The sequence below is a fragment of the Burkholderia sp. AW33-5 genome (assembly GCF_053427615.1).
This window is the reverse complement of record NZ_JBSAXA010000015.1, coordinates 55,996-112,638: the sequence shown is the minus strand read 5'-3', so window position 1 is coordinate 112,638 and position 56,643 is coordinate 55,996. Positions and strand designations below refer to the sequence as shown.

Annotated in this window: 49 protein-coding genes and 1 riboswitch (2 of these 50 cut by a window edge); of the genes, 23 read left to right on the top strand and 26 right to left on the bottom strand. The window is 68.4% G+C overall.

Annotation, left to right across the window (positions count from 1 at the left end; genetic code table 11):
• Window positions 1–579 carry the 5' portion of a Fe(3+) ABC transporter substrate-binding protein gene (locus tag ACV22V_RS22710; protein WP_059683054.1) on the bottom strand. It extends 465 nt beyond the left edge of the window, so the window shows 579 of its 1,044 coding nt (coding positions 1–579); its start codon is at window positions 577–579; its stop codon lies beyond the left edge, outside the window.
• Between the two features lie 241 nt (window positions 580–820).
• On the opposite strand from ACV22V_RS22710, the gene ACV22V_RS22705 reads away from it, so the two are divergent.
• Entirely contained in the window at window positions 821–982 is a 162-nt protein-coding gene (locus tag ACV22V_RS22705; protein ID WP_006476417.1) for a hypothetical protein, read from the top strand.
• A 159-nt stretch (window positions 983–1,141) separates the two neighbouring features.
• On the opposite strand, the gene ACV22V_RS22700 is transcribed toward ACV22V_RS22705, so the two are convergent.
• Window positions 1,142–2,509 carry an amino acid permease gene (locus ACV22V_RS22700; protein WP_059523597.1) on the bottom strand — a complete coding sequence of 456 codons (1,368 nt, stop codon included), beginning with the start codon at window positions 2,507–2,509 and terminating at the stop codon, window positions 1,142–1,144.
• A gap of 297 nt (window positions 2,510–2,806) precedes the next feature.
• Window positions 2,807–5,098 (bottom strand): FUSC family protein, encoded by a 2,292-nt coding sequence (locus ACV22V_RS22695; RefSeq protein WP_448015603.1) that lies wholly within the window; start codon window positions 5,096–5,098, stop codon window positions 2,807–2,809.
• A 181-nt stretch (window positions 5,099–5,279) separates the two neighbouring features.
• Between ACV22V_RS22695 and recC the strand changes: the two genes are divergently transcribed.
• From recC to arfB, 4 genes are read left to right on the top strand one after another with little or no spacing between them, the layout of a single operon-like run.
• Window positions 5,280–8,618, top strand: a complete 3,339-nt coding sequence (gene recC / locus ACV22V_RS22690) for an exodeoxyribonuclease V subunit gamma (protein ID WP_448015602.1) — start codon at window positions 5,280–5,282, stop codon at window positions 8,616–8,618.
• A complete protein-coding gene (recB, locus tag ACV22V_RS22685) occupies window positions 8,615–12,319 on the top strand; it encodes an exodeoxyribonuclease V subunit beta (protein ID WP_448015601.1) in 3,705 nt (1,234 codons plus the stop codon). The genes recC and recB overlap by 4 nt, the downstream gene beginning before the upstream one ends.
• On the top strand, window positions 12,316–14,604 hold the full coding sequence (locus ACV22V_RS22680; RefSeq protein ID WP_448015600.1) for an AAA family ATPase: 2,289 nt from the start codon (window positions 12,316–12,318) through the stop codon (window positions 14,602–14,604). Before recB ends, ACV22V_RS22680 begins: the two co-directional genes overlap by 4 nt.
• A complete protein-coding gene (gene arfB, locus ACV22V_RS22675) occupies window positions 14,601–15,005 on the top strand; it encodes an alternative ribosome rescue aminoacyl-tRNA hydrolase ArfB (protein ID WP_448015599.1) in 405 nt (134 codons plus the stop codon). Before ACV22V_RS22680 ends, arfB begins: the two co-directional genes overlap by 4 nt.
• 55 nt (window positions 15,006–15,060) lie before the next feature.
• Here arfB and ACV22V_RS22670 read toward each other — a convergent pair whose 3' ends face one another.
• The 5 genes from ACV22V_RS22670 to thiC form a co-directional block, all read right to left on the bottom strand.
• Window positions 15,061–16,341, bottom strand: a complete 1,281-nt coding sequence (locus ACV22V_RS22670; RefSeq protein WP_223960661.1) for an EAL domain-containing protein — start codon at window positions 16,339–16,341, stop codon at window positions 15,061–15,063.
• A 434-nt stretch (window positions 16,342–16,775) separates the two neighbouring features.
• Window positions 16,776–17,702 carry a DMT family transporter gene (locus tag ACV22V_RS22665; protein ID WP_059702130.1) on the bottom strand — a complete coding sequence of 309 codons (927 nt, stop codon included), beginning with the start codon at window positions 17,700–17,702 and terminating at the stop codon, window positions 16,776–16,778.
• Window positions 17,703–17,846: 144 nt separating this feature from the next.
• Window positions 17,847–18,095, bottom strand: coding sequence for a hypothetical protein (locus ACV22V_RS22660; RefSeq protein ID WP_059523584.1), 249 nt, complete (start codon window positions 18,093–18,095; stop codon window positions 17,847–17,849).
• Window positions 18,096–18,304: 209 nt separating this feature from the next.
• On the bottom strand, window positions 18,305–18,520 hold the full coding sequence (locus ACV22V_RS22655; RefSeq protein ID WP_059523582.1) for a glycine zipper 2TM domain-containing protein: 216 nt from the start codon (window positions 18,518–18,520) through the stop codon (window positions 18,305–18,307).
• Window positions 18,521–18,778: 258 nt separating this feature from the next.
• A complete protein-coding gene (gene thiC, locus ACV22V_RS22650; protein ID WP_059702128.1) occupies window positions 18,779–20,710 on the bottom strand; it encodes a phosphomethylpyrimidine synthase ThiC in 1,932 nt (643 codons plus the stop codon).
• 124 nt (window positions 20,711–20,834) lie between these two features.
• A riboswitch (TPP riboswitch) is annotated at window positions 20,835–20,951 on the bottom strand.
• A 270-nt stretch (window positions 20,952–21,221) separates the two neighbouring features.
• Here thiC and ACV22V_RS22645 point away from each other — a divergent pair.
• From ACV22V_RS22645 to ACV22V_RS22635, 3 genes are all read left to right on the top strand, one after another.
• Window positions 21,222–21,473, top strand: coding sequence for a pentapeptide MXKDX repeat protein (locus tag ACV22V_RS22645; protein WP_059523577.1), 252 nt, complete (start codon window positions 21,222–21,224; stop codon window positions 21,471–21,473).
• A gap of 88 nt (window positions 21,474–21,561) precedes the next feature.
• On the top strand, window positions 21,562–22,194 hold the full coding sequence (locus tag ACV22V_RS22640; protein ID WP_226114003.1) for a cytochrome b/b6 domain-containing protein: 633 nt from the start codon (window positions 21,562–21,564) through the stop codon (window positions 22,192–22,194).
• A gap of 29 nt (window positions 22,195–22,223) precedes the next feature.
• Complete coding sequence (locus tag ACV22V_RS22635) at window positions 22,224–23,012, top strand: molybdopterin-dependent oxidoreductase (protein WP_059523572.1); 789 nt, start codon at window positions 22,224–22,226, stop codon at window positions 23,010–23,012.
• A gap of 41 nt (window positions 23,013–23,053) precedes the next feature.
• Here the strand turns inward: ACV22V_RS22635 and ACV22V_RS22630 are convergent, their stop codons facing one another.
• Window positions 23,054–23,335, bottom strand: coding sequence for a helix-turn-helix domain-containing protein (locus ACV22V_RS22630; RefSeq protein WP_448015598.1), 282 nt, complete (start codon window positions 23,333–23,335; stop codon window positions 23,054–23,056).
• On the bottom strand, window positions 23,332–23,685 hold the full coding sequence (locus ACV22V_RS22625; protein ID WP_448015597.1) for a type II toxin-antitoxin system RelE/ParE family toxin: 354 nt from the start codon (window positions 23,683–23,685) through the stop codon (window positions 23,332–23,334). Before ACV22V_RS22625 ends, ACV22V_RS22630 begins: the two co-directional genes overlap by 4 nt.
• 494 nt (window positions 23,686–24,179) lie before the next feature.
• On the opposite strand from ACV22V_RS22625, the gene ACV22V_RS22620 reads away from it, so the two are divergent.
• Window positions 24,180–25,361, top strand: coding sequence for an EamA family transporter (locus ACV22V_RS22620; protein ID WP_448015596.1), 1,182 nt, complete (start codon window positions 24,180–24,182; stop codon window positions 25,359–25,361).
• Window positions 25,362–25,382: 21 nt separating this feature from the next.
• Here the strand turns inward: ACV22V_RS22620 and ACV22V_RS22615 are convergent, their stop codons facing one another.
• The 8 genes from ACV22V_RS22615 to ACV22V_RS22580 form a co-directional block, all read right to left on the bottom strand.
• Window positions 25,383–26,582 (bottom strand): MFS transporter, encoded by a 1,200-nt coding sequence (locus ACV22V_RS22615; RefSeq protein WP_448015595.1) that lies wholly within the window; start codon window positions 26,580–26,582, stop codon window positions 25,383–25,385.
• 214 nt (window positions 26,583–26,796) lie between these two features.
• Window positions 26,797–27,621 carry a phosphodiesterase gene (locus ACV22V_RS22610; protein ID WP_448015594.1) on the bottom strand — a complete coding sequence of 275 codons (825 nt, stop codon included), beginning with the start codon at window positions 27,619–27,621 and terminating at the stop codon, window positions 26,797–26,799.
• A gap of 38 nt (window positions 27,622–27,659) precedes the next feature.
• Window positions 27,660–28,691 carry an ABC transporter ATP-binding protein gene (locus ACV22V_RS22605; RefSeq protein WP_059691138.1) on the bottom strand — a complete coding sequence of 344 codons (1,032 nt, stop codon included), beginning with the start codon at window positions 28,689–28,691 and terminating at the stop codon, window positions 27,660–27,662.
• A gap of 24 nt (window positions 28,692–28,715) precedes the next feature.
• Window positions 28,716–29,612: an ABC transporter permease gene (locus ACV22V_RS22600; RefSeq protein WP_448015593.1), complete on the bottom strand. Its 897-nt coding sequence runs from the start codon at window positions 29,610–29,612 to the stop codon at window positions 28,716–28,718.
• A 10-nt stretch (window positions 29,613–29,622) separates the two neighbouring features.
• Window positions 29,623–30,447 (bottom strand): ABC transporter permease, encoded by an 825-nt coding sequence (locus ACV22V_RS22595; RefSeq protein WP_448015592.1) that lies wholly within the window; start codon window positions 30,445–30,447, stop codon window positions 29,623–29,625.
• A 16-nt stretch (window positions 30,448–30,463) separates the two neighbouring features.
• A complete protein-coding gene (locus ACV22V_RS22590; protein WP_059523556.1) occupies window positions 30,464–31,492 on the bottom strand; it encodes an ABC transporter substrate-binding protein in 1,029 nt (342 codons plus the stop codon).
• 64 nt (window positions 31,493–31,556) lie between these two features.
• Entirely contained in the window at window positions 31,557–32,582 is a 1,026-nt protein-coding gene (locus ACV22V_RS22585) for a LacI family DNA-binding transcriptional regulator (protein WP_059691141.1), read from the bottom strand.
• Between the two features lie 872 nt (window positions 32,583–33,454).
• On the bottom strand, window positions 33,455–34,012 hold the full coding sequence (locus tag ACV22V_RS22580; RefSeq protein WP_059523553.1) for a hypothetical protein: 558 nt from the start codon (window positions 34,010–34,012) through the stop codon (window positions 33,455–33,457).
• A 436-nt stretch (window positions 34,013–34,448) separates the two neighbouring features.
• On the opposite strand from ACV22V_RS22580, the gene ACV22V_RS22575 reads away from it, so the two are divergent.
• From ACV22V_RS22575 to ACV22V_RS22535, 9 genes are all read left to right on the top strand, one after another.
• Window positions 34,449–35,486 (top strand): lipase family protein, encoded by a 1,038-nt coding sequence (locus ACV22V_RS22575; protein ID WP_448015591.1) that lies wholly within the window; start codon window positions 34,449–34,451, stop codon window positions 35,484–35,486.
• A 357-nt stretch (window positions 35,487–35,843) separates the two neighbouring features.
• The gene (locus tag ACV22V_RS22570) at window positions 35,844–36,470 is read left to right on the top strand and encodes a flavin reductase family protein (RefSeq protein ID WP_448015618.1); all 627 of its coding nucleotides are present in this window, start codon (window positions 35,844–35,846) and stop codon (window positions 36,468–36,470) included.
• A 406-nt stretch (window positions 36,471–36,876) separates the two neighbouring features.
• Window positions 36,877–38,109: a 3-methyl-2-oxobutanoate dehydrogenase (2-methylpropanoyl-transferring) subunit alpha gene (locus ACV22V_RS22565; protein ID WP_059702082.1), complete on the top strand. Its 1,233-nt coding sequence runs from the start codon at window positions 36,877–36,879 to the stop codon at window positions 38,107–38,109.
• A 2-nt stretch (window positions 38,110–38,111) separates the two neighbouring features.
• Window positions 38,112–39,155 carry an alpha-ketoacid dehydrogenase subunit beta gene (locus tag ACV22V_RS22560; protein ID WP_059465554.1) on the top strand — a complete coding sequence of 348 codons (1,044 nt, stop codon included), beginning with the start codon at window positions 38,112–38,114 and terminating at the stop codon, window positions 39,153–39,155.
• 1 nt (window position 39,156) lies between these two features.
• Complete coding sequence (locus ACV22V_RS22555) at window positions 39,157–40,494, top strand: dihydrolipoamide acetyltransferase family protein (protein ID WP_448015590.1); 1,338 nt, start codon at window positions 39,157–39,159, stop codon at window positions 40,492–40,494.
• A 5-nt stretch (window positions 40,495–40,499) separates the two neighbouring features.
• Window positions 40,500–41,891 carry a dihydrolipoyl dehydrogenase gene (lpdA, locus tag ACV22V_RS22550; RefSeq protein WP_448015589.1) on the top strand — a complete coding sequence of 464 codons (1,392 nt, stop codon included), beginning with the start codon at window positions 40,500–40,502 and terminating at the stop codon, window positions 41,889–41,891.
• A 162-nt stretch (window positions 41,892–42,053) separates the two neighbouring features.
• Window positions 42,054–42,683 carry an NAD(P)H-binding protein gene (locus ACV22V_RS22545; protein ID WP_059702074.1) on the top strand — a complete coding sequence of 210 codons (630 nt, stop codon included), beginning with the start codon at window positions 42,054–42,056 and terminating at the stop codon, window positions 42,681–42,683.
• 132 nt (window positions 42,684–42,815) lie between these two features.
• Window positions 42,816–43,493: an SOS response-associated peptidase family protein gene (locus tag ACV22V_RS22540; protein WP_448015588.1), complete on the top strand. Its 678-nt coding sequence runs from the start codon at window positions 42,816–42,818 to the stop codon at window positions 43,491–43,493.
• 315 nt (window positions 43,494–43,808) lie between these two features.
• Window positions 43,809–45,239 carry a purine-cytosine permease family protein gene (locus ACV22V_RS22535; protein WP_059523535.1) on the top strand — a complete coding sequence of 477 codons (1,431 nt, stop codon included), beginning with the start codon at window positions 43,809–43,811 and terminating at the stop codon, window positions 45,237–45,239.
• Between the two features lie 61 nt (window positions 45,240–45,300).
• On the opposite strand, the gene ACV22V_RS22530 is transcribed toward ACV22V_RS22535, so the two are convergent.
• Together ACV22V_RS22530 and ACV22V_RS22525 are read right to left on the bottom strand one after the other, a co-directional pair.
• A complete protein-coding gene (locus tag ACV22V_RS22530) occupies window positions 45,301–46,506 on the bottom strand; it encodes an MFS transporter (RefSeq protein WP_059523533.1) in 1,206 nt (401 codons plus the stop codon).
• Window positions 46,507–46,982: 476 nt separating this feature from the next.
• Entirely contained in the window at window positions 46,983–47,894 is a 912-nt protein-coding gene (locus ACV22V_RS22525; RefSeq protein WP_448015587.1) for a LysR family transcriptional regulator, read from the bottom strand.
• Between the two features lie 172 nt (window positions 47,895–48,066).
• Between ACV22V_RS22525 and ACV22V_RS22520 the strand changes: the two genes are divergently transcribed.
• The gene (locus ACV22V_RS22520; RefSeq protein ID WP_059691150.1) at window positions 48,067–48,987 is read left to right on the top strand and encodes a pyridoxal-phosphate dependent enzyme; all 921 of its coding nucleotides are present in this window, start codon (window positions 48,067–48,069) and stop codon (window positions 48,985–48,987) included.
• Between the two features lie 274 nt (window positions 48,988–49,261).
• On the opposite strand, the gene ACV22V_RS22515 is transcribed toward ACV22V_RS22520, so the two are convergent.
• Complete coding sequence (locus ACV22V_RS22515) at window positions 49,262–50,326, bottom strand: DUF2242 domain-containing protein (RefSeq protein ID WP_448015586.1); 1,065 nt, start codon at window positions 50,324–50,326, stop codon at window positions 49,262–49,264.
• 129 nt (window positions 50,327–50,455) lie between these two features.
• Window positions 50,456–51,349, bottom strand: a complete 894-nt coding sequence (locus ACV22V_RS22510) for a LysR family transcriptional regulator (protein WP_448015585.1) — start codon at window positions 51,347–51,349, stop codon at window positions 50,456–50,458.
• Window positions 51,350–51,458: 109 nt separating this feature from the next.
• Here ACV22V_RS22510 and ACV22V_RS22505 point away from each other — a divergent pair, with 109 nt between their 5' ends.
• Together ACV22V_RS22505 and ACV22V_RS22500 are read left to right on the top strand one after the other, a co-directional pair.
• Window positions 51,459–52,214 carry a TerC family protein gene (locus ACV22V_RS22505; RefSeq protein ID WP_059523522.1) on the top strand — a complete coding sequence of 252 codons (756 nt, stop codon included), beginning with the start codon at window positions 51,459–51,461 and terminating at the stop codon, window positions 52,212–52,214.
• 60 nt (window positions 52,215–52,274) lie between these two features.
• Window positions 52,275–52,577, top strand: coding sequence for a TFIIB-type zinc ribbon-containing protein (locus ACV22V_RS22500; RefSeq protein WP_059523520.1), 303 nt, complete (start codon window positions 52,275–52,277; stop codon window positions 52,575–52,577).
• A gap of 108 nt (window positions 52,578–52,685) precedes the next feature.
• Here ACV22V_RS22500 and ACV22V_RS22495 read toward each other — a convergent pair whose 3' ends face one another.
• Together ACV22V_RS22495 and ACV22V_RS22490 are read right to left on the bottom strand one after the other, a co-directional pair.
• Window positions 52,686–53,096 carry an Hsp20/alpha crystallin family protein gene (locus ACV22V_RS22495; RefSeq protein ID WP_448015584.1) on the bottom strand — a complete coding sequence of 137 codons (411 nt, stop codon included), beginning with the start codon at window positions 53,094–53,096 and terminating at the stop codon, window positions 52,686–52,688.
• A gap of 16 nt (window positions 53,097–53,112) precedes the next feature.
• The gene (locus ACV22V_RS22490; protein WP_448015583.1) at window positions 53,113–53,553 is read right to left on the bottom strand and encodes an Hsp20/alpha crystallin family protein; all 441 of its coding nucleotides are present in this window, start codon (window positions 53,551–53,553) and stop codon (window positions 53,113–53,115) included.
• 245 nt (window positions 53,554–53,798) lie between these two features.
• Here ACV22V_RS22490 and ACV22V_RS22485 point away from each other — a divergent pair, with 245 nt between their 5' ends.
• A complete protein-coding gene (locus tag ACV22V_RS22485) occupies window positions 53,799–54,716 on the top strand; it encodes a 3-hydroxyacyl-CoA dehydrogenase NAD-binding domain-containing protein (RefSeq protein ID WP_448015582.1) in 918 nt (305 codons plus the stop codon).
• 42 nt (window positions 54,717–54,758) lie between these two features.
• Here ACV22V_RS22485 and ACV22V_RS22480 read toward each other — a convergent pair whose 3' ends face one another.
• The gene (locus tag ACV22V_RS22480; protein WP_059523512.1) at window positions 54,759–55,037 is read right to left on the bottom strand and encodes a DUF4148 domain-containing protein; all 279 of its coding nucleotides are present in this window, start codon (window positions 55,035–55,037) and stop codon (window positions 54,759–54,761) included.
• Window positions 55,038–55,213: 176 nt separating this feature from the next.
• Window positions 55,214–56,062, bottom strand: coding sequence for a LysR substrate-binding domain-containing protein (locus ACV22V_RS22475; RefSeq protein ID WP_039322076.1), 849 nt, complete (start codon window positions 56,060–56,062; stop codon window positions 55,214–55,216).
• A 333-nt stretch (window positions 56,063–56,395) separates the two neighbouring features.
• Here ACV22V_RS22475 and madL point away from each other — a divergent pair, with 333 nt between their 5' ends.
• Window positions 56,396–56,643, top strand: the 5' portion of a protein-coding gene (gene madL, locus ACV22V_RS22470; protein WP_059449382.1) for a malonate transporter subunit MadL. It continues 148 nt past the right edge of the window; 248 of the gene's 396 nt are visible here — the first part of the coding sequence; its start codon is at window positions 56,396–56,398; its stop codon lies off the right edge, out of view.

Here is a 56,643-nt window from a genome sequence, read left to right as displayed (position 1 = left end):
CGCCTTCACGCCCCGCAGCCACTTTTCGGTCGCGGCTTCGCCGTCGTGCGCGATCATCGCCGCGACGAGTGCCGTGTTGTACGGATGCTGCCCCGAGCGGATGCAGACCTTGCCCTTCCATTTCGGATCGGCGAGATCCTCGTAGCGGAACGCGTCGACCTTCAGATCTTTCTCCACGTACAGCACGCGATCGCGCAGCGAGAGCGCGTACCAGTCGCCTTGCGCGCCGCGCAGGTTCGCGGGAATCGCATCGTCGAGCACCTTCGAGCGCACCGGCTGCGCGAGGCCGCCGTCGACGAGGTCGAGGAGGTTGCCGATGTCGACCGTCATCAGCACGTCGGCGGGCGACTGCGCGCCTTCCGCCTTCACGCGCTCGAGCAGGCCGTCCTTCACGAACACCGTGTTGACCTTGACGCCGCTCTGTTTCGTGAACGCGTCGATCAGCGGCTGGATCAGCTTCGGTTCGCGGGTGGTGTACAGGCTCACTTCCTCGGCCGCGTGGGCCAGTGGCGCGAATGCGGCGGCGGCAAGGGCGAGGGCGCCGGCGAGCGGCAGCAGGCGGGTGCGCGGATTCGACATGGAGACTCCGATGAGGCAGGCGGACGAAGAAGCGTTCCGGGGCGTGCCTGCCGCCGAGCAACCCGAAACATTACAAAGCGAAAGATTTCGGATTCTAGATCGAAATGGGAATGATTATCAAATGAAAGGTGTCGGAAAGCCGGGAGGAAGATGGGAGGGAGGTGCGCTACCGGGGCGTCGCAGCGCAGGCGCAAGCGCGTAGAATGCCCGCTTCAACGAAATCGACGGAGCCGTACCGACCATGAACGATCAGCGCAAGAAGAACCCTGTCCGCAACGTGAGCATCCTGATCGTCGTGGCCGTGCTGCTCGTGATCGGGACGATCCTGTATAACGCGATCTCGCAGAAGCACGCGTACGACGAGGCCCATCCGGCCGAGGCCGCGAGCGCGGCGTCGCACTGACGCCGGCGCGGATGCGCATGATCGCTGCGCGGCCCGGTCGGGCCGCCACCGATGCGCAGGAATGGCAGGAAGAGTGGAAGCGGTGGGCGGCGCGAGGCGTCGCGCCGCGATAGATGCGGGCGCCGAAGCCGGCGCGCCGCGTGGAAGGTCAGCCGTGCGTCAACGTGACGCAGGCGCAAATTTCGGGCGGACTCGTGCGTAGAACAGGAGCGCGAGCAGCGCGAGCCATGCCGCACCGACGTAGAGCGCGACGCGCGTATCTTCGAACCAGCCGAGCATCACGATCACGAAAGCCATGAACGCGATCGTCAGCGCGGGTGCGACGGGCCACAGCGGCACCTTGAACTTCAGCGCCGCGACCTCCGCGCTCGACAGGCGGCGGCGCATCGCGACCTGCGACAGCAGGATCATCAGCCACACCCACACGGTCGCGAACGTCGCGATCGCCGCGACCACCAGGAACACGTCCTTCGGCATCAGGTAGTTGAGCAGCACGCCGATCAGCAGCGCGCCGGCCATCACGAGCACCGTGACCCATGGAACGCCGTGCCGCGACGTCGCCATCAGCACGCGCGGCGCCTGGCCCTGCCGCGCCATCCCGAACATCATCCGGCCCGCGCCGAAGATGTCGCTGTTGATCGCCGAGATCGCCGCGCTGATCACCACGAGGTTGAGAATGGTCGCGGCCGACTTCACGCCGAGCGCAGAGAAGATCTGCACGAACGGGCTGCCGTCGCTGCCGACGCCCGTCCACGGGCTGATCGACATCAGCACGACCATCGTCAGCACGTAGAACAACAGGATGCGCGCGGGCACCGCGTTGATCGCGCGCGGAATCACGCGCTCAGGATCCTTCGCCTCGCCGGCGCTCATCCCGATCACCTCGATGCCACCGTACGCGAAGATCACGACCGACAGCGACGCGATCAACCCGCCGATCCCGTTCGGGAAGAAGCCGCCATGATTCCACAGGTTCGCGAACGTCGGCACGTCGGCCGAATGGCCGAAATGCATGCCGGTCAGCAGGATCGCGACGCCGCCGCCGATCATCGCGACGATCGCGCCGACCTTGATGATCGACAGCCAGAACTCGAGCTCGCCGAACACCTTCACATGGCACAGGTTCAGCCCGCAGATGACCGCGACGACGCCGAGCACCCAGATCCATTGAGGGACATCCGGAAACCAGAAGCCCATGTAGATGCCGAATGCCGTGATGTCGGCGATCGCGACGATCACCATTTCGAGCGTGTAGGTCCAGCCGGTGACGAAGCCCGCGAACGGGCCGAGGTTTTCGGTTGCGTAGTGGCCGAACGAGCCGGCGACGGGCTCGCGCACGGCCATCTCGCCGAGCGCGCGCATCACCATGTAGACAGCCGCGCCGCCCAGGATATAGGCCAGGATTACCGCCGGGCCCGCGAGTTGGATCGCGGACGCCGAGCCGTAGAACAGGCCGGTGCCGATCGCCGAGCCCAGCGCGAGAAAGCGGATGTGCCGCGCGCTCAGATGGCGCTGCAAGTTCTTCATCGAGTCTCCGATATCGTTATGCGACGGACCGGGCGAACGGGGCCGGCCCGGTTGATTCAAGTTGTATATACAACTTGAAGATGTCGGAATGATAACAAGCCGGAGCCTGCGACCGGAATCGGGTATTCCCTGACTGGCGCAACCGGGGCAATCGGAGGTGGGGCCGTCGCGCGGCGGACGCGTGGGCCGTATGGGGCGTGCGGGTCATGCTTCGGGAGGGCGTTGCGGGAGCGGGGAGCGCTGCCGGCCGGCCCGCTTGCATGCGCGGGCGGCCGGCGGCGGAACGACTTCAGGGCCTCATGCGGGCAGGCGGATGATGCTCGCGTCCTTGCGAATCAGCAGCGACGACGCGAGCATCTGCTTGCACTGGTGCGCGAGCACCTTCAGGTCGTGCGTGAGCTCGGCGCCCAACGCGTCGGATTTTTCCGCGGACACGACCATCGCATCGAGGTCGCGGGTGATCTGCTTCGTCGCGTCGAGCTGGTCGGCCGGCGGCGGCTCGCCGGCTTCCGCCTTCTCGAGGTTCTCGAGCACGGCGGACAGGCCGCGGCGCAACGCATCGTCGTGGACGATGTTCTCGTCGGCCGCGCACGCGCTGCGGATCAGCGGCGCGGCGGCGGTGATCTGGGCACCGAGCACGTGCGTCTGCACGAGCAGGTCGTTCAGCTCCGGCACGAAGCGCTGGTGCGCCTTCGGCTCGATCATCATTCGCTGGAACGCCTGGCCGAGGTTCGCGAACGCGATGTGCACGTCCTTGCGCGCGAGGCGGTAGCGGTAGTCGTCGTCGAGGGCGGTGGCCGGCGTCTCGATCGCCGCGGCGACGACCGGCACGACCGCCGCGCCGTCGGCGGCCGGCACGGGCGGCGGCGACACGCCGCGCCCGGCGCGCCACACGGCCTCGAAATACTTGCGGGTCGAGGTCAGCATGTCGGTGACGAGCTTGCCCATCAGCCGGTATTCCCAGTACGGGAACAGGCGGCTCGCTGCGATCGCGATCATGCAGCCGACGACGGTGTCGATTGCGCGCTCGCCGATGATGCGCATGCTGCCCGGCGCGAGCAGGTGGAACATCAGCAGCACGTAAGACGACGTGAACACGACGCTCGCCGCGTAGTTGAACAGCAGCAGGCTGTAGCTCATCACCATCGAGCCGAACATGATCGCGATCAGCAGGTGCGGCTCCTTGACCGTGTAGATCAGCGCAATGCTCGCCGCGCAGCCGATCAACGTGCCGACGATACGCTGCGCGTTGCGCTGCTTGGTGAGCGAGTAGCCGGGCTTCAGGATGATGATGGTCGTCATCACGATCCAGTAGGCGTTCGTGAGCGGCAGCAACCGGCCGAGCCAGAAGCCGACCGCGACCGCGATCGTCACACGCAGTGCGTGGCGAAAGCTCGGCGAGCGCATGTTCAGGTTGGAGAAGATCAGCAGCGGCGACATCCGGCGCCGCTGCAGGAAGCGCGTGAGCGCCTTGTCGATCTTCAGTTCGGTCTGCTGCGGGTCGGCATGGCCCGACAGGTTGCGGCGCATCCGGTCGATCAGGCGCGTCGCGCTCCAGATGCGCCGGAACGTCGCGAGCACGGCTGCGTAGGCTTCCGCGTTGGTGGCGGGGAAGTTCTTCTTGCGCATCAGCTCGATCTCGTACTCGATCGCGCGCAGTTCGGCCTTGACGCTGATCCGCGAATGCGGCGCGCGATTCTCGAGCACCGCGAGGCCGATTTCCTCGAGGTCGCGGGCCGCCTTGCGGATCAGGTCGCGATAGAAAATGATCAGGTCGGAGCCGCCGAACGTGTTGCGCACGAGCGGGTAGTCGGTGTGCGCGCCGACGAACAGCTCGTGGAGGTCGACGCTGTTGATGAACAGGTTGTACATCGTCGTACGGCCGGGATCGAGCTTGCCGCGGCGCAGCTTCGGCAGGTTGCGCAGCACGATGTCGCGCGCGGTTTCCTGCGTTTCGACCGCGGTGATCTGCTTCGCGACGAGATTGCGATAGCACTCGTCGAGATCGGCATCGAGATCGTAGAACTGCGCACGCGCGAGCAGGTAGTCGGCGCACGCGAACAGGCTTTCGGCGAGCGCCTGCTGTTCGATCCGGCGCGCCTGCCATTGCGACACGAGCGTCGCCCAGTACGTGTACCAGAGGCCGCCCGCGAGAATCCAGCCGGCATTGACGAACGCCTGCAGCGGCGTGAACTTCTCCTCGAGCGTCATCACCATCATGAACAGCGTCGCGAAGCTGATCTGCGGCCAGCGGTTGCCGTAGACGACGATCAGCGACAGCACGAACGTGAGCGGCACGATCGTCAGCCACAACGCGAAGATGTTCGGCGTGGCGAGGCCGGTCGCGAGCGCGGCCAGGAAGCCGATCACGCTGCACGCGAGCATTTCGTTGTGCTTGTACTTCAGCGGGCCCGGCATGTCGACGACGCACGCGCCGAGCGCGCCGGTCGAGATCGTGAAGCCGAGCTCCCGGTTGTGAAACACGATCAGGCACAGCACGGCCGGCAGCGATACGCCGACCGCGATCCGCAGGCCGCCGAAAAAGTACTGGCTGTAGAAAAACTTTCTGATTTCGACCGAATAGCGCATCGATGGGCTGAATGACAGACGAAGACGCCCGGGGCGGCGTATTGACTGGCGACGAGTCTATCGTATTTCGTGGTCCGCAAAACCTGGCCTTTCGGACGAGGTTCGCCGCGACGGTCCTTTTGCTATCCTTGGTGCTCCCGTTCGCACGGCTTGGCCGGCGCGAGGCTCCGACACCCGCTTCATGCTCCATCTCTTCTATTCGAACCGTCACGAAACGCTGGCCGACGCGCTGCTCGACGACCTGGCCGCGTTTCCGGCCCGCAACGGCCCGTGGGCGCCGCAACAGGTCATCGTGCCGAGCGCGGCGCTGCGCCGCCGTCTGGAACTCGACATCGCCGTGCGCCACGGCGTGTGCGCGAACGTCGAGTTTACGTATCTCGCGCAATGGCTGTGGGCGCAGATCGGCCGCGTGCTGACGGTGCCCGCGCGCTCGCCGTTCGCGCCGGACCGCCTCGTATGGCGCTGCTATCGGCTGTTCGCGCAGGGCGCGAGCGGCGCGCCGTGGCTCGCGTCGCCGCGCCTGGCTGCGTATCTGTCCGCGTCCGACGACGCGATGCGCTACGAGCTCGCACAGCGCGTCGCGGCCGTGCTCGATCATTACCTGACCTATCGGCCCGAATGGCTGGCCGCATGGCAGGCCGGCGAGTCGGTGCTCGCGGGCGACGTCGCGCCGCGCGGAATCAGCGATGCCGCACGCGACGACGAGCACTGGCAGGCGGCGCTGTGGCGCGCGCTGCTTGCGGAGCTGAGCGACAGCGGCACGCCGCCCGCGCATCGCTTCCTCGTGGAGGCGCGCAACCTCGATCCCGAAACCGTCGCGCGTGCCGACTGGCCTGAATCGGTCAGCGTGTTCGGGCTGCCGACGATGCCGCCGCTGCACGTCGCGCTGCTGCGCGAGCTGTCGCGCTGGATCGACGTGCGTGTCTATGCGCTCAATCCGTGCCGCGAATTCTGGTTCGACATCGTCACCGCCGCGCATGCCGAGGCGCTCGACGCGGCCGGCCGGCTGGACTATCAGGAAGTCGGCCATCCGCTGCTCGCGGAGTGGGGCCGGCAGACGCAGGCGCAGTTGTACATGCTGCACGAACTGACTGAAAGCGCCGCGTCGGGCGATGCGTCGCGTTTCGTCGGGAATCCCGCGCCGACCTGGCTCGCGCGCGTGCAGAACGCGATCCTCGATCTGCAACCGGAGGCGGAGCTCGGCGAAGCGCCGGCCGAGCGCGGGATCGAGGTGCACGTATGCCACAGCCTCGCGCGCCAGCTCGAGGTGCTGCATGACCGCCTGCTCGCGTGGTTCGATGCGGACGCGACGCTGCAGCCGTCCGATGTGCTCGTGGCGGTCGCCGATCTCGCAGCGGCCGGGCCACTGATCGATGCCGTGTTCGGTACCGCGGGCGCCGGCGGCGCGCGCGTGCCTTACCGGATCACCGGCCTGCCGCCGTCGCAGGCGAACCCGGTCGCGCGCGTGCTGCTCGAATGGCTCGCGTTGCCGGAACGGCAGGTCGGCGCGCCCGAGTTGGTCGAATGGCTGCGCGTCGATGCAGTGGCGGCCCGTTACGGCATCGACGCAACCGCGCTCGAGACGGTTCAGACCTGGCTCGCGGCCGCCGGCGCGCGGCGTGGGCTGTCGCCGACGGTGAGCGACGATGCAGCGGTGCCTGCGCCGCGCCATACGTTTTCCGATGCGCTCGCGCGCCTTTTCCTCGGCTATGCGATGCCCGAGGGCGCGGCACCGGTCGGCGCGTGGCTGCCGATCGAGGCGGCGACCGGCAGCGAGGCCGAACTGCTCGGCCGGCTCGCGCGCTTCACGGACGATCTCGACGGCTTCTCGCGACGGCTCGCCGACGCGCACACGCCGCGCGCATGGAGCGAACTGTTCGCCGACACGCTCGCGCGGTTCTTCGACTCCGGCGCCGCGTATGCCGATGCGCTCTCGGGCGTGCGCGACGCGCTCGACGCGATGCTGGCCGCGATGACGGAAGGCGCGCCCGACGAAGCCTTGCCCGCGGCCGTCGTACGCGCGGGGCTGGCAGCCGCGCTCGACGATCCGGCGCGCGGCGGGGTGCCGTGGGGCGGCGTCACGTTCTCGTCGTTGACGAGCCTGCGCGGGCTGCCATACCGCGTCGTGTGCCTGCTCGGCATGGACGACGGCGTGCTGCCGAGCCTCGCGCGCGCGGACGAGTTCGACCTGATGGCCGTGTTGCCGAAGCTCGGCGACCGGCAGCGTCGCGACGACGAACGCAATCTGTTCCTCGACCTGCTGCTCGCTGCGCGCGACCGGCTGCTGATTGCCTATACGGGGCGCAGCATTCGCGACAACGCGCCGTTGCCGCCCGCGGCGCTCGTCGACGAACTGCTCGACCATCTCGCGCTCGTCACGGCCGGCGAGGATGCCCCACCGGACGCGGTCGATGCCGCGCGGCGCGCGTTCATCGTCGAACATCCGCTGCAACCGTTCGCGGCCGAGTATTTCCGGCCCGGCAGCGAACTGGCGTCGTACGACGCCGAGCGTGCGACGCTGGCGTCGCTGCTGGCAGCCGAAGCCGCGCGCGACGCGACGCGCGAGCAGCCGTTCTTCGCGCAGCCGCTGCCGGCCGAGCCGGTCGAACCTGTCGCGTTCAGCGAATTCGAACGGTTCTGGCGGCATCCGGCCCGCGCGCTGCTGCGTGCGCGGCTCGGCATCGTGCTGTCCGACGCGCAGGCCGAACTGCTCGACACGGAGCCGTTCGCACTCGACTTCGCGGGCAGCGACGCGCTCGCCGAGCGCGTGCTGCCGCTCCTGATCGAATCGGACGAAGGCGGCGTGCACGATCATGCGCTGCGTATCGCGGACGCCAGCCCGGAACTGCCGGGCGGCGCGACGGGCGCGGTGTGGCGCGACCAGGCGCTCGGCTCGATGACGCAGCTTGCGTCGAACGTGCGGCGTGCGCTGGCCGACGGCATGGAACGGCGGCCGTTCACGCTCGCGATCGTGCCTGCCTGGCCCGACACCGAACAGGCGCTGTTCGGTGCCGATGACGCGATGCTGTCCGGCGATGCGGTGAGTGCGCCGCTCGAGCTGCACGGCACGCTGAACCGGCTGACGCCGGCAGGCCAGATCATCTATCGCTATGCACGGCCGAGCGCGCGTGACTACCTGTCCGCGTGGCTCGCGCACCTCGTCTACTGCGCGGTGGAGCCCGACGGTCCGCGCCGCACGCTGTGGTTCGGCAGCGGCGGCGCGTTCGAACTCACGCCGGTCGCGGCACCGCTCGAGCGCCTCGCGCCGCTCGCCGCGCTGTTTCGCGCGGGGCGGCGCATGCCGCTGCGGTTCTTCCCGCGCAGCGCGTGGGCGCGCATTTCCGACGGCGAGGCGAAGGCGGCGAGCGTCTGGATCAACGAGCGCGTGGTGAGCGAAGCCGACGATCCGGCGATCGCGATCGCATGGCGCGGTGCGCATCCTTCGCTCGACGAGCCGTTCGGCACACTCGCGCGGCTCGTGTTCGAGCCGATGCTGGAACATCTGAAGGAGGTCGCATGAGTGCCGCATCCCAGCCGCAGGCGGCGCTCGAACTCGATGTGTTCGCGTGTCCGCTCGACGGCGTCAACCAGATCGAGGCGTCGGCCGGTACCGGCAAGACGTGGAATATTTGCGCGCTTTACGTGCGCCTGCTGCTGGAGAAGGATCTCGGCGCGGATGAAATCCTCGTCGTGACCTTTACGAAGGCGGCAACGGCCGAGCTGCACGAGCGGATCCGCGGGCGGCTGGCGCAGCTCGCGCATGCGCTCGATACCGGCGACGACGGCGGCGATCCGTTCGTCGCGCGCCTGCTCGAGACGACGCTCGGCGAAGCCGGCGCGCTCGACCCCGAGACCGCCGCGAAGCGGATCCGGCGTGCGCTGCGCGCATTCGACCAGGCGGCGATCCACACGATCCACGCGTTCTGCCAGCGTGCGCTGCAGGAAGCGCCGTTCGCGGCCGCGATGCCGTTCGCGTTCGAGATGCAGGCCGACGATGCGGCGCTGCGCTTCGAGCTCGCGGCGGACTTCTGGCGCACGCGCGTCGAGCCGATGGCCGCGCGCTGGCCCGGCTTCGCGACGTGGCTCGTCGATTCGGGCGCGGGCCCGGCCGCGCTCGATGCCCAGCTCGCGCGGCGGCTGAAGAAGCCGCTCGCCGCGCTACGCTGGGACGGCGTCGTCGAACCGGACGCCTCGGCGGAGGCCGCTGCCGTCGAATGCTTCGCGGAGGCCGCGCGGATGTGGGCCGACGAGCGGGAGGCGATCGACGCGCTGCTGCGCACCGCGCAGCCCGTGCTCAATCAGCGTTCGCACAAGCCCGACGCCGTCGCCGATGCGCTCGGCGCGTGGTCCGCGCATTTCGCGCAAGGCAACGCCGCCGCCGCGCTGCCCAAGGCGGCGCTCAAGCTCACGCGCACGGCGCTCGCGAAGGCGACGAAAAAGGGCGGCGCGACCCCCGAACACCCATTCTTCGACGTCGCCGACGCGCTCGAAGCGGCGGTGGCCGCCGCCGAGGCCGCGCAGCGCGCGCGCTGGCTCGCGCTGGTCGCCGACTGGCTCGACACCGCGCCGGGCGAGCTGGCCGAGCGCAAGCGTACGCGCCGCGTCGTGTCGTTCGACGATCTGCTCGCGAACCTCTATCACGCGCTGCATGCGCATCCGTGGCTCGCCGAGACGCTGCGCGCGCGCTATCCGGCCGCGCTGATCGACGAATTCCAGGATACGGACCCGCTGCAGTTCGCGATCTTCGACCGGATCTTCGCACCGGGCGGGCCGCTCTTTCTCGTCGGCGATCCGAAGCAGGCGATTTACAGCTTCCGCGCGGCGGATCTGCATACGTATCTCGCCGCGCGGGCAAGCGCGAGCGCGTGCTACACGCTCGCGGTCAACCAGCGTTCGACGCCGGCGATCGTCGATGCGTGCAACCGCTTCTTCATGTCGAACCCGCGCGCGTTCGTCCTCGACGGGCTCGACTATTACGCGGTGCGCGCCGGCACGCGCTTGCGTGCACCGTTCGTCGACGGGACCGATCCGGGCCCGGCCGGCGATTTCCGGATCTGGGCGCTGCCGGGCGGCGACGGCACGCTGCTCAAGCGCGACGCGCAGGCACAGGCCGCCCAGGCGTGCGCGGCCGAGATTGCCCGGCTGATGCGCGGCGCGCGCGAAGGACATGTGCGGCTCGGCGATACGCCGCTGTCGCCGGGCGACGTCGCGGTGCTGGTGCAGACGCACCGGCAGGGGAGCCTCGTGAAGCGCGTGCTCGCCACGTGGGGCATCGGCAGCGTCGAGCTCGCGCAGGCGTCCGTGTTTTCGACCGGCGATGCGGAGCAGCTCGAGCGCGTGCTCGCGGCGATCGATGCGCCGGGCGACCTGCGGCGCTTGCGCGCGGCGCTGGCCGCCGACTGGTTCGGCCTCGACGCCGGGGCGTTGTGGCGGATGGAGCAGGGCGACGGCGATGTGTCGCGCGTAGCGGCCGACAGCGCGGACGCGATGAGCTGGGTCGAGCGCTTCTCGCGCTATCGGCTGTTGTGGCGAGAACGCGGCTTCGCGGTGATGTGGCGCACGTTCACGCGCGAGCTGCGGATCGCCGAGCGGCTGATGGCCGGCGCGGACGGCGAACGCCGCGTGACCGACATCAACCATCTGGCCGAACTGACGCAGGCGCGCGCGTCCGCGCAGCCGGGCATCGCACCGACGCTGCGCTGGCTCGCCGCGCAACGGCTCGACGGTGGCGGCGAGGAAGCGCAACTGCGTCTCGAGTCCGATCGCAACCTCGTGCAGATCGTGACGGTGCACAAGTCGAAGGGCCTCGAATACGCGGTCGTGTTCTGTCCGTTCCTGAACGACGGCGGGCTGCGCGAGCCGCCCGCGTCGGCGCTGCCCGACGCGCGCGAGTATCACGACGATGCGGGCGACGCCGTGCTGCATTACGGGTGCGACGACGAAGCCGCCGAGCATGCTGCGCGCCAGGCGTTGCGCGAGCAGGCGGCGGAACGCGCGCGGCTCGTCTACGTGGCGCTCACGCGCGCGGTCTATCGGTGCTATCTCGTCGCGGGGCCTTATCTGTCGTCGCGCTCGACCCGCGAGGCGCGGCGCAGCGTGCTGAACTGGCTCGTGGCCGGGGCCGGCCAGTCGTTCGACGCGTGGCTCGACGAGCCGCCCGACGAAGCGGTGCTCGACGCTGCGTGGCAAGCGCTCGCGGGCGGGCCCGTGAGCGTTGCACCGTTGCCGGTGCCGGCGCGCCGTGAGCGGCTGGCCGCTGGCCACGATGCATCGCAGACGCTCGCCGCCCGCCATGCGACGCGCGCGCTGCGCGACGCGTGGCGGATGGCGAGCTTCAGTTCGCTGACCGCATCGATGGCGCGCGAGGAGGCGGGCGTCGCGGTCGTGCCGGATGACGAGCTGCGGCCCGATCACGATGCACTTGCCGCCGTCGCGCCGGACGGCGCGCTTGCCGTGGACGACACCGTCGCGGTCGAGCCGCCGGACGACGACATCCTCGTGTTTCCGCGCGGCGCGGCAGCGGGCGAGTGTCTGCATCGGCTGTTCGAACTCAGTCGGTTCACCGAGCCGGATTCATGGCACCAGGCGGCGCTCGGCGCGCTGCATGACCGGCCAGTCGAGGCCGAGCCCGAACTCGCGACGCGCCTGCCCGCGATGATGGCGCGGCTCGTCGACGATGTCGTGCGCACGGAGCTCGTGCCGGGCATGCGGCTCGCGGATCTCGATCCCGCCAAGCGGCTCGACGAAATGGGTTTCCTGTTCCCGGCGCCGTCGCTCGAGCTGGGCGCGCTGCGCCGGCTGCTGGTCGCCCACGGCTATCCGGACGTTGCGCTGGACGCGGGCGTGCTCGCCGGTTTCATCAAGGGTTTCATCGACATGATCGTCGAACACGACGGCCGCTTCTGGATCGTCGACTGGAAGTCGAACCATCTCGGCAATACGCCGGACGCTTACGGCCCGCGCGCGCTCGACGTCGCGATGGCCGATCATGCCTATCACCTGCAGGCGCTGCTCTATACGGTTGCGCTGCATCGCTATTTGCGCGGGCGGCTGCCCGACTATGACTACGACACGCATATCGCGGGCTATCTGTACCTGTTCGTGCGTGGCGTGCGGCCGGACTGGCGCAGTGCCGGCGAACCGGCCGGCGTGCATGCGCGGCGGCCCGCGCGCGAACTCGTCGACGCGCTCGACCGGATGATGGAAGGGGGCCGCGCATGAACGTGTCCGACGATACGCTCGAATTCACCGGCGGCCTCGTCGCGCGCCTGCCCGAGCCGGCTGATTTCGGCATCGCGCTCGCGGAAGGGTTCGCGCGACGCATCGGCGACCTGTCGCGCCGTGCGGGTGCGCCGGCCGCGGCTGCGCGCTGGGCGGCGCGTGCCGCGTTCGCGACGAGCCGGGCGACCGCGGGCGGCCACGTATGCGTGTCGCTTGGCGCGCTCGCGCAGCGCTACGAGGAACCGGTCGACGACGTGCGCGCGGCGCTTGCCGCGAGCGGCGTGGTGGCGTTCGGCACGCTCGCGCGCGGCGACGAGCGGCCGCTGATCGTCGACCGGCACGACCATCTGTATCTGTCGCGATATTTCGACTACGAACGGCGGCTCGCCGATGCGCTCGTCGCGCAGGCCGGCGTCGCCGCACCGGGCGACGTGCTGTCGCCCGACCGGTTGCGCGACAGTCTCGCGCGTTACTTCGGGCCCGCGACGGGCGAAGTGGACTGGCAGCGCGTCGCGGCGATCGTTGCGCTGACAGGACGCGTGACGATCGTCAGCGGCGGCCCCGGCACCGGCAAGACGACAACCGTCGTCGGCGTGCTGGCTTGTCTGCTCGACGCGCATCCGGGGTTGCGCATCGCGCTGGCGGCGCCGACCGGCAAGGCCGCGCAGCGGATGCAGGAAGCGCTGCACGCACGGGCGGGCGACCTGCCGCCGGAACTTGCCGCGCGCCTGCCCGACACGTCGTACACACTGCATCGCCTGCTCGGCGGTGGCGGGGCGGCGGGCTTCCGCCATCATCGCGACAATCCGTTGCCGTACGACCTGATCGTGGTCGACGAGGCGTCGATGATCGACGTCGCGCTCGCCGCGCATCTGCTCGATGCGCTTGCGCCGGGTGCACGGCTCGTGCTGCTCGGCGACAAGGATCAGCTTGCCGCGGTCGAAGCCGGCGCCGTGTTCGCCGAACTCAGCGCGCGGCCGACGTTCACCGCCGCTGCGCGCACGCGCATCGCGGATGCGCTCGGGATCGACGAAGCGGCATTCGTCGCGGCGTTGCCGGTGCCGGACGGCGAAGTGGCGGGGGCGGTTGCTGTTGCAGCTCAAGCCCCGGCCCGGGCTTCCGCGTCATCGTCGGCGAGCGCGGCGCGCAAGCCGCCGGCACGGCGCAACGTGGATACGCGCCAGGCGTCGCTGTTCGACGATGACCCGCAGGACGAAGCGGTTTCCCCGGCTGACGCGGTGCCGCTGGTCGCTCCGTCGTCACCTGCATCGACGGACCTTGATAGCGCATCTGCGGCCACCGATTCCGCGTGGATCGAGGTCGACGAACTCGCGTGGCTCGACGCCGTCGAGCTCGCGCCGTTCGATCCGGCCCACGCGGGAGGTTCGGCAACACGCGTGTCGACTGTTGCAACGCAAGCCGACGACATCGCGGCCGCGTCACCCGCACCGCTCGCAGACTGCGTCGTGTGGCTCGAACGCAATTACCGTTTCGGTCTCGATTCGCCGATCGGCCGCCTGTCGCTCGCGATCCGCCGCGGCGACGTGCAGGGCACGCTCGACGTGTTGCCGGCCGACGATGCCGCTGCCGCGTCGTTTCACGACGATGCGGGCGAGACGCTTGCGGCGTCGACGGTCGAGCGGCTCGCGCGCCGGTTCGGCGCGTACCTCGATGCGTTGCGCACCGCGTTGTCCGGGCCGGAGCCCGATCCGCTGCCGTTGTTCGATGCGCTCAACCGCTTCCGGATCCTCTGCGCGACGCGCACGGGATCGCGTGGCGCCGAGCACGTCAATGCGCTGGTGGCCACGCACGTGCGGCATGCCGCGCGCGTGCCGCTCGCGGTCGGCGCACACTGGTTCACCGGGCGGCCGATCATGGTGACGCGCAACGACTATGCGCTCGGGCTGTTCAACGGCGACATCGGCATCGCGTTGCCGGACGCGCAGGGCGTGCTGCGCGTATGGTTCCGCCGCGCGGACGGCACCGCGCGCGCCGTGTCGCCCGCGGCGCTGCCGCCGCATGAAACGGCGTTCGCGCTGACCGTCCACAAGTCGCAGGGCTCCGAATTCGACGAGGCCGCGCTCGTGCTGCCGGCATCGTTCGGCCGTGTGCTCACGCGCGAACTCGTCTACACCGCGGTCACGCGTGCGCGCACGCGCGTGCAGGTGATCGGCCCGCGGCGCGTGCTGGCGCAGGCGGTCGCGACACGGACGCAACGCGATTCGGGCCTGGCGGCCCGCGTCGACGAGGCGCTCGCGCGGCGCCGCAAGGAGACGTCGCGATGATGATCCGCTACAAGCTCGATCCGGCCGAAGTCGAATGGACCGCCGTGCGCGCGCAGGGCGCCGGCGGCCAGAACGTCAACAAGGTGTCGAGCGCGATTCACCTGCGTTTCGACATCCGCGCGTCGTCGCTGCCGCCCGTCATCAAGGAACGGCTTCTCGCGCTGTCCGACCAGCGCATCACGCGCGACGGCATCGTCGTGATCAAGTCGCAGGAATACCGCACCCAGGAGAAAAACCGCGAGGCAGCACTCGCGCGGCTCGATGCGTTGATCGGCAGCGTCGCGTTCACGCCGCGTGCGCGGGTCGCGACACGGCCGACACGCGCATCGAAGGAGCGGCGGCTCGAACACAAGTCGCGCCGCAGCGTGGTGAAGTCCGGAAGAGGGAAGGTGATCGACTGACGAAACGAATCGCCGGCCAGCCTGCATGGCGGGCGGCGTCGTGCCGCCGTATGTGCTACCGCATCACGGTGCCCGCGCTGTCGAGCACGAAGTCGACGCAGAACACGACGAGACGGTTTTGCGCGCGAATCGCGACGGCTGCCGTGTAGCAATCGCGGCCTTCGGTCAGCGAGAAGTGCGGGCCCATGAGCGCGACGCGCCCGGGCGCCGCGATCGCGCGCTGGAAGTACGGGCGCCGCGACCAGTTGCTGTGCGTCTCCGGGAACAGCGGCGAGAGTCGCGTACCGCTCGTCTGGCCGTCCTCGGGACGCGCGCCGATCGACGGCAGGAACTGTTCGCCGATCTCGTCCGTGACGAACACCCGGCGTGCGGCCGGCACCACGAATACGCGCTGCGCGGCGTCCTGCAGGCTGCCGCTCGCGGAAAACGCGGCCGCGCCGGCGAGCACGAGCCGCTCGATCGCATCGAAGCCCGGCTGCTCGGCGATCGCCGGCGTATGCCGGTGGGCGATGTAGCGTTGCCACGCGGCGTCGAGCATCGCGGGCGCCGCGGCGCTCGCGTGCGCGATCGATGCATCGGGCTGGCCGAACTGGAAGCCCTGGACGAAATCGATATCGGCCTCCATCAGCGTCTGCAGCGCGTCGTCGCTTTCGACACCCTCGGCGAGCACCATCGCGCCGGCCTGATGGAGCATCGATACCAGGTGATGCATGATGCGGCGATCGTCGGCCGACGCGTTCGCGCGTTCGACGAGCGATCGATCGAGCTTGACGATATCGGGCCGTGCGCGCCACACGCGGTCGAAATTGGAGAACCCGGTGCCGAAATCGTCGATCGCGATCAGGAAGTCCCGGTGCTGGATCATGTCGATCGTGCGGGCGAGCGCGGCTTCATCGCGCGCCGGCTGCTCGACGACTTCCAGCACGATGCGGTTCGGCGGCAGCGCGAAATGACGGCACAGCGCCTCGACGAATTCGCGCTGCACGAGGCCGGAATCGAGCACGCGCGGCGTCACGTTCAGGAACAGCCAGCCGTCGCCGATGCCTTGCGCGACGAAGTTGGCCGTATGCAGGCAGCGGGCGAGCCGGTCGAGCAGCAACGCGTCGGCAGCGGCACGCGTCTTGTCGAATAGCGCGACCGGCGAAACCAGCGCGCCGTTCTCGTCCACGACGCGCAGCAGCGCTTCGTAGCCGACCACGCGCTTGTGCGTGATCGACAGCACCGGTTGAAACACGCTGCGCAGCGTCGTCTCGCGATACGTGGCGATCCAGCCGCTGGGCGTCGGCGTGAGGCGTTCGAGCAGGGAGTCGAGCGAGAGGTCGCGGGAGGGCTTCATGTCAACGGTGCCCTGGGGCGATCGGGGGGCGGTATCGTGCGCGCCACGCAGAAGCCGTCGCACGCGCAGGTGGACGCGAAAGAACGTGGTGCATCGTAACCGCCTTCTGCGGATGAGTGATCCGAGTGTAACGGGAATGGCGCGGCGCGCGTATCAGGGTAACTCCAGACGCAAACGCTACACCGACGGCTGGAAGGGGTCGTCCGTCCGGCGCGTGACACGCAAGGGCCACCGGGCCGTGTGTGCGGCGACGGCTCCAAATATGCCGCGTGTGCCGCATGCATCGCGTGCGAAGAATGCGGCACAGCGGCAAAGCCGGGCGGTTGCATCGCCATCAGGCGAAACTCGAATCGGTCGACCTGCGGCGCTCGCGGATTGGCGGCCGGCGTGTCGCACGCAACCCACACCGGCGGGGTGCCGGCCCCGTCTGCCGCTCAGGCCGCTTCGCCGCCGCGCGGGCGCAGCCCGGGAATCCGCTTGATCACGCCGGTGGCGAGCGCGGTGCCGACGAGCACGATCGCGCAACCTTCGATCATCACGAGCGATACGTGTTCGCTGAGGAACAGCGCGCCCCACAGCAGGCCGAACACCGGGATCACGAACGTCACGGTAATCGCGCGGGCCGGGCCGATGTGCGCGATCAGGTGGAAGAAGATGAAATACGCGATGCCCGTGCAGGCGATGCCGAGCGCGAGCACGGCGCCCCACGCATGCGCGCTGACGGCTGCGGCGGGCCAGGTCGCGATCGCGAACGGCGCCAGCAGCACGGTCGAGCCGATCATGCTGCCGGTCGCGTTGACGAGCGGATCGACGCCGCTGAGCGTGCGCTTCGTGTAGTTGGCCGCGATGCCGTACAGCAGCGTCGCGCCGAGCGCGGCGGCGGCGGCGAGCGCGGTCGCGTTGGCGCCGGTGCTGCCGTGCGCGTTCGCGATCTGATCCCACACGAGCGTGAGGACGCCGGCAAAGCCGATCACGAGGCCGAGTGCGCGCGGCAGCGACAGCTTGTCCTTCAGCCACAGATAGGCGACGAGCGCGCCCCACAGCGGCGTCGTTGCGTTGATCACCGACGTCACGCCGGCCGACAGCGTCAGTTCGGCGAACGCGAACAGGCAGAACGGGATGCCCGAGTTCAGCGCGCCAACGACGAACAACGGCCACGCGCGACGGCGCAGCTGCGCGCCAAGCTCGGCGGGCCTGAAGCGCGTCAGCGCGAATCCTGCGAGAAACAGCGCGCCGATGCCCACGCGCAGCGCCATCAGCGGCGCGACACCGAAGTCGGCGACGCCGATCCGGATGAACAGGAACGACGCGCCCCACAGGGCAGCGAGGACGGTCAGCAGAAAGGCGTTCTTGGGCGACATTGAGCGTGGCGGGCGAGGGGACGGGATGCGAGGAATCTTACACCGCGTTCCCGTGCCGTCGTTTCACGATCGGATGAAATGGCAAGAACCGGCAAGAACCGGGAAATCCGCTCGCCTCCGTCACGAACCGGCCGGCGCGATCGTTCAGTGATGGTGCCAGCCGCCGCGTCCGCCGAAGCCGAAATTGAGCGACACCGCGGGCCCCCAGTAACCGCCCCAGGCCGGGGCATAGGCGGGCGCCGGATAGTAGTACGCCGGGCCCGGATCGACATAGACGGGCGCGGGCTGCACGGGCGCCGCCGTGTAATAGCCGGACGGATAGTAGCCGTAAGGGTAGTAACAGCCGGCGAGCGTCGTGCACGCGAGCGCCGCGGCGACGAGGGTCCTGTTCATGATGTCTCTCCGGCGGAGCCGGCAATCGGCAGATGCTTAAGCTTAGGCCGCGCGGCGATGACAAGGTGCGCTAAACGGTAACGGATCATTTCCGGGCCGCTGCGGCGTGTTGCGGCGCCGCATATGAAAAACGGCGCTTCCGCAGTGCGGAAACGCCGTCAGGCCGGAACTTGCCGCGCGTCGCGCGGCAGCCGGGTAAGCCGGTCGGCTTATTTGCCGACCTGGTTGCCGATGATACCGCCGGCTGCCGCGCCGCCCAGCGTCGACAGCGCGTTGCCGCCGATCGCCGCGCCGGCGACGCCGCCGACACCCGCACCGATCGCGGTATCGCGCTGGCGCCGCGTCATCGAATCGCAGGCCGAAAGGCTGGCCACCGTCGCGACGAGCAGCGCGCATACCCCAAAACGCCGAATCGATTGGTTCATGATCGCTGTCCTTGTGGTAGTGAACGGAGGTCGCGCGGCCGCCGGACGGCCGCGCATGAATCCAATCTACGCGTCGCCCCGTGGCGCTGCTGTAAGGACTTGTTAAGGCTCGAGCGGTTTCGTAATCAATTGTTTCGCTTGCGCCGGCAGGCACACGGCATGCGCGCGAAGGCAAAAAAAGCCCGCTCGAAAGCGGGCTTCCTGCCGTGCGTCACGAAGCGAAGCGGTCCGCGCGGACCGCCGCGTTCGCTTGCCGACTTACTGGCGGTGATAAATCTCGGCGCCGGTCTTCACGAACTCGACCGCCTTGACCTCCATCCCCTTCTTCAGCGCCTCGGTTTCCGACACGCCTTGCTGTGCCGCGAACTCGCGCACGTCCTGCGTGATCTTCATCGAGCAGAAGTGCGGGCCGCACATCGAGCAGAAGTGCGCGACCTTCGCCGAATCCTTCGGCAGCGTCTCGTCGTGGAATTCGCGCGCCTTGTCCGGATCGAGGCCGATGTTGAACTGGTCTTCCCAGCGGAACTCGAAACGCGCCTTCGACAGCGCGTTGTCGCGCACCTGCGCGCCGGGGTGACCCTTGGCCAGGTCGGCCGCGTGCGCGGCGAGCTTGTACGTGATGATCCCTTCCTTCACGTCGTCCTTGTTCGGCAGCCCGAGGTGCTCCTTCGGCGTCACGTAGCACAGCATCGCGGTGCCGAACCAGCCGATCATCGCGGCGCCGATGCCCGACGTGATGTGGTCGTAGCCCGGTGCGATGTCGGTGGTCAGCGGCCCGAGCGTGTAGAACGGCGCTTCCTTGCACCAGTCGAGCTGGAGATCCATGTTCTCCTTGATCAGCTGCATCGGCACGTGGCCGGGGCCTTCGATCATCACCTGCACGTCGTGCTTCCACGCGATTTGCGTGAGCTCGCCGAGCGTCTTCAGTTCGCCGAGCTGCGCTTCGTCGTTCGCGTCGTAGATCGAGCCGGGACGCAGGCCGTCGCCGAGCGAGAAGCTCACGTCGTACGCCTTCATGATCTCGCAGATCTCTTCGAAGTGCTCGTACAGGAAGCTCTCCTTGTGATGCGCGAGGCACCACTTCGCCATGATCGAGCCGCCGCGCGACACGATGCCCGTCATCCGGTTCGCCGTGAGCGGCACGTACTGCAGGCGCACGCCCGCGTGGATCGTGAAGTAGTCGACGCCTTGCTCGGCCTGTTCGATCAGCGTGTCGCGGAAGATTTCCCAGGTCAGGTCCTCGGCCTTGCCGTTGACCTTTTCGAGCGCCTGGTAGATCGGCACCGTGCCGATCGGCACCGGGCTGTTGCGGATGATCCACTCGCGCGTTTCATGGATGTGCTTGCCGGTCGACAGGTCCATCACCGTGTCGCCGCCCCAGCGGATCGCCCACGTCATCTTGTCGACTTCCTCGCCGATCGACGACGTGACGGCCGAGTTGCCGATGTTCGCGTTGATCTTCACGAGGAAGTTGCGGCCGATGATCATCGGCTCGGATTCCGGGTGGTTGATGTTCGCGGGGATGATCGCGCGGCCGCGCGCGACTTCCTCGCGCACGAACTCGGGGGTGATCTCGGCGAGTGCGTTCGCGCCGAAGGCCGCGGCGCCGAACGCCTGGCCCGGGTGCTGGCGGCCCATCATCGCGGCGAGCTTTGCGCCGTTCGGGCCGCTCGACTTGAGGCTCTCGATGTACTCGGCGCGGCGCTGGTTCTCGCGGATCGCGATGTATTCCATTTCCGGCGTGATGATGCCCTGGCGCGCGTAGTGCATCTGCGTGACGTTCTTGCCGGCTTGCGCGCGGCGCGGGTTGCGGTGCAGGCCCGGGAAACGCAGGTCGGCGGTGGCCGGGTCGGCCGCGCGCTCGAGGCCGTACCGGCTCGACAGGCCGTCGAGCACCTCGGTGTCGCCGCGCGCTTCGATCCAGCGCTGGCGCAGTGCCGGCAGGCCGGCGCGGATGTCGATCTTCGCGTCCGGATCGGTGTAGGGGCCCGACGTGTCGTACACGTAGATCGGCGGGTTCTTTTCGCCGCCGAAGCCGGTCGGGGTGTCGGCCTGCGTGATTTCACGCATCGGCACGCGGATGTCGGGCTGCGAGCCGGTTACATAAACCTTTCGCGAATTGGGCAGCGGGGCGACGGCGGCGGCGTCGACGTGGGCGTCCGCGGACAGAAACTTCGGATTGGCGTTCATGCAATCTCCTGTGTGAGCGCCGGACAGGCGCCACGGCGCTTGCCCGGAGCCCTTGACGAATGTGGGGCTCGAGCTAAGCAGGAGACGAGGCTTGGTGAGGCGGCGGATTTCGTCAGAAGGATGGCGGCGAAATCCGTACGCTTCCCTGCGCTGGCATTATCCAGATCAGGTTCAAAGGGTATTTCTCACCCGCAATGCCGGTTGTTTGACCGAACGCATTGCAGGACCCCCGCGTTAGCAGCGCACACGATACACTGGCTTCGCGGCGGTTTCAACCGGTGGCAGACCGGTGGCCGCGGTGCAGTTGCAGCAATGCGGGTGGCGCGCCCGCCGCGCAAGCCGCGATGCATGACACCGCCGCACGGCCCTGCGGCCCGGCTGACGATGACGGCGCGGTGCAGCATTGCAGCGGTTTCGGCAGCCCCTGAAAAAAAATTCTCGAAACGACTGTCATATCCCGCGACGTCCTCCGTCTATTCGGCTCCTCAAACCCATGTTTCGGAGAGATGTCATGAAAAAAGTACTGATCGCAGCCTGTGTCGCCGGTTTCGCCATGGCCGCAACGGGTGCGTATGCGCAGAACGACGCGATGTCGAAGGAAGGTGCGTCGATGTCGAAGGATGCGATGGGCCACGACGCGATGGCGAAGGACGGCGCGATGAAGAAAGACGCCATGAAGAAGCACGCGATGAAGAAGGACGCGATGTCGCACGACGCGATGGGCAAGTCGACGTCGGGCGACAAGATGGCGCCGTCGAACTGACCGACGCGGGCGGGGCGCGGCCCGCGCGTGCGGTACACGAGGCCGCCCGCGCATCGCGCACCGCCGCTACGTTCCGGGAGTCTTCACCATGCAAACCGTTCCCGCTGCCGGGCGCACGGCTGCCACGCCGCCCGCGCGCAAGATTCATCCGCTGTGGGTGCGTGTGAGCCACTGGCTCAACGCGCTCGCGGCGATCCTGATGGCACTGTCCGGCTGGCGCATCTACGATGCGTCGCCGATCTATCCGCCGTTCACGTTCGCGCACGGCATCACGCTCGGCGGCTGGCTGGGCGGTGCGCTCCAATGGCATTTCGCGGCGATGTGGCTGCTGGTCGGCAACGGGCTGTTCTACCTCGCGATGTCGATCGCGACGGGCCGCCTCGCGCGCAAGATGCTTCCGGTCACGCCGGCGTCGATATGGCGCGACGTGCGCGCGGCGCTGGGCGGCCGGTTGTCGCACGACGACCTGAGCGTCTACAACGCGGTGCAGCGTGCCGCGTACCTGACCGCGATCGTCGATCTGATCGTGCTGGTGCTGTCGGGGCTCACGATCTGGAAGTCCGTGCAGTTTCCGCTGCTGCGCGAGCTGTTCGGCGGTTACGACAACGCGCGCGTCGTGCACTTCTGGGCAATGTCGCTGCTCGTCGCGTTTTTCGTCGTACACGTCGCGATGGCGCTGCTGGTGCCGCGCTCGCTGCTCGCGATGCTGCGCGGCCGCTGACCCGCACGCCGCGGGCGAAGGAACTCATCATGTCGGAATCCGGAAACAACCGCGGTCGGCCGAGCTGGACACTCGACCGCAAGTCGCTCGAGCTCGACGTGCGCCGCGAACTCGAGATGCCGTCGCGGCGCCTCTTCAACCGGCGCGTGCTGACGCTCGGCGGCCTGACGATGCTGACCGGCTGCACGCTGCAGGACGACGCATCGGTCAACGCGTTCCTCGAGAAGGTGTCGCGCATGAACGATCGCGTGCAGGCCTGGCTGTTCAGCGGCGAGCGGCTCGCGCCGACCTATACCGAGGCCGACATCACGCGGCCGTTCCCGTTCAACGCGTATTACGGCATCGACGACGTGCCGCACGTCGACGCATCGACGTACCGGCTCGTGCTGTCGGGCCGGGTGACGGGCAAGCGCGTGTGGACGCTCGACGAGCTGTATGCGCTGCCGCACGCGGAGCAGATCACGCGGCACATCTGCGTGGAAGGGTGGAGCGCGATCGGCCGCTGGGGCGGCACGCCGTTCGGCGCGTTTCTGGCACGCGTCGGCGCCGATACGCACGCGAAATACGTCGGCTTCAAATGCGCGGACGATTACTACGAAAGCATCGACATGCCGACCGCGCTGCATCCGCAAACGCTGCTCGCATTCGACTACGACGGCCGCCGCCTGCCGCCCGAATTCGGCTTTCCGATGAAGCTGCGGATGCCGACCAAGCTCGGCTACAAGAATCCGAAGCACATCATGGAAATCTTCGTGACCGATACCTACCCGGGCGGCTACTGGGTCGATCAGGGCTACAACTGGTTCGGCGGATCGTGAGCGGCGGGGCGCGGCCGCGCCCGCCGTGCTTCACGGGTGCGTCACGCGGATTCGCGCACTTGCAGATCGACGCGCAGGCCGACCGCCGCCGCCATGTTGACGAGCGCGTCGAGCCCGAACAGGTTGATCTTGCCGCGCAGCAGATCGGACACGCGCGGCTGCGTGACGCCAAGCTGTTTCGCGGCCTGGGCCTGGCTGAGTTCGAGCTGCGCGATGCGCTGCTTGAGCGCGATCATCAGCTCGGAGCGCAGCTTCATGTTCTCGGCCTCGGCCGGCTGGCTCTCGATGGCGTCCCAGACATTCGTATAGCGTTCGTTGCTCATCGTTTCCTCTCAATCGTCAATGCGCGATAGCGCCGGGCGGCCAGTTCGACGTCGGCCTTGCAGGTGCGTGCCGATTGCTTGCGGAAGCAGTGCAGCACGTAGATCGCGTCCGCGAAGGTCGCGACATAGATGATCCGGAATGCGCCGCTCGCATCGCGCAGGCGGATTTCCCGCACGCCGACACCGATGGTGCGCATCGGCTTCCAGTCGTCGGGCGTCAGGCCGCGCTGCACCTGGTCGATCTGGTGGCCGGCTTCGCGGCGCGCCGCCAGCGGAAAGCCGCGAAGCGCATCCAGCGCGCTGCCGACGAAGACGACCGGCTTCGTCGGAAGGATGGTGGAATTATACAAAATTTTGTATGGATGTGTGCGGGTTGAACGGACAAAATGTCGGCGACCGGGTCGGCAGGCCGACCGTCACGATAAGCGCGAAGCAACACCCGCGACGCATGACTGGCCGTCAGGCAGATGGATCGATCGCGATGGGCGGGGAAGGGCGTCGGGCGATGTCCGCGACGCCCGTGCAGCGCGTTTCCGGCCCCGGATTCGGTTCGTCCGGATGCCGAAAAATGTCGCGCCGAAACGTCAGTCGATATCCTTTCAGACAGGTCCGATGATGCTTTCGAATCCGTGATGCCATAATGCCGAGCGTGCGCAACCGAAGCGGTCTGCGCACGTTTTGTTGACCCTCTGCCGCCGCTTGCCGGTTCTTATTCGTCGCCGTTCGCACTGCCATGTCGTTCCGCACGTTCGTCTCCGCCTTCCTGGTCCCGTCAGGGCCGTTTGCCGGCATCGCCGGCGTCTTTCAGCGGAGCACGCGACACGTCGTGCGGGCGGGCTGATCGATGACACCGCTCGACCGCCTCCTCGATTTCCTCGCCCGCCTGCCGATCCGGATCCGCCTGCCGCAAAGCCGCGGCGGCCGTGTCGCACTGGCCCTGGTATTCATCTATTTCGTCTGGGGTTCGACCTACAGCGGCCTGCATTTCGCGCTGCAGTCGTTCCCGCCGTTGCTGCTGTCCGGGCTGCGCAACCTGCTCGGCGGGATCGGCCTGTTCATCTTCGCGCTGCGTCGCAAGCCCGAATGGCCGACGCTGCTGGAAATCCGCAACTCGGCGATCGTCGGCACGATGCTGGTCGCGCTGTCGTCCGGCACGATCGCGCTCGGGATGCGCACCGTCAGCAGCGGCTCGGCCGCGGTGATGGTCGCGACGGTGCCGCTGTTCGCGACCGTGATCGCGGCGGTGGCCGGGCGTCCGGTGTCGAAGGGCGAGTGGGCGGCCGTCGCGCTCGGGATGGTCGGCATCGTCGTGCTGAATTCGGGCGGCGCGGGCGCCGCGAACTCGGCGCTCGGCACGATCTGCGTGCTCGCCGGCGCACTCTTCTGGGCGGGCGGCGCGCATCTCGCGACGCGGCTCAAGCTGCCGTCGGACCTGTTCCTGTCGACGTCGCTGCAGATCGGCCTGGGCGGGTTGATGTCGACGATCGCCGCATGGCTGATGGGCGAGCGCATCGAGCAGGTCGCGGTCGGCCCGGTGTTCGCGTTCGTGTACCTGATGGTGTTCTGCACGATGGCCGCGTACGTCGCGTACGGCTACCTGATCCGCCATACGAGCCCGATCATCGCGAGCAGCTGCATGTACGTGAACCCGATCGTCGCGGTCGCGCTCGGCGCGCTGATGCTCGGCGAGCCCGTGACGACGGCGACCGTGATCGCGACGGTCGCGATCCTCGGCAGCGTCGGGCTGTCGTTCGTGTTCGATCCCGCGCGCCGGCCCGCGGCGCGCGCGGCGGCCGACGCTTCATCGGCCCCGGTGACCGTGGCCGCCGAACCGGCGGCGGGGGCGGCGTCCATGCCGGATCAGGCCGCGATGCCGGACCCGGCGCCGATCCTCGCGCCTTCCGCGGTACCGCTTGCGGTGCCGGCACCGGGCGCCGTCGTGGACCCGGCCGCGGTCATGGATCCCGCGCCGGCATTCACGCTTCCGCCGGCCGGCGAACCGGCCGCGTCCCGCGCCGATGCGTGAGGCCGGCGCGCGCGGCGGCGTTCAGCCGCGCCGTGCGCCGCGATGGTGGGACCAGCCGGCGAGCGCGGCAAACAGCAGGCCGGTCGCGCACATGCCGGTCCAGCCGAACGCGTGCCACGCGGCGACGCCGGCCGACGAGCCGAGCGCGCCGCCGATGAAGTAGCACACCATGTACACGGTGTTGACGCGACTGCGCGCCTCGGGCTTCAGCGCATAGATGCGCGACTGGTTCGAGATCTGCGCGGCCTGCACGCCGACATCCAGCACGATCACGCCGATCACGAGCCCGACGAGGCTCGTCCCCGACAGCGCGAAAATCACGAACGACGCCGCGAGCAGCGCGATCGCGAGCGAGATGATCGCGCGCGGGCCGCGCTGGTCCGCGAAACGGCCGGCGTATGGCGCGGCCAGCGCACCCGCCGCGCCGACGATCCCGAAGAGACCTGCGGCTTGCGGGCCGAGGTGGAACGGCGCGCCGGCGAGCAGCAGCGTGAGCACCGGCCAGAACGCGCTGAACGCGGCGAACAGCGCGGCGCCGGTCAGCGATGCCTCGCGCAGCCCACGCAGTTCGACCGCGAGGTGCCACATCGAGCCGAGCAGCTTGCCGTACGACAGCGTCGACGTCGGCGAACTGCGCGGCAGCCGCAGCACGATCACCGCGGCCAGCGCGACGAGCGCCGCGACCGATGCACCGAACACCGCCCGCCAACCGAAATATTCGGCGACGAAGCCGGCCGCCGTGCGCGCCAGCAGGATGCCGAGCAGCAGGCCGCTCATCACGGTGCCGACCGCATGCCCGCGCTCGGCCGGCGGCGCGATTTCGGCCGCGAACGGCACGGCCTGCTGCGCGATCGTCGCGAGCACGCCGATCGCGAGGCTCGCGCCGGCGAGCACCGCCAGCGACGGCGCGGTCGCGGCCACGACCAGCGCGATCGACAGGCCCGCGATCTGCATCAGGATCAGCCCGCGACGATCGAAACGGTCGCCGAGCGGCGCGAGCAGGAACATGCCGGCCGCATAGCCGAGCTGCGTCGCGGTCGGCACCGCGCCGATCCACGACGCGCCGTCGGGAAAGGCCGAGCGGAAGCTGTCGAGCAGCGGCTGGTTGTAATAGATGTTCGCGACCGACACGCCCGCGATCGTCGCGAGCAGCAACAGCAGGCTGCGCGAGTAGTGGGGCGAGGCGGCGTCGGTCGGGCGGTCGGTGGAGGCGGCGGACATGGCGGCAACGGAACGGAGTTGGGCGGCGTGGGCGCGCGGCACGGCGTCGGCTGCGCAGGCGGCCGGGCGCCGATCGAGGGTGCCGATCATACCGGAGCACGGTGAATCCTGCCGGCCGTGCCGCCAGGCGGCCGGGCGGCGCGACAGGGGCGCGGTCGGCCGCCACGGGCCGCGACCGCCCGCAGCCGCCCGTCATCGCGCGCGACGCGCGCCTTCAGTCGACCAGTTCGCCGCTCGGCTCATAGAACGGGTAAGGCCCGTCGCCTTCGTCCACGTACACGTGATGGGACATCATTCCCGCTTCCGGCGTATAAGCGTGCACCGCGAATGCGGGCGGCTCGAGCCGGAACGCGGACGGCGCGTCCGCGCGCAGGTCGAACGCGACCTGGTGCGCGGGCGCCGGCACGGCCGACGCAAGCGTGCCGCCGAAGCGCGTGAACATCGTCCGGTGCACGTGGCCGCACAGCACGCGTTCCACGTTCGGATGGCCGCACAGCAGCGCATCGAGTTTCGCGGCGGCGGCGGGGGCGAGGCGCAGCGCGTCCATGTGCCCGATCCCGGAGGCGAACGGCGGATGGTGCAGCGCGACGATCACCGGACGGTCGCGTGCGGCGTCGAGCTGCGCGGCGAGCCACGCGAGCCGCGCATCGCACAGGTCGCCGGGGCTCGCGCCGGGCACCTGCGAATCGAGCGCGAGCACGCGCACGGCGCCGACGTCGAGCGCGTACTGCACGAATTCGCCGTCCTGCAATTCGGAACGATCGGCGAACGCGCGCCGCAACCCCGCGCGATCGTCGTGATTGCCGACCATCAGGTAATACGGAATCTCGAGCGGTGCGAGCAGGTCGCGCAGATGGCGGTATTCGTCGTCGTGACCGAAGTCGGTCAGGTCGCCCGTGACGAGCACCGCGTCGGGACGCGGCACCAGCGCGTTCAGCTTCGCGATGCAGCGCGCGAGCGCGGCGGCGGTGTCGACGCGCCGGTACGCGAGCTGGCCCGGACGCTTGATGTGGAGATCGCTGATTTGAGCAAGCAGCATCGTCGTTCCTCGGAATGTCTGGTTATCGTGGGGCGGTGTTACGCGGCGAGTGCGATCAGGCCTTCCGCCGCGATCGTGAGGCCGACCGCCGTGCCGCGCGCGAGCTCGATGCGGCCCGGCACGTCGATCACGAGTGCGTCGGGCGCCGCCTGCTCGATCGTGAGCCGCGTGCGCTCGCCGAGGAACGCGCACGCGCCGATCGCACCGCGCAGCGGCGCATGCGCGGGATCGGCGAGCTGCGCATCCTCCGGGCGGAAGAACCACTCGTCGGCGGCGTGCGGCGTGACGATCGAGCCACCGGTCGTCACGAGCGCGCCGTCGCGCCATTGTCCCGCAAGCCGGTTCAGCGTGCCGATGAACTGCGCGACCGTGCGGTTCGCCGGCCGGTAATAGATGTCGCGCGGCGTGCCGATCTGCTCGATGCGGCCCGCGCCCATCACGACGATCCGGTCGCCGAGCTCCATCGCCTCGGCCTGGTCGTGCGTCACGTACACGGTCGTCACGCCGAGTTCGCGCAGCAGCGCGTTCATCTCGCGGCGCAGCACGTCGCGCAGTTTCGCGTCGAGCGCGGTCAGCGGCTCGTCGAGCAGCAGCACGCGCGGGCGCACCGCGAGCGCGCGCGCCAGCGCGACACGCTGGCGCTGGCCGCCCGACAGCTGATCGACCGGTTTGTCCGCATGCGCGTCGAGCCGCATCATCGCGAGCAATTCGTCGACGCGTTCCCGCAGCGCGCGCGGCTCGGTCTTGCGGATCTTCAGTCCGTAGCCGACGTTGCCGCGCACCGTCAGGTTCGGGAACAGCGCGTAGTTCTGGAACACCATGCCGACCTGGCGACGCTCGATCGGCAGCGCGGTCACGTCGTCGCCGCCGAACCGGATCGTGCCGCCGGCGTCCGGCGTGTCGAGGCCGGCGATCAGGCGCAGCGTCGTCGTCTTGCCGCAGCCTGACGGGCCGAGCAGCACGAGCGTCTCGCCCGCGCCGATCGACAGGTCGAGCGGTTCGAGCACGCGCGTGCCGCGGAACGTCTTCGCGCAGCGGGTCAGGGTGATGGGAGTGGAATCGAGTTTCATGGGAGCGGGAAAGTCAACGCAGGGTCAGCGCGGGCGACGCTTCGGCGCGCGCGTGCCGGACGGATCGACGCCGAGCCACTGCATCGCGACGAGAAGCGGCAGCGTCATCAGCAGGAACACGATCGTGTACGCGCTGCCGACTTCGAGGCGCAGCGATGCATAGGTGTCGGCGAGACCGACGGGCAGGGTCTTCGTATCGGGCGTATGCAGCATCCACGTCAGGTTGAATTCGCCGATCGACAGCGTGAGCACCGCGAGCGCGCCCGCGACGATGCCGGGGCGCAGGTTCGGCAGCACGATCGTGACGAAGCGCGTGACGAACGACGCGCCGAGGCTCGCCGCGCCTTCCTCGATCGTGCGCAGGTCGGCGCCGGCGGCGACGGCCGCGACCGCGCGCACCATGAACGGCAGCGTGAACACGACGTGGCCGACGACGATGAACCACAGGCTCATCCGGAACGCGGTGAAGCCGCCGTACACGACCAGCAGCGCGAGCGCCGACGCGAGGCCCGGCAGCGCGACCGGCAGCACGAGCGCCTCCTCGATCACGCGGGCGACGCGGTGCTTGCTGCGCGCGAGCGCATAGCCGGCCGGCACGCCGACGACGAGCACGATCGCGAGCGTCGCGAACGCGACGCCGAGCGACAGCGCGACCGAGCCCTGGTATTGCTGCCACACCTGTTCGAGCCAGCGCAGCGTGAGGCCGCTCGACAACCCGCGGAAATAGTTGACGGTGAGGCCCGCGAGCACCGACATCACGACGGGCACGATCAGGAACGCGCACAGCAGCAGCGTGACGCCCCATTGCAGCGCGGCGATCGCACGCGCGCCCGACACGCGCGGCGCGCGGCGTGCGGCGCCGTTCGCATGCGACGGGGCGGGCGCCGGCGACGGCGCGGATGAACCGGAAAGCGATTGCATGAAGAAATCCTCAGGCCGCGGCGGCGGCGGTGTGGCCGGTAAAACGGCACGCGAGCGCGAGCACGGCCCAGGTGACGATGCCGAGCACGATCGACAGGCCGGCCGCCGTCGCGATGTTCGCGTTCAGCGTGAACTCGGTGTAGATCGTCATCGGCAGCACGTTCAGGTCGGTGGCGAGCGTGAAGGCGGTGCCGAACGCGCCCATCGCGGTCGCGAAGCAGATCGCGCCGGCCGCGATCAGGCCCGGCGCGAGCGCCGGCAGCACGATGTCGACGAAGATGCGCCACGGCGACGCGCCGAGCGAGCGCGCCGCTTCCTCGAGCGACGCGTCGAGCTTCGACGCGGCCGCGATCACCGTGACGATCACGCGCGGAATCGAGAAGTACAGGTAGCCGACGAACAGCCCGGCGACCGAATACGCGAACACCCACTTGTCGCCGGTCAGCTTCGCGGACAGCATCCCGATCAGCCCTTGCCGGCCGGCGAGCATGATCACCATGAAGCCGACCACGACGCCCGGGAATGCAAGCGGAAAGGTGAGCAGCGCGAGCAGCACGCGCTTGCCGGCGAATTCGCGGCGCGCGAGCAGCAGGCCCGAGATCGTCGACAGCGCGAGCGTCGCGAGCGTGACGCCGCCCGACAACGCGACCGTTTCGCCGAGGCTCTTCATGTAGCGCGCGTTGCCGAGCAGCGCCCCGTACTGCGTGAGGAAGGCGCCGTCGGCGGACACCCGCACGAGTGCCGCCATCGGCAGCAGCCAGAACGCGGCGAACACCGCGAGCGCCGGCGCGACGAGCGCGACGCGCCAGCGCAGCGGAAAAGTCAGGTCGAGCATGGCTTGAGTCCGGCGCTTACTGCATCACCTGCAGGTATTGCTGGCCGAACGCTTGCTGACCGGCCGCCATCTTGCCGAAGTCGACCGATTTCGCCCGGGCGTATTCACTCGCCGGCAGGAACTTCGCGGCGACGTCGGCGCCGAGCGTCTGCGCGCGCACCGGACGCAGGTATGCGTTGGCCCACAGCTTCTGGCCTTCGTCGGACAGCACGAAGTCGAGCACCTTCCTGCCGTTCGCATCGTGCGGCGCGCCCTTGACGAGGCTCATCACGTACGGCACCGCGATCGTGCCTTCCTTCGGAATCACGAACTCGACGTTCGCGTGATCCTTGTACTTCGCGCGATACGCGTCGAAGTCGTAGTCGAGCAGGATCGGAATCTCGCCGGACAGCACGCGCGCATACGCGGTCTGCTTCGGCACGATCGGCGCGTTGGCCTTCAGCTTGCGGAACCAGTCCAGCGCCGGCTTGAAGTTGTCGAGGCTGCCGCCGAGCGCCTGGTTGACGGCGACCGCGCCCGCATAGCCGACGAACGCGCTCGACGGATCGAGGTAGCCGACCATGCCCTTGTATTCGGGCTTCAGCAGGTCGGCCCACGAGCGCGGGACCGGCTTGCCGTCGAGCGCGTCCTTGTTCACGAAGAAGCCGAGCGTGCCCGAGTGGATCGCGAACCAGTAGCCCTGCGGGTCCTTCAGGTTCGCGGGGATGTCGTTCCAGTGCGCGGGCTTGTACGGCGCGATCACGTCCTTGTCCTTCGCCTGGAATGCCGACGACACGCCGAGATAGACGACGTCGGCGACCGGGCTCTTCTGCTCGGCGATCAGTTGCGCGATCGCCTGGCCGGAGTTCTTGTTGTCGAACGGCACGCGGATGCCGGTCTTCTGCTTGATCGCCGCGATCTGCGCGGCCCAGTCGGCCCATTCGGGCGGGCAGTTGTAGCAGATCGCGGTTTCGTCGGCGTGGGCAGCGGGTGCGAACGCGACGAGCGCGGCGCAGGCGATGGGTGCCGCGAGCACGCGCAGCAGCGAGGTCAGGCGAAAGGACACGGTGGGTCTCCGGGCGGGGTAAGGGTATGTCGCCGCACCGCGCACGCTGGCGCGGCGCGCGCGTTCAGGCTTGGTGAAACTGAAGGTCGACTGCCGGCGGCGCGACCGTCGCGCCGTCGCGTACCGTGTGCGGCAGGATCAGCGACGTGCGCTCGATCGTCGCGCCGCCGATGCATTCGACGAGGCGCTGCCATGCATGGCGGCCGATGTCCTGGTTCGGCGTCGCGACGCTCGCGAGCGGCGGCGCGAGCAACTCGCCGATCGCGATGCCGTCGAAGCCGAGCACCGACAGGTCGTCGGGAATCGAGAAGCCCGCGCGACGCAGGCCGCGCATGACGACCATCGCGAGCAGGTCGTTGCTGCAGAAGAGGGCGGTCGGACGCGTGGCCTGCGCGGTGAGGTGCGCGAGCACCGCGTCGGGCAACTCGGCCGCGTTGAAGTCGACTTCGACCGGCGGCAGTGTCGCGACGCCGGCTTCCTCGAGTGCCTGCGCGTAGCCGAGATGGCGCTGGCGTGCGCGATCCGACGCGGCGAGCGAGCCGGCCAGCATCAGCACGCGGCGATGGCCGCGCGCGGTCAGCAGACGGACGCCGTCATAGGCGGCGCGGCGGTTGTCGACCGACACCGACGGGCGGCGTTGCGTGTCGTTGTGCATCAGCACGTAATGCGGGCCGTCGCGGTCGAGCATGTCGAGCAGCGGATGCGTGTCCGCATCGGCGACGGTCAGGATCAGCCCTTCGACGCGCTGTTCGCGCAGCGTCTCGATCGCATGGCGCTCGCGTGCCGCGTCGTATTCGGTCGTCATCAGGATCAGCTTGAAACCGGCCGCGGTCGCGAGTTCGTCGATGCCTTGCAGGCAGTCGGCGAATACGGGGTTCGACAGCGTCGGCACGACGACGCCGACGAGCCGCGTGCGCTCGCCGCGCAACTGCCGGCCGAGCGGGCTCGGGCGGAACTGCAGCGTGTCGATGGCGGTGCGGATCGTCGCCAGCGTGGCGGGGCTGACGGTGTGCGGCGCGTTGATCGCGCGCGAAACGGTGGCGATCGAGAAGCCGGCGAGCGCGGCGACGTCCTTGATGGTCGGGGTCATGAAGTTACGCGATGTAAACGTTTTCGGCGGGAAAATTATCGAAAACGTTTGTGACTTCGCGATGACGTCTGAGCCGTTTGTTTCGCAAGAAACACGATACAAACCTCAGACGTTTGACGCCCGGCGAGCGGGACGGATTCGATTGTATCGGCGGATGCTGCGGCGCGGGACGAAATCGATGAAGGTATCGCGTCGATGTCGACGACGGCGGATGAATCGGGGCGCGGACGGTGCGGGCCGACATGCTGCGTTGCGGTGCAATGCGCGTGAATCAGCTAACGCATGTGCAAGCAATGGTAGAATCGCGTCCGCCCTTTTGCCGGGGTGATGAAATTGGTAAACATAGCGGACTTAAACGATTGAGTGCCCGGCCGGAAACGGTCGGTGCAGAACCCTTCAAATTCGGCGAAACCCCTGACGCGCGACGCGTATCGAGGCAACGCCGAGCCAAGCCTCGCGGTACAGCTCAAGCGAGGAAGGTGTAGAGACTAGACGGGGGGCGCCTAAGGCGCACGGGCGGCGATCACGCCCGCGCGCGACGGCGAAGGCATAGTCCAGCGCACGAACGGCTTCGTTTCGACGACGCCGGCTTTGAAAGAAGCAGTGTGACGAAAATCCGCCGCCTTGATTGGCTTGCCGGTTCGAGTCCGGTCCCCGGCACCATATGTATTTGCTGACACTCGTCCGGTCAGGCGGCATGGGCCGAGCCATTGCGTGCACGCCAGCCGTTTCTCCTCCGGTTCGATCACCCGCCAACTCCATCATCCCGCTGTAGCTGTCGCCGGCAAGCATCGCCGTTGACGCCGGATTGGCGTACCGCCGGGATGGCGCCTCGGCCCAATGTCGTTGCAAATGGGACCGAGGCTGGACGCCTAACCGCGCGTGATCATCCAAGCACCGCTACCGCTCCCTTCTCGATCGACCAGCAACGAAGCCGAAACGTTGTACAGGAAGCCGGATCGACCTTCGCCCCGTGTATCCAGGAATCCGGTGCCGTTATTGAATGAATTCAGCAAAAAGAGCTGGTCTTCAGTAATCAGTTGCGGATCGTTCTGGGGGTTCGAACGAATGAAAATATGCCAGGCGACGGATCCGGTGCCGCCCAGGCCGCCTGATGTAGCGACGTCGAGATTTTGGCCGTTATTTGCGTTGTTGTTGAATAGCGCCAGAAAGCTATTGTCCTTGGCGCTCTGAAGCAGAATCTGGTCGCAACTCAGGACATTTTGCCCCTTCGGTTTCTGGTTGAGCGGCGACACGATAATCCACTGCGTTGCAGTTTCATTTCCGCTGAGCGACGAAACCGTCCCCACATAATCCTGGCCGCCATCAATATGGGAAGGGCCGCCCACGCACAGGTAGCCGCCTTTCCAATTGCCACTGTAGCCGTTGGTGAGTCGAATCACATCGCCGTACTTCAGGTAGTCTGCCATCGTTGTTCTCCGAGTTGTCACACGATGTTCGACGTGGCCGCGTCGGATCGAATTCTAGTCGAAAATTCTTCAGACATAAGCGATGTTACGTGTTCGCGCCAATTTATTCAGTTATCGAAAATATCCCGATGGCGATGCAGTTATCTGAAACGGCGATCGCCGATTTGACGGCGCTGAATTAATGAAGCGAAAATAGGGTCCGGTTTTGAAGTGAATCCGAAAATGCTGAAATGACCGAATGGCACCTGCCAATATCGACAGGTTGTTTCGCTGTACTGCGTGCGCCATTATTTGCGTAATTATTGCGAACCTGTACCGCCCGTATTTAAAGAACCGCCGTTGCGCATCCAATTGCATTCGCGCCGGCGCAAGCGGCCAGGAACCGGCGTTACTCGCAATGATTCCCTTCCGCAGTGCGACGACGAGGCGACGAACCATGACATCCAGCAAACTCGGGCAAATGCAGGTCAACCTCACGTTGGCCTATGTGCTGAACAACGCGGCGACGGACAAATTCGGTCACGGCATCCCGCAGCCGACAGCCCCGCAGGTGAAAAAGATCATCGTGGATCGCCTGAACGGATCGCGGATGACCCGGAACGATCAGTTCCAGATCGTTTGGGGGCCTGCGATCGTATACGACAAGACCGATGGCTACGCCGCCAATATCACGGCCGTCTTGCAATCGACCGCCACCGGCGAATATTCGGTGGTGACGAGCGGCACCAATTTCAAATCTGCGCTCGATCTCCTGGGCGACTTTTCGTTTAGCACCCTTGAGCCGTTCAGCGCGTATGTGCCGGACTGCCCGCCCGACGCACGCATATCGGCGGGTACCAACGGAGCGCTGTTTTTCGTACTGGACACGCCGGATTCAAGTCGCGTGAAGCTCGCAGACTTCCTGAGGAGCGTGCCGCCAACGTCGGTGGTCAACGTCATCGGGCACAGCCTCGGAGGCGCCCTGGCATCCGCGATCGTGTTGTACCTGAAGCATCAGAGTGGCTTGCAGGCCCATACGTACAACTGCCAGACATTTGCGGCCCCGACAGCGGGCAATGCGGCATTTGCCGACTATTTCAACCGGCAAATGCGGGATCGTGCGGTGCGCGTGTTCAATGCGCGGGATATCGTTCCGATGGCATGGAATGCGGACACCATTCTGCATGTGAAGGATGTCTACAGCGATGCGGGGCTGGATACCCCACTCGATACGAAGATTGCCGTCGATGCGGTTTTCCTGAAGACCCGGCCCCTGGATTACGCGCAATGGGGAACGTCCGATCTCTCGGCATCGGTGACGACCGCGATGCAGTACCGGCTTGACGGTACGGTGAATGGACACATCCGGGATTTCTCGACGCAAGTCGGCTATCAGCATATCTACGAGTACATGACCTGCCTGGATATGGCACTCTCCGACATCGACATTCCCGGGCCGGGCCCCGGCCAAGTGGCGTCGCCAATAAACCGCTGAGGGTTGCACGAGTCCTGGGCAGCGCATGAGCGCGAACGAGGCCCGCACCAGGTGTCGCGCGCAAGCGGAAATTTGCGCGAGGCAAACGGCTGGGTGAAATGAATCGCGATGTCAAAGCCCGCTTCGGCGGGCTTTGTTGTTTCCGGTTCCTGCGGGGCACGGCGGGTTTGCACGAGGACGGATCGCAAACGGATATTTCCGTCGCGCGCCGGGCGCGGAGGCGATTCGATGGAGGATGCCGTCACGAGCATGCCGGACAGGACGCGGTGCCATCGCCGTGCGAGTGCGACAAGCGCTTCGCTTACCATCGGGATACGATTGACCCGAATGGATATCCCCGCCGCAACGCCACTCGCCATGCTCGATTCCACCTACCACTATTACGAACCCGCACAAGGCCACGGCCTCCCGCACGACCCGCTGAACGCGATCATCGGCCCGCGTCCGATCGGCTGGATTTCATCCCGTGGCGCCGACGGCACGGTCAACCTCGCGCCGTACAGCTTCTTCAACGCGTTCAACTATCGTCCGCCGATCATCGGCTTTTCGAGCACCGCCGCGAAGGACAGCCTGCGCAACGTGCAGGAAACCGGCGAATTCGTCTGGAACCTCGCGACGCGCGACCTTGCCGAGCGGATGAACCAGACCTGTGCCGCGGTGCCGTATGGCGTCAACGAATTCGAACTCGGCGGGCTGACCGCGATTCCGTCGCGCCTCGTCGACGTGCCGCGCGTCGCGCAAAGCGGCGTGAACTTCGAATGCAAGGTGACCGACGTGATCCGGCTGCGCGATCATCGCGGCGTCGAGACGCCGGCGACGCTGGTGCTCGGCGAGGTCATCGCCGTGCATATTCGTCATGACCTGCTGAAGGACGGCGTCTTCGACACGTTCGGCGCCGGCATCATCCTGCGCGCCGGCGGCCCGTCGGCCTACGCGCACGTGACGCCCGACAGCCGCTTCGACATCGCGCGTCCCGACGCGTGATTCATCGCCCGCCGGGCCAGCCGGCCGGCCCAGCGGGCGCGGAAGCGCCCCGACGCACCGAGACCTCGCCGGGATCCAGGATTTCGCGAGGTCTTTTGCTTCGTATCGTCCGACATGACCGGCGTGTACCGATCGGTCCGGCTCGTTACGCGCGCTCCATCGGCCGCTGACGCAGCGCAGCACGGGCGACCTGCGTTCGCGCCGCCGCCGCCATCGATCGTCCGTCGACATCCGCCATGGCAAATCTGCTCATCCGGAGCGAGCGGGTTGGTCATCGACGTTTCGCGCCATAAGGCATAGATTTCCAAGGTTGGCGTGCTTATCCGCGCGCCAGCTCGCGCGTGAGCCGGCAACCGGCCGCGCGCTTCCATCAGCGTGAGACACAATCGAGCGTGGAGACGACACGATGAGCCTGTCAGAGCCATTGCGTCTGCATGTGCCGGAGCCCACCGGGCGTCCGGGCTGCAAGACGGATTTTTCCTATCTGCATCTATCGCCGGCCGGCGCGGTTCGCCGCCCGCCGATCGACGTTGCGCCGGCGGACACCGCCCATCTCGCCCGCAGCCTGGTGCGCGTGCTCGACGACCACGGCGAAGCCCTCGGCCCGTGGGCGCCGGACCTCGACGATGCGCGTCTGATCGCCGGGATGCGCGCGATGCTCAAGACCCGCATCTTCGACGCGCGCATGATGATCGCGCAGCGTCAGAAGAAGATCTCCTTCTACATGGTGAGCCTCGGCGAGGAGGCGATCGGCGCCGCGCATGCGATGGCGCTGCGTCACGGCGACATGTGCTTCCCGACTTACCGCCAGCAAAGCATCCTGATCGCGCGCAACGTGTCGCTCGAACGGATGATCTGCCAGTTGATGTCGAACGAAGGCGACCCGTTGAAGGGGCGCCAGCTTCCGGTCATGTATTCGGACCGCGAAGCCGGCTTCTTCTCGATCTCGGGCAACCTCGCGACGCAGTTCATCCAGGCGGTCGGCTGGGCGATGGCGTCGGCGATCAAGGGCGACACGAAGATCTCGTCCGCATGGATCGGCGACGGCGCGACCGCGGAATCCGACTTCCACACCGCGCTGACGTTCGCGCACGTGTATCGCGCGCCGGTCGTGCTGAACGTCGTCAACAACCAGTGGGCGATCTCGACGTTCCAGGCGATCGCGGGCGGCGAGGGGACGACGTTCGCCGGGCGCGGCGTCGGCTGCGGCATCGCTTCGCTGCGCGTCGACGGCAACGACTTCCTCGCGATCTACGCGGCATCGACCTGGGCGGCCGAACGCGCGCGCCGCAATCTCGGCCCGACGCTGATCGAGTGGGTGACCTATCGTGCCGGCGCGCACTCGACGTCGGACGATCCGACGAAATACCGGCCGGCCGACGACTGGGCCCATTTCCCGCTCGGCGATCCGATCGCGCGCTTCAAGCAGCACCTGATCGCGAAGGGCATCTGGTCGGACAGCGCGCACGACGCGCTCACGGCCGAGCTGGAAGCCGAGGTGATCGCCGCGCAGAAGGAAGCGGAGAAGTTCGGGACGCTGGCCGACGACCGGATTCCGTCGCCGGCCTCGATGTTCGACGACGTGTACAAGGAGCTGCCCGCGCATCTGCGCCGTCAGCGCCAGGAACTGGGAGCGTGATCATGGCGCAACATGAAACGACGACGGCATCGGCGCAGCCGATGACGATGATCCAGGCGCTGCGCTCCGCGATGGACGTGATGCTCGGCCGCGACGACGACGTGGTCGTGTTTGGGCAGGACGTCGGCTACTTCGGCGGCGTGTTCCGCTGCACCGAGGGCCTGCAGGCCAAGTACGGCAAGTCGCGCGTGTTCGATGCGCCGATCTCGGAAGGCGGGATCGTCGGCGCCGCGGTCGGGATGGGCGCGTATGGATTGCGGCCGGTCTGCGAGATCCAGTTCGCGGACTACTTCTACCCGGCGTCCGACCAGATCGTGTCGGAAGGCGCGCGGCTGCGCTATCGCTCAGCGGGCCAGTTCACCGCGCCGATGACGATCCGGATGCCGTGCGGCGGCGGCATCTACGGCGGCCAGACGCACAGCCAGAGCCCGGAGGCGATGTTCACGCAGGTTTGCGGATTGCGCACGGTGATGCCGTCGAATCCGTACGACGCGAAAGGACTCCTGATCGCCTCGATCGAGAACGACGATCCGGTGATCTTCCTCGAGCCGAAGCGCCTGTACAACGGGCCGTTCGACGGCCATCACGAACGTCCCGTCACGTCGTGGCTCAAGCATCCGGGCAGCGCGGTGCCGGAAGGCTATTACACGGTGCCGCTCGATACGGCCGCCGTCGTGCGGCCCGGCAACGACTTGACGGTGCTGACGTACGGCACGACCGTGCACGTGTCGCTGGCTGCCGCCGAGGAGACCGGCATCGATGCGGAAGTGATCGACCTGCGCACGCTGTGGCCGGTCGATCTCGACACGATCGTCGCGTCGGTGCGCAAGACCGGCCGCTGCGTGGTGGTGCACGAGGCGACGCGCACCTGCGGCTACGGCGCCGAGTTGGTGTCGCTCGTCCAGGAGCACTGCTTCTATCATCTGGAAGCACCGATCGAGCGGACGACGGGCTGGGACACGCCGTATCCGCACGCGCAGGAATGGGCGTATTTCCCCGGCCCGGCCCGGGTCGGCGAAGCGTTGCGACGCGTGATGGAGGCCTGAGATGGGGATTCATGTCATCAAGATGCCGGATATCGGCGAAGGGATTGCCGAGGTCGAGCTGGTGGCCTGGCACGTGCAACCGGGGCAGACGATCGCCGAAGACCAGCCGCTCGCCGATGTGATGACCGACAAGGCGGCGGTGGAGATTCCGTCGCCGGTGGCCGGCAAGGTGCTGGAGCTCGGCGGGCGGATCGGCGAGATGATGGCGGTCGGCAGCGAGTTGATCCGTCTCGAAGTCGAAGGCGACGGCAACCTGAAGCCGGGCGCGAAGGCGCGCGAGGCCGGCGCGGAGGCGACGCAGCCTCCGGCGGCGGTCGATGTGCGTGCGGAGTCGTCTTCCGTCGATGAGGGATCCGAAACACATGCGTCGCCGAAGGCGACGCCGCACGCCGCGTCCCGCGCGCCGGCCGAGCCGCGCCGCGCGGAACACGCGGTGCCGCCGCGCGCGGCACTCGCGCCGGGCGAACGGCCGCTCGCGTCGCCGGCCGTGCGCCAGCGCGCATGGGACATGGGCATCGAGCTGCGCTACGTGCGCGGCACCGGCGAAGCCGGGCGGATCCTGCATGCGGACCTCGATGCGTATGCGCGCACGGGCGGCGGCGCGGCGCGCGGATCCCAAGCGCGCGGCTACGACGAGCGCAACGACGAAACCGACGTGCCGGTGATCGGCCTGCGGCGCGCGATCGCGCGCAAGATGCAGGAGGCGAAGCGCCGCATTCCGCACTTCAGCTACGTCGAGGAGATCGACGTCACCGAGCTCGAATCGCTGCGCGCCGAGCTGAACCGGCGCCACGGCGACACGCGCGGCCGGCTCACGCCGCTGCCGCTGCTGATCCGCGCGATGGTGATCGCGCTGCGCGACTTCCCGCAGATCAATGCGCGCTACGACGACGAAGCGGGTGTCGTCACGCGCTACGGCGCGGTGCACATGGGCGTCGCGACGCAGACGGACGGCGGCCTCACGGTGCCGGTGCTGCGTCATGCGGAAGCGCGCGACGTGTGGTCGATCTCGGCGGAAATCGCGCGGCTCGCCGACGCGGTGCGCGCGAACCGCGCGCAGCGCGACGAGCTGACCGGCTCGACGATCACGATCTCGAGCCTCGGCGCGCTCGGCGGCATCGTCTCGACGCCGGTCATCAACCATCCGGAGGTCGGTATCGTCGGCGTGAACCGGATCGTCGAGCGACCGATGATCCGCGACGGCGCGATCGTCGCGCGCAAGATGATGAACCTGTCGTCGTCGTTCGACCATCGCGTCGTCGACGGCGCGGACGCGGCCGAATTCATCCAGGCCGTGCGCGGCGTGCTCGAGCGTCCGGCGCTGCTGTTCGTGGAGTGAGAACGATGAAGAACGAACACACCACGTTGCTCGTGATCGGTGGCGGGCCGGGCGGTTACGTCGCCGCGATTCGCGCGGGGCAGCTCGGCATTCCGACGGTGCTCGTCGAGCGCGAACGGCTCGGCGGCACGTGCCTGAACATCGGCTGCATTCCGTCGAAGGCGCTGATCCACGTCGCCGATGCGTTCGAGCAGGCGTGCGGGCAGGCCGGCGACGGGATGCTCGGGATTCGCGTGCGCACGCCGGAGATCGACATCGCGAAAAGCGTCGCGTGGAAGGACGGCATCGTCGAGCGGCTCACGCGCGGCGTCGGCGCGCTGCTGAAGAAGCACGGCGTGCGCGTGCTGCACGGCGACGCGCGCGTGGTCGACGGCAAGACGGTCGACGTCGTGGCCGGCGACCACGCGACGCGGATCGCCTGCGAGCATCTGTTGCTCGCGACGGGCTCGGAACCGGTCGCGCTGCCGTCGATGCCGTTCGGCGGCCACGTCGTCTCGTCGACCGAGGCGCTGTCGCCCGCGACGTTGCCGAAGCGGCTGGTCGTCGTCGGCGCCGGGTACATCGGGCTCGAACTCGGATTCGTGTATCGCAAGCTCGGCGTCGACGTCAGCATCGTCGAGGTGGCCGAGCGCGTGCTGCCCGCATACGACGCGGAACTCGCGAAGCCGGTCGCCGATTCGCTCGCGCGGCTCGGCGTCGGGCTCTGGCTGGGCCACAAGGTGCTGGGCCTCGCGAGCGACGGCGCGGTGCGCGTGCAGGCACCCGACGGCGCGGAGAAGATGCTGCCGGCCGATCGCGTGCTGGTCGCGGTCGGCCGCCGGCCGCGCGTCGACGGCTTCGGGCTCGAATCGCTGCCGCTCGATCGCAATGGTCGCGCGCTGCGCATCGATGACGAATGCAGGACGTCGATGCGCAACGTATGGGCGGTCGGCGACGTCGCCGGCGAGCCGATGCTCGCGCATCGCGCGATGGCGCAGGGCGAGATGGTGGCCGAGCTGATCGCCGGACGCCGCCGCAAGTTCACGCCGGCATCGATCCCGGCCGTGTGCTTCACCGATCCCGAGGTCGTCACGTCCGGCTGGTCGCCCGACGATGCGAAGGCGGCTGGCGTCGACTGCATCGGCGCGTCGTTCCCGTTCGCGGCGAACGGCCGCGCGATGACGCTGCAGGCGACCGACGGCTTCGTGCGCGTCGTCGCGCGGCGCGACACGCATCTGATCGTCGGCTGGCAGGCGGTCGGGCGCGGCGTGTCGGAGCTGGCCGCGGCGTTTTCGCAATCGCTCGAGATGGGCGCGCGGCTCGAAGACATCGGCGGCACGATCCACGCGCATCCGACGCTCGGCGAAGCGATGCAGGAGGCGGCGTTGCGCGCGCTGGGACATGCGTTGCATGTGTGAGCATGCGTCGGCATGCGCGGCCGCTCGAAGCCCCGCCACGGCGGGGCTTTTTTGCGTGCGCGGGTGACGGGCGGGACGCGGGTTGCGGTTGACCCTCCCGCGCGGACCGTTCATCGTGTCGATTCCACGCCGATTCACCGGCCTCACACGGAATGACTTGCCATGAAACTGTTGCTCGTCGGCGCGACCGGACTCGTCGGGCGTCACGTCCTTGAAGCCGCGCTGGCCGATGCGCGGGTGGACCAGGTCGTCGTGCTCGCGCGCCGGCCGTTGACGCCGCATCCGAAGATGCGCGCGCTGGAGGTCGACTTCGATCACCTGCCCGAGGCGGCCGACTGGTGGCAGGCCGACGCGGTGATCTGCACGCTCGGCACCACGATGCGCGTCGCGGGCTCGCAGGCCGCATTCCGCCGCGTCGATCATGACTATCCGCTCGCGGTCGCGCGTCTCGCGCACCGGTCCGGCACGCCGACCTACGTGCTGAATTCCGCGCTCGGCGCCGATCCGGGCTCGCGCATCTTCTACAACCGCGTGAAGGGCGAGGTCGAGCGCGCGCTCGCGGGCATCGGGTTCGCGTCGCTCACCTGCGTGCGGCCGGGCCTGATCGGCGGCAGCCGCGACGAATTCCGGTTCGGCGAACGGATGCTGGTGCTTGCGTTGAGCGTCGCCGGGCCGCTGCTGCCGCGGAAGTGGCGCGTGAATCCGGCGCCGCGCATTGCCCGCGCACTGCTCGACGCCGCGCTCGAGGCGCGTCCGGGCGTGCATGTGATCGGATCGGAACGGTTGGCCTGAACCGCAACCGGCGACGACGCCATCAAGCGGGCCGAACGGTTGTAAGACTGTTTCGTCACACCAGGCAAAAGCGGACATACGACGTGCACGCTGACCTACGATGAAGACATCGCGTCCATCATCTGCCCAACCGTGTGCACGCACTACCGCGCCCCTGACGAAGACCCGGGTATCAGCGAGCTGAGGATCGGCATCGGCGACCTGTTTCGCCGCGAGCCGTGGGAGCCCGACGTATATCCGGATTACGCGGCACCCATCGCGCGCGCCGACGGCGACGGCCTCGCGGTCGTCAGCGCGGTGTTCGGCTTCTGGCCGAAGTTCATGCAGCCCGAGCGTCTCGACGAGAACGGCCGCAAGCGAAAGAAGCTCGATACGGTGAACGCGCGCGCGGAAACGGTCGGTTCGTCGCGACTCTACGGCAACGCCTGGCGCAACGGTCAGCGCTGCCTGATTCCGGTGCGCTGGATCTTCGAGCCGTGCTACGAAACGGGCCGCAACGTGTGGCACCGGATCGGTGTCGACGGCTGGCAACCGTGCTGCGTCGCCGGCCTCTGGCGGCGTTACGAAACGGTCGACGGCCGCGAGCGTATCGGCATGACGATGCTCACGGTCAATGCCGACGATCATCCGCTGTTTGCGCGCATGCATCGGCCCGGCGACGAGAAGCGGGGCGTCGTGATCCTGCGCCGCGACGACTACGACGAATGGCTGCACGCGCGCGACATCGAGGCCGCGCGGCGCATGCTGACGCTCCTTCCCGCCGGCGACATGGTCGCCGCACCCGAGCAGGCGTCGCCCGCCGGCGCCTGAGTTTTCGTTTTCCCTGCATTTCTCATACGGTCGACCGACACCTCCGATCGCCGGATGCGCTCCGCTTTCCCGGACGATCCGGAAAGCTGCCGGACACCGGGTAATCACCGATATCTGCCTGGTTGTATATACAAGATCATCCGCTGGCACTGTCGGCCACGGGGCGTGCCGGCTGCGCGCCCGCGTGCGGACCGTGCTTGGCGCGTGTCCCGGCGATTCACGGCGCGCCGCACCCGACGAGTCGAAAGGGCGGCTCGGCACGTTCCCCGTCTCGTCCAAACCGTTTGCGATCCTCAGTATCTTGGAGATTTTCCCGTGTCAACGAATCCCAGTGGAAAAGCCGGTGGTCTGATCGAGGTACGCTCGATCGATTTCATTCCCGACGCCGAACGCCACGGCGGCCTGTTGAGCCAGTTCACGCTGTGGCTGTCGGCGAACATGCAGATCACGGCCATCGTCACGGGGGCGCTGGCGGTCGTGCTCGGCGGCGACGTGTTCTGGTCGCTGGTCGCGCTGCTGCTCGGCCAGCTCGTCGGCGGCGCGGTGATGGCGTTGCACGGCGCGCAGGGGCCGCAACTCGGCTTGCCGCAGATGATCTCGAGTCGCGTGCAGTTCGGCGTCTACGGCGCGATGATTCCGATCGTGCTCGTATGCCTGATGTATATCGGTTTTTCCGCCAGCGGCTCGGTGCTCGCCGGGCAGGCCGTCGCGCAACTGCTGCACGTCGACGACGCGGCCGGCATCCTGCTGTTCGCGGCCGTGATCGTCGTGCTGACGGTGTTCGGCTATCGCGCGATCCACTTCGTCGGCCGGATCGCGAGCGTGGTCGGCATCGTCGCATTCGTCTACATGTTCGCGCAGCTGTTCGCGAACCACGACGTCGGCGCGCTGCTCGCGAACCGGCACTTCTCGCTCGCGAGCTTCCTGCTGTCGATGTCGCTGTCCGCGTCGTGGCAGATCGCGTTCGGCCCGTACGTCGCCGATTATTCGCGCTACCTGCCGCGCTCGACGTCGTCGGTCGCCACGTTCCTCGCGGTGGGCCTCGGCTCGGTGATCGGCGCGCAGGCGGCGATGGTGTTCGGCGTGTTCGCGGCCGCGCTGGCCGGCAGCCAGTTCGCGCACCATGAGGTGTCGTATATCGTCGGGCTCGGCTCGACGGGCGCCGTGGCTGCGTTGCTGTATTTCACCATCGCGTTCGGCAAGGTGACGGTGACGGCACTCAACGCGTACGGCAGCTTCATGTCGATGGCGACGATCGTCAGCGGTTTCCGCGGCAAGGGCGCGGTGTCGTCACGCAGCCGTCTCGTGTACATCTTCGGGATGATCTGCGTGTCGACGCTGATCGCGCTCGCCGGCCGCCATTCGTTCCTGAAGGAATTCACGGCGTTCATCCTGTTCCTGCTCGCGTTCTTCACGCCCTGGAGCGCGATCAACCTGGTCGACTACTACTGCTTCACGCGCTCGCGCTACGACGTGCCGGCGCTGTCCGATCCGGACGGCCGCTACGGCCGCTGGAACGTGATGGCGATCACGATCTACGTGGTCGGCATCCTGGTGCAGCTGCCGTTCATGTCGACCCACATCTACACGGGCGCGCTCGTCGACGCGCTCGGCGGCACCGACATCTCGTGGATCCTCGGCCTCGTCGTGCCGGCCGGGCTGTACTACGTCGGCGCGCGTGCGTCGCGACGCAGCATCCCCGAGCGCCTGATCCTGCCGCTCGAACGCGGCGAGGTTCACCACTGAACTGACTGACGCGTCGCGTCGCCCGTCGTGCCGGCCGGCAGCCGTACGGGTCGCCGCGTGCTTACGAACTCGCGGCGACCGGCGCGCGGCGGCGCTGGATCATCTGCAGCGCGACCAACGCCAGACCGGCCGCGGCGATCAGCCCGCCGACGAGCGGCACCGCCGCGTAGCCGAAGCCGGCCGAGATCGCCGCGCCGCCGGCTGCCGCGCCGACCGCGTTGCCGAGATTGAACGCGCCGATGTTGACGGCCGAGGCGAGGCCCGGCGCGTCGTGTGCGGCACGCATCACGCGCATCTGCAGCGGCGGGACCACCGCGAACGTCGCGACACCCCAGACCAGCAGCGTGACCGCCGCGCCGACATGCGTGCGGGCGAGCAGCGGGAACGCGGCCATCGTCACGATCAGCAGCACGAGGAAGCCGATGAGCGTGCCGTCGAGCGAGCGGTCGGCGAGGCGGCCGCCGGCGATGTTGCCGATCGAGAAGCCGACGCCGATCAGCACGAGCATCGCGGTGACGAAGCCGGGTGTCGCGCCGGTCAGGTGTTCGAGCGTCGGGGCGACATACGTGTACAGCGTGAACATCGCGCCGGCGCCGAGCACCGTGGTCCCGAGCGCGCCGAGCACGACGGGGCGCGTGAGCACCGACAGTTCGGCACGCAGGTTCGGCATCTTGCCGGCTTCGCCCTTCGGCAGCGCGGCGAACAGGCCGGCGATCGCGATCAGGCCGAGCGCGGCGGTCGCTGCGAACGACATGCGCCAGCCGATCATCTGGCCGAGCCAGGTCGCGGCCGGTACGCCGCCGACGTTCGCGATCGTGAGGCCCATGAACATCGTCGCGACCGCGCTGGCCTGCTTTTCACGCGGCACGAGGCTCGCCGCGACCACCGAGCCGAGCCCGAAGAACGCGCCGTGGTTCAGGCTCGTGACGAGCCGTGCGAGCAGCAGCGTCGTGTAGTCCGGCGCGACGGCCGACAACAGGTTGCCGATCGTGAAGATCGACATCAGCGCGATCAGCGCCGAGCGACGCGACCAGCGCGCGAGCAGCAGCGTCATCAGCGGCGCGCCGACCATCACGCCGATCGCATACGCGCTGATCAGCATGCCGGCCTGCGGAATCGACACGTGTACGCCGTCGGCGATCACGGGCAAGAGGCCCATCGGCGAGAACTCGGTCGTGCCGATGCCGAACGCGCCGGCGGCAAGCGCCAGCAGCGGCAGCGCGGCGCTGCCGCCCGGGCGGGAAGGGGAAGAGGTCGTGCTGTTCACGCGATGAACTCCTGCAAGCATGGGGCAACGGCACCGGGCCATTGCGGACAGGTGAAGTGTGCCTGCGTTACTTTTGCGGAAAAAGCCGCGCTCGGGCGAAATTATCTTGATTCGATGTCAATAATTCGGAGTCGAGCCGGCATGCGTGTGCGGCCCGAGTGGCGCGGTTTCGGCGATTCGCCGGCGCGGCTCGCCGATGAAAAAAGCCCCGGTCACAGGGGGCCGTGACCGGGGCGAAAAGCATCCTCTCTTTGGCACGAGGGTTGGATGCGGGCGCAGTATATTTCGGGGCATAACATTTCGAAATGACGTTAAAGGGCCTCTTTTGGTGCCAATTTAAAAATTCCGACGTGATCGCGTCGTCCGTTATCGATCTGAAAGATTTTTCGTTTGTCCGAGCCAATGTTTAGTGCGCGATGACGGCGAAGCCGACTGAATCCACCGTCGGCGCGCGGATCGCGCGTGCCGGCGATCGATCATTCCGCTTGGCCGGCCGCGTCGCGCACCGCTTCGAGAAACCGCGCAACGACGGGAGACGCCGGCACCGCCGCACCGTCGAATACGAACTCGATATCGAAGCGGCTCGCGAGTTCGTCGAGCGCGACGAGCCGGACCGTGCGCGGGCACGTCGGCGACGCGCTTTCCGGCACGAACGCGCAGCCCATGCCGGCCGCCACGAGACCGATCAGCGTCGGGATGTCGCTGCCCACCTGCGCGATGCGCGGCGTGAAGCCGGCCCGTTCGCACTGCGCCATCAGGAAGCGGTGATGCGCGGCGGAGCGCTGCGCGTCGAACCAGACGAACGGCTCGTGCGCGACGTCGGCGAGCGTGCGCGGCGCGCGGAAGCGGCCGCCGGGCGGCGCGGGCATCGCGAGCACGAAGCGGTCGCTCAGCAGCCGCACGCCCGACAGATGCGGCGCTTCGTCTTGGCGCCACGCCATGATGCCGCCGTCGAGCTGGCCGCGCATCAGCGCTGCCGCCTGTTCGGCGGACAGCATCGGCGCGATCGACAACTTCACGTCCGGACACGCGTCGCGAAACGCCTTCAGCACGTTCGCGACGACCGGCAGCGGCAGGCAGTTCGGCAGCGCGCCGAGGCGCAGCTCGCCGAGCTGGCCGGATGCGCTGCGCAACGCGCGCTCGCGGCTGTCCTGCAACGTCGCGAGCAGGCCCGTCGCATCCTGCAGGAAACTCGCGCCGGCCGCGGTCAGCGTGACGCCCGTCGTGCGGCGGATCAGCAGCGGCGTGCCGATCGCATCCTCGAGCTCGCGGATCTGCCGCGACAGCGCGGGCTGGACGATGCCGGCCGCGCGGGCGCCGGCCATCACGCTGCCGGCTTGCGCGACGGCCACGAAGTAACGCAGGTGACGCAGTTCGATCTGGCGCATGCGATGTCGACTCCCGTTGTCGGCGTTGATTCGGCGGATATGCCTGCCAAGCATGGCAAGCACCATCCGATGGTATTGGAAAAGCATGGCGGGCGTGCCGTACGATGATCGACGTTGCCGGGCCTGTTCGCGGGCCGCGTGCGTTCCCTTTGTCCCGACCGTGTCCCGCACCATGCCGCTTCATATCCCGACCCCCTATGTCCGCTCGCAAATCGCGTCGCGCCGTCTCGGCAAGAACATCCGATTGAAGCTCGACGCGCTGCAGCCGTCCGGTTCATTCAAATTGCGCGGCATCGGCGCGGTGTGCGAAGCGCGGCATGCGGCCGGCGCGCGCCGGTTCGTGTCGTCGTCGGGCGGCAATGCGGGCATCGCGGTCGCGTATTGCGGTCGCGAGCTCGGCGTGCCGGTGCTCGTCGCCGTGCCGGAAACCGCGTCGGCCCGCGCGCGGGCGCTGATCCGCGCGGAGGGCGCGGAGGTGGTCGTGCACGGCGCAAGCTGGGCCGAGGCGAACGCGTACGCGCTGTCGGCCGTCGGCGCGCAGGACGCGTTCGTGCATCCGTTCGACGACCCCGTGCTGTGGCAGGGGCACGCGACGATGATCGACGAGATGGCGGCGGCCGGCCCGAAACCCGACGCGGTCGTGCTCGCGGTCGGCGGCGGCGGGCTGCTGTGCGGCGTCCTCGAGGGGCTCGCACGCAACGGCTGGCACGACGTGCCGGTCGTCGCGGTCGGGACGGAAGGCGCGGACAGCTACGCGCGCTCGGTCGCGCAGGGGCATGCGGTCGACTTGCCGGCGATCACGAGCATCGCGACGTCGCTCGGCGCGAAGCGGCCGTGCGATGCGGCGGTCGAGTGGGCGAAGCGGCATGCGATCCATCCGGTCGTCGTGTCGGATGCGCAGGCGGTGGCTGCGTCGCTGCGGTTCGTGGACGAGCACCGGATCGTCGTCGAGCCGGCGTGCGGCGCCGCGCTGGCCGCGCTCGAACAGTCGGTGCCTGCGCTTGCTTCGGCGTCGGAAATCGCGGTGATCGTGTGCGGCGGCGTGACGGCGACGGTCGAGCAGTTGCAGGCGCTGAACGCGACGTTGCGGTAACGCGCCAGTGCGCGTGCCGCGGCGCGGCCGGGCGGCGCTGCGGGGGTGAAGACGTAACGACGGCGTGATCGCGCGGCGGGAATGATCGCGGGCGTCGGCGGGAGTCGGGATTCGTGTGGTTCGTCGCGACGGGTTGCGCTCGATCGCCGGTCACGTCACGGCGCGCATGCGCAACCGGCCTTCGGGTGTACGACGATCAAGTGAGGCGTCGGGGAAGGGCGCACATGGCGCGCCGTGCGCGACGGGCGCACGACGCGGAGAGATGGTCTCGCGATCAGTTCGCGGACGGCGCGCTGGCACCGGTCGGTGCGGACGACGCGACGGGATCGGCGGCAGCGGGCGCGGGCGTCTTGTCCGCCGATGCCGGAGCAGCGTTCGCGGAGGCAGGTGCGGAGGCTGCCGGCGCGGGCACGGCCGATGCCGATGTGGGTGCGGCCCGCATGACGGCGGCAGGTGTCGAAGCAGGCACGGCCGCCGACGCGGATGACGGAGCCGATGCCGAGGAGGAAGGCGGGACTGCGGCCGAAGCCGCCGCAGGTGCCGAAGCCGATGCCGGCACGCCACCCCGCATCGCCCCCGGCGCGACCACGGCCGATGCCGCGGCAGGCGCAGCAGGCACGACCGACGCACCCGAAGCCGGCTCGACGCCCGGCCCCGACAGCGGCACCGGTGCGGCGGGCGGTGTCGGCACGACCGGCGTCGTCATCTTCATCGGCTCGCCCTGCGGCGTCGGCGCGGGTTCGGGCAGCGGCGTGACGGGTTCCTTCTCGGCCGCCTTCACGGTCGCGCGATCGCGGCGGGCCGGATCGATCTTCAGGAAATGCTCGACGAGATTGAAGAAGCGCTCGTAGAACACGCCGGCGGGAATCGTCTCGCTCGCGGTCTTCACGAGCGCGTCGTCGCTCGACCCGATCGGCAGCGACAGCGAGCCGAACACGCTGAGCCCGACGCTCGCCGACGTATTCGACTTCTTCAGCGTGTAGCGGTCCTGCACCGCGTTCACATACGCGATGCTCGACGAGCCGTCGGCATTCGCGTCCGCGCACACGACGTGAAACTCGATCACGACGTGCATGTCGTTGCTCGGCTGGAAATTCTTGCTGCCGTCGACCGCATCGTTGCGCGACGACGACACCACGTAGCCCTGGCTCAGCAGCGCGCGCCGCGCGGCCTCGCAGGCCGCGTCGGATTTCGAGCGGAACGTGTGCGCATACGGGCTGCTCGTCGCGTCGAACTGCTCCTGCTGGTAAATCGGCTTGGGCGGCGACGAGCACGCCGCCAGCACGGTCGCGGCCGCGAGCGCGCACGAAACGGAAAACAGGCGAAATCGGTTGTGCATGGCGTCTTTCAAAAGGCTCGGCGAGATGCCGCGCGAGGCTGCGGGCGCAGCGGCGGGGCCGGTGCGATGCGCGTGGCAATCTCGTATGGCCGGGGCGTCATTATAGTTTCGTTTGATGTCGCGCTCGCTTCAGGCGGCCGGCGCAGGCCGCGCGGCGGCGAGCAGTCGCGATGCCAGCGGGTGGTGTTCGCCGCGCCGCGAGCGGATCGCGTGGATTTCCTCGGTCACGTCGCCCGCCCGGCCGAGCCGGCGCAGCCCGCGCAGCAGCGATGCGTCGTTCGCGCCGAGTTCGCTGAGCGGAAACACGCCGAGGCCCCGCGCCGCGAACACGGCCATCAGCGCGCTGTCCTCGAATTCCCCGGCCACGCGCGGCACGATCCGTTCCCGTTCCAGCCACAGGTCGAGGCGTGCGCGCAGCGCCGAGTGGGCGGTCGGCAGCAGCACCGGCAACTCGGCGAGGCACTCCGGAAAGCGCTGCCGCGCGGCCGTCGTGACGAGCGCCGCGGGCCCGTACCAGTCGACCGGCGACGCGACGAGCCGCTCGCTCGTCACGCGCAGATTCGACCCCGACGGCGCGCCCTGGCCGGCCAGCACGAGGTCGAGGTGATGCAGCGCCAGTTCCGCGAGCAGCGCGTCGTGCTCGCCCTCGTGGCACAGCAGCCGCAGCGTGGGCGTGTCGAGCACCGGCGCGAGGATCGCATGCGCGGCGAGCTTCGAGATCCCGTCGGCCAGGCCGATCGCGAGCCGCACGGTCGGCTGGCTGGCCGCCGCGCGCACCTCGTCGGGAATCAGCCGGCCCATCTCGAAGATGGCCTCGGCGCGCGCATACGCGGCCTGGCCCGCATCGGTCATCGCGACGCCGCGCCCGACGGGGCGCAGCAGCTGGTGGCCGAGCGCCTTTTCCAGTTCGCGGACCTGCGCGCTGATCGTCTGCACGGCCATGTCGAGCCGCTCTGCGGCGCGCGCGAAACCGCCTTCCTTCACGACGACCCAGAAATAGTACAGATGGCGAAAATTCAGCATCGGATCGATATTTCGGAAAAACCGAACCAAAGATCAGATTCTCTCTGATTTTTTCGAAGTCGTGGGGTGGCCTATCATCGGGCTTTCCACATTCGAATCGGCCCTCTTCATGGACTACCTGCTGACGCTTGCCGCCGACCCCGCCGTCTGGGCCGCGCTCCTGACGCTCGTCGTGATGGAAGTCGTGCTCGGCATCGACAACCTGATCTTCATCTCGATCCTCAGCAACAAGCTGCCCGAAGCGCAGCGCGCCCGCACGCAGCGCCTGGGCATCGCGCTCGCGCTCGTGATGCGCCTCGCGTTGCTCGGCAGCGTCGCGTGGATCGCGAGTCTCACCGAGCCCGTATTCACGCTGTTCGATCACGCGTTCTCGTGGCGCGACATGATCCTGCTGTCGGGCGGCCTGTTCCTCGTCTGGAAGGCGACCACTGAGATCCATCACCACGTGTCGCACGACGGCGACGGCGCGGGTGCGTCCGGCGGCGCGGCCGGCCTGACGGTATGGGCCGCGATCGGCCAGATCGTGATGCTCGACATCGTGTTCTCGATCGACAGCATCGTGACCGCGATCGGCATGACCGAGCACGTCCCGATCATGTTCGTCGCGGTGATCGTCGCGGTGAGCGTGATGCTGTTCGCCGCGCAGCCGCTCGCACGCTTCATCGACCGCAACCCGACGATCGTGATGCTCGCGCTGTCGTTCCTCGTCGTGATCGGCATGACGCTGATCGCGGAAGGCTTCGGTTCGCACGTGCCGAAGGGCTATATCTACGCGGCGATGGCGTTCTCGGCGTTCGTCGAAGGCATGAACATGCTGGCGCGGCGTGCGAAGGCGAAGCGCGCGGCGCGGGTCGAAGGTCACTGAGAAAGCGGGCGGGCGAGGGCCCGCCCTTGGTTCGGAATGCTCAACGAAAGGAGAAGCGCGATGAAATGTCCGGTCTGCAAGACGCCCGACCTGCTGATGGCCGAGCGCCAGTCGATCGAGATCGATTACTGTCCGACGTGCCGCGGCGTGTGGCTCGATCGCGGCGAGCTCGACAAGCTGATCGCACGCGAAACCGGCGATGCGCCGCCGCGCCGCGACGAGCCGCCCGTGCGGCACGATGCGCAGGCGCCGCGCGGGCGTGACGACGGCTGGGGGCGCGACGGCCGCTCGCACGACGACCGCTATCGCCACGACGGCCAGCGTCGCAAGAAATCGGTGTTCGATCTGTTCGATTTCGATTGAGCGTGACGGCGGGCGTGCACCGCGCCGCACGATGAAACAAAGCCCCGCCGGGTGTCATGCCCGGCGGGGCTTTGTCATGCGCGTCGCGCGATCGGCACGCGGCAGCGCTTACGCGTTGCCGGCCGTCACGTCGATGCGGCGCGGGCGTGTTTCCTCGCGACGCGGAATCGTCAACGTGAGCACGCCGTCGCGCAGGCTCGCATCGATTCGCGACGTGTCGAGATCGGGGCTCAGCACGAATGTGCGCGCGAAGCGCGGCGCGCGGACTTCGGCATGCCGCACGCGCAGGTCGGCCGGCGTGTCGATGCGCGTGTCGGCTTCGATCGTCAGCGTGTTGTCGTGCACCTTCACGTCGAGATTCTCGCGCGGCACGCCCGGCAGGTCGGCGCGCAGCGTGACGCGCCGTTGGTCTTCGACGATGTCGACGGCCGGCGCGATCGCGGGCCGGCGTGCGGCCTCGGCGGCGGGCGCGTGGACGGCGCCGGCCTGGCGTTCGGTCAGGGTCTGGCTCATATTCATGTCGTTCTCCTGAAGGTTACTGAACGTTGATCGCACGTGGCTTCGATGCCTCGCGCCGGCCGACGCGAATCAGCAGGCAGCCGTTTTCGTAGCGGGCGCTGACGTTGTCCGCGTCCGCGTTCTGCGGCAGCTCGACTACCCGGCGGAACGCGCCGTGAAAGCGCTCCTGCGCATAGGTGCGCACGTCGTCGCCGGCGTCTTGCGGCACGGGCTTGCGCTCGCCGCTGATCGTCAGCAGGTCCTTGTCGATCGAGACGTCGAAATCGGCCGCGGCCATGCCGGGGGCGAACGCGACGATCTCGATCGCGTCGTCGGTCGCGCCGACGTTCAGCGCGGGAAACGCGCTCGGCCGCACCGCGCGGATGCCGGTCGGAAGCTCGCCGAGCAGGCTCGCCATCTGCCGCTGCACGCGGGCGAATTCATCGAACAGGTCGTGGCCGTGATGGATACCGCTCATGAAGGTCCTCCGGAACATGAAACGCAAAAGACGCGACGACGCGACGCCGATGGCGAGTGCGATGCGCGGCTTTCCTCTGAGTCGAAACGGGGGCGGTGCGTGTGACGGGCACCGCCTGGCAACCGGTAATTAGAGGCCGCCGCGGCGGTTTTCAAGAGGGGAAGTGCAACCGGCATCGACGCGTCGTTACGTGAATCGATGCGACAATCGTCGCGCTTTCCACAGACCACGGAGACGGGACGGACATGGACATTCAACGCATCGCGATCGTCGGGGCCGGCGTGATCGGCGCGAGCTGGGCGGCTTTCTATCTGTCGAAGGGCTTCGACGTCGTCGCGACCGATCCCGCACCGCAGGCCGACGCGCGTATGCGCGACGCGCTCGCCGCATGCCTCGGTGACCGGGCCGCCGAACTTTCCGCGCGGCTGTCGTTCGATGCGGATCTCGTGCGCGCGCTCGACGGCGTCGATTTCGTGCAGGAAAACGGCCCCGAGCGGCTCGACCTGAAACGCGCGCTGTACCGGCAGATGGACGACGTGCTGCCCGCGCGCGTGCCGATCGCGTCGAGTTCGTCGGGCCTGAAGATGTCCGAGATCCAGACCGCCTGCGACAAGCACCCGGAACGCTGCCTGATCGCGCATCCGTTCAACCCGCCGCACCTGATTCCGCTCGTCGAGCTGGTCGGCGGCGACGCGACCGACCGGAACGTGATCGCGCGCGTGAAGGATTTCTACGACGCGCTCGGCAAGCAGACGATCGTGCTCAACAAGGAAATGACCGGCCACGTCGCGAACCGGCTCGCGGCCGCGCTGTTTCGCGAGGTGTATCACCTCGTCGGCGAAGGCGTGGTGAGCGTCGCCGACGCGGACAAGGCGGTTGCATGGGGGCCGGGCTTGCGGTGGGGGCTGATGGGGCAGTGCCTGACCTATCACCTCGGCGGCGGCGCGGGCGGGATCTCGCACTTCCTCGAACATCTGTCCGGGCCGATCACGACGTGGTGGGACGACCTCGGCACGCCGTCGTTCGATCCGGCCGTCGATCGCAAGCTGAACGACGAACTGCGCGCGATCCAGGGCGAACGCTCGATGCAGGAACTGGCGGCCGAGCGCGATCGGCTGCTCGTCGAGCTGATCGACGCGCGGCGCCGCAGCTTCCTGCCCTGAGCGCGGCGCCGCGCGGCGTTCCGGTCGTGCCGTGAACGGCGGCTATTGCTGGACGGCCGTTTGCGGTGCCCGCGGCGTCTGCGCGAGCCACGCGGGCTGCGCGGCCTGCACCAGTTCGCGATTGCGCGCGCGCGTCGCGGCATTCGGCGGATAGTTGCCGTCGTTGGTCGGCAGTTCGCCGTCGAGGTACGCCTGCTTCAGCTGCGCGACGACTTCCGCGCGCGTCAGGCCCTGCGCGGGGGCAGCGGCATCGGTTTGCGCAAAGGCGGGGGACAGCAGCGCGGCTGCGGCGGTCGCGACGGCGAATCGCAAGACGTTCATGGTGTGCTCCGATCAAGGGGACGGGATAGCGGCTGCGCGGCACATTGCCGTGCGTTCCGATGGGTCCCATTGTCGCGAGCGGGTGCTGCGCGGACGCTGACGCGTTCCGGGCAAGATTGTCAGTTGCGCGCTCACGCCGCGGCGGGGCGGCGTCGGCGTCACGGCGAAGGCGATCGCTACAGCTCGGCCGCCGCCGCGATCAGCGTCGCCTCGAGCGCAAGCGTCGAGCGCGAGGCGGCCGCCGGCCGGTCGATCACGTATTCGAGTTCGCCGAGTTCGGGGAGCCCCGCGTCGAGCCGCGCGAGCCCGGCCGGAATCACGTAGCCCGCGAACGCGCTGACGCCGAGCCCCGCGCTCGCGGCCGCGCGCAGCACCGCGATGCTGCTGCTCACGACGGCGATCCGGTACGGGCGGCCGACCGCCTCGAGCGACTCGAGCACGCGGCGGCGCGATACGCTCGGCTCCGGATGCATCGCGAGCGGCAGCACGGCCTCGTGGCCTGTGATCCGCGAATCGGGGCCGGTGCACCAGTACAGCGGTTCGCTGCGGATCACGCGGCCGCGCCGGCTGCCCGCGACACGCTTCGCGAACACCAGATCGTGGCGGCCTTCGTCGAGCGCGTCGAACAGGTCGCCCGACAACCCCGTCGAGATCGCGAGTTCGACTTCCGGATTGCGCTGCACGAAGCTCGCGAGCGCGGCCGTCAGGTGCGCGGACGCGAAATCCTCCGACATCGCGAGCCGCACCTTGCCCGACAGCGGCGGGCCGCACACCGACGTGACGGCCTCGTCCATCAGCTCGAGGATGCGCACCGCGTAGCGGAACAGCGCGTCGCCGTGCTGCGACAGGTGCACGTTGCGCGTGTCGCGCTCGAACAGCGGCCGGTCGAGCAGTTCCTCGAGGCGACGGATGTGCTGGCTGACGGTCGACTGCGACAGGCTCACGCGCTCGGACGCAGCGGTGAAGCTGCCGGACTGGGCGACGGCGACGAAGCTGCGCAGCAGCTCGGGCGGTAATGGACGCATTGCTAAATCCACTGAATCGGTTTCGACAACTTCATAAATGCCCGGATCATGCGGCGCTAGTATCGGATCACGCCCCGGTGCGGCCCATGCAAACGGGGCGCACCGGACGCGTTGCCCGTGTCGTGCCGTCGGCTGCATCGGTCAGTCTAAGCCATCCGGCGTCCGGCCCGAAACCGCATCATCCCATCGACCGCCCGAGAACGCGCTCGCACGACGAGCCGCCGGGCCGCGGCGCACCGCCGCGGGAGACAGACCGTCCGCGCCCGGGATCGGCGTGCGGGCCTGGCTTCCGCACGCGTCAGGCGCCCGTCACGAAGAGACTGGAGACGACTCATGATCATCTACGGAACCGCGCTGCTGGCGTTCTGCCATCTGGCCGGACTGTTCCTCGGCGACCTGCTGGGCGCCGCGATCGGCGTGAAGACCAACGTCGGCGGCGTCGGTATCGCGATGCTGCTGCTGATCTGCCTGCGCCTGTGGCTGCACCGGCGCGGCTGGCTGCCGAAGGAGACCGAGGCGGGCGTCGGTTTCTGGGGCGCGATGTACATTCCCGTCGTCGTCGCGATGGCCGCGAACCAGAA

Bases quoted from the DNA above. Each gene is read 5' to 3' on its own strand.
- ACV22V_RS22705 (WP_006476417.1), top strand. From the start codon at position 821: ATGAACGATCAGCGCAAGAAGAACCCTGTCCGCAACGTGAGCATCCTG.
- ACV22V_RS22700 (WP_059523597.1), bottom strand. From the start codon at position 2,509: ATGAAGAACTTGCAGCGCCATCTGAGCGCGCGGCACATCCGCTTTCTC.
- ACV22V_RS22695 (WP_448015603.1), bottom strand. From the start codon at position 5,098: ATGCGCTATTCGGTCGAAATCAGAAAGTTTTTCTACAGCCAGTACTTT.
- recC (WP_448015602.1), top strand. From the start codon at position 5,280: ATGCTCCATCTCTTCTATTCGAACCGTCACGAAACGCTGGCCGACGCG.
- recB (WP_448015601.1), top strand. From the start codon at position 8,615: ATGAGTGCCGCATCCCAGCCGCAGGCGGCGCTCGAACTCGATGTGTTC.
- ACV22V_RS22680 (WP_448015600.1), top strand. From the start codon at position 12,316: ATGAACGTGTCCGACGATACGCTCGAATTCACCGGCGGCCTCGTCGCG.
- arfB (WP_448015599.1), top strand. From the start codon at position 14,601: ATGATGATCCGCTACAAGCTCGATCCGGCCGAAGTCGAATGGACCGCC.
- ACV22V_RS22670 (WP_223960661.1), bottom strand. From the start codon at position 16,341: ATGAAGCCCTCCCGCGACCTCTCGCTCGACTCCCTGCTCGAACGCCTC.
- ACV22V_RS22665 (WP_059702130.1), bottom strand. From the start codon at position 17,702: ATGTCGCCCAAGAACGCCTTTCTGCTGACCGTCCTCGCTGCCCTGTGG.
- ACV22V_RS22660 (WP_059523584.1), bottom strand. From the start codon at position 18,095: ATGAACAGGACCCTCGTCGCCGCGGCGCTCGCGTGCACGACGCTCGCC.
- ACV22V_RS22655 (WP_059523582.1), bottom strand. From the start codon at position 18,520: ATGAACCAATCGATTCGGCGTTTTGGGGTATGCGCGCTGCTCGTCGCG.
- thiC (WP_059702128.1), bottom strand. From the start codon at position 20,710: ATGAACGCCAATCCGAAGTTTCTGTCCGCGGACGCCCACGTCGACGCC.
- ACV22V_RS22645 (WP_059523577.1), top strand. From the start codon at position 21,222: ATGAAAAAAGTACTGATCGCAGCCTGTGTCGCCGGTTTCGCCATGGCC.
- ACV22V_RS22640 (WP_226114003.1), top strand. From the start codon at position 21,562: ATGCAAACCGTTCCCGCTGCCGGGCGCACGGCTGCCACGCCGCCCGCG.
- ACV22V_RS22635 (WP_059523572.1), top strand. From the start codon at position 22,224: ATGTCGGAATCCGGAAACAACCGCGGTCGGCCGAGCTGGACACTCGAC.
- ACV22V_RS22630 (WP_448015598.1), bottom strand. From the start codon at position 23,335: ATGAGCAACGAACGCTATACGAATGTCTGGGACGCCATCGAGAGCCAG.
- ACV22V_RS22620 (WP_448015596.1), top strand. From the start codon at position 24,180: ATGACACCGCTCGACCGCCTCCTCGATTTCCTCGCCCGCCTGCCGATC.
- ACV22V_RS22615 (WP_448015595.1), bottom strand. From the start codon at position 26,582: ATGTCCGCCGCCTCCACCGACCGCCCGACCGACGCCGCCTCGCCCCAC.
- ACV22V_RS22610 (WP_448015594.1), bottom strand. From the start codon at position 27,621: ATGCTGCTTGCTCAAATCAGCGATCTCCACATCAAGCGTCCGGGCCAG.
- ACV22V_RS22605 (WP_059691138.1), bottom strand. From the start codon at position 28,691: ATGAAACTCGATTCCACTCCCATCACCCTGACCCGCTGCGCGAAGACG.
- ACV22V_RS22600 (WP_448015593.1), bottom strand. From the start codon at position 29,612: ATGCAATCGCTTTCCGGTTCATCCGCGCCGTCGCCGGCGCCCGCCCCG.
- ACV22V_RS22595 (WP_448015592.1), bottom strand. From the start codon at position 30,447: ATGCTCGACCTGACTTTTCCGCTGCGCTGGCGCGTCGCGCTCGTCGCG.
- ACV22V_RS22585 (WP_059691141.1), bottom strand. From the start codon at position 32,582: ATGACCCCGACCATCAAGGACGTCGCCGCGCTCGCCGGCTTCTCGATC.
- ACV22V_RS22580 (WP_059523553.1), bottom strand. From the start codon at position 34,012: ATGGCAGACTACCTGAAGTACGGCGATGTGATTCGACTCACCAACGGC.
- ACV22V_RS22575 (WP_448015591.1), top strand. From the start codon at position 34,449: ATGACATCCAGCAAACTCGGGCAAATGCAGGTCAACCTCACGTTGGCC.
- ACV22V_RS22570 (WP_448015618.1), top strand. From the start codon at position 35,844: ATGCTCGATTCCACCTACCACTATTACGAACCCGCACAAGGCCACGGC.
- ACV22V_RS22565 (WP_059702082.1), top strand. From the start codon at position 36,877: ATGAGCCTGTCAGAGCCATTGCGTCTGCATGTGCCGGAGCCCACCGGG.
- ACV22V_RS22560 (WP_059465554.1), top strand. From the start codon at position 38,112: ATGGCGCAACATGAAACGACGACGGCATCGGCGCAGCCGATGACGATG.
- ACV22V_RS22555 (WP_448015590.1), top strand. From the start codon at position 39,157: ATGGGGATTCATGTCATCAAGATGCCGGATATCGGCGAAGGGATTGCC.
- lpdA (WP_448015589.1), top strand. From the start codon at position 40,500: ATGAAGAACGAACACACCACGTTGCTCGTGATCGGTGGCGGGCCGGGC.
- ACV22V_RS22545 (WP_059702074.1), top strand. From the start codon at position 42,054: ATGAAACTGTTGCTCGTCGGCGCGACCGGACTCGTCGGGCGTCACGTC.
- ACV22V_RS22525 (WP_448015587.1), bottom strand. From the start codon at position 47,894: ATGCGCCAGATCGAACTGCGTCACCTGCGTTACTTCGTGGCCGTCGCG.
- ACV22V_RS22520 (WP_059691150.1), top strand. From the start codon at position 48,067: ATGCCGCTTCATATCCCGACCCCCTATGTCCGCTCGCAAATCGCGTCG.
- ACV22V_RS22515 (WP_448015586.1), bottom strand. From the start codon at position 50,326: ATGCACAACCGATTTCGCCTGTTTTCCGTTTCGTGCGCGCTCGCGGCC.
- ACV22V_RS22510 (WP_448015585.1), bottom strand. From the start codon at position 51,349: ATGCTGAATTTTCGCCATCTGTACTATTTCTGGGTCGTCGTGAAGGAA.
- ACV22V_RS22505 (WP_059523522.1), top strand. From the start codon at position 51,459: ATGGACTACCTGCTGACGCTTGCCGCCGACCCCGCCGTCTGGGCCGCG.
- ACV22V_RS22500 (WP_059523520.1), top strand. From the start codon at position 52,275: ATGAAATGTCCGGTCTGCAAGACGCCCGACCTGCTGATGGCCGAGCGC.
- ACV22V_RS22495 (WP_448015584.1), bottom strand. From the start codon at position 53,096: ATGAATATGAGCCAGACCCTGACCGAACGCCAGGCCGGCGCCGTCCAC.
- ACV22V_RS22490 (WP_448015583.1), bottom strand. From the start codon at position 53,553: ATGAGCGGTATCCATCACGGCCACGACCTGTTCGATGAATTCGCCCGC.
- ACV22V_RS22485 (WP_448015582.1), top strand. From the start codon at position 53,799: ATGGACATTCAACGCATCGCGATCGTCGGGGCCGGCGTGATCGGCGCG.
- ACV22V_RS22480 (WP_059523512.1), bottom strand. From the start codon at position 55,037: ATGAACGTCTTGCGATTCGCCGTCGCGACCGCCGCAGCCGCGCTGCTG.
- ACV22V_RS22475 (WP_039322076.1), bottom strand. From the start codon at position 56,062: ATGCGTCCATTACCGCCCGAGCTGCTGCGCAGCTTCGTCGCCGTCGCC.